The sequence below is a fragment of the Xenorhabdus aichiensis genome (genome assembly GCF_028598775.1).
In the GTDB taxonomy this organism is placed as follows: Bacteria; Pseudomonadota; Gammaproteobacteria; order Enterobacterales; family Enterobacteriaceae; genus Xenorhabdus; species Xenorhabdus bovienii.
On record NZ_JAQRFO010000021.1, the window covers coordinates 1 to 57,319 of the forward strand.

The window sequence follows — 57,319 nt, forward strand, 5'->3', positions numbered from 1 at the left end:
TGTCTCCTCAATCACTCAATAGCTTCCGACGAAATTCGTCGTCAGTCATTAGCTCAGGGCGTTTAGTGTACTGACCTCTTTTTATCCCTGTAGGGATATCAGATAACAGATTGCAGTATATCAACAGCATAAACAAGATTGGTGAAGCTTCTTGGTCTAATGCAGATTGTATATAAATTTGTATATCTTTTAATATGGAATTTATTTATTACTTTATTATCAATGAATTAATCATCATTCATTACACCAAATCCCAGAGCAGTTCAGAGAGTCAATGACCCCTATCCCATTCCGACACACTGCCGTTATTGCGGAAGACATGTCATGATTTCCCACCATCTGAATGTGTTTAAGCGAATACATGATAGCCGCTGGCCTTGGCTATATCACTGCTGGTCATGCGGAGCACGTGTTGGCATTCATCCGGGAACGGATATCCCGATGGGGTCACTGGCAGATAAGCCGACACGGATAGCAAGTCTGTCTGCTCATCAATGTTTCGATGCGGTTAGAGAAAAATGGAATCTGGAGCGCACGGAAGCGTATCAATGGCTAGCCAGCAAATTAGACATCAATTTCAGTGAATGTCACTTCGGCTGGTTTGATACTGATACGTGTAATAAAGCAGCGAATATATGCAGGGAGTTTAAATAACAGTCGAATATGTAGTAGCAATCCATAATCCCATTATAAATTGCTACTTATTGACAATTATCAAGTATGTCCACCCACTTGGCGAACATTAACTATTTCACCCTCTATTGTAAATGAAACTCTTTCCTTCTTATTAAGTTTGATGGTGTATTGTTCTATACCACTTGATGTACCGCTCAACATTTTAAAATCATCGCAACGTGCATCACGCGCAGCATCACGTGGGTGTCTATTACTTCCTGTTATAGTTTCCACCCATTCTTTATATTTACTTTCGGCCGCAGGTGTTATTTGCTTCCATATAGCATCACTGTCGTTAACTGTCCACGCCATATATCACCTCTATTTTCAGATGGTAGTTTATAAATACTAATTCGAATGCGTTTTTTTTAAACTATCAAATTTTGTATGCATACCGTATTAGAGTAATAAACAGGAGAGCCAGAAATGAGCAAAGATGTGATTGAGAAAATAAACACAACATTGGAATCAGCCGAGAAATTCAAATCGGAAGGTGCCAGCACAATAATATTAGATTTAGATGTCTATATTACAATATTAAAACGTCTTGCTAAATATGAAAATATGGAGCCAATTGCCATATATAATTTAGCTGATGGTGAGATTTATAAAAGCATTAATGATATAGGCGATGGTAAAAGCGTATTTGCAGTAGAACTATATCCCCACCCCAACAAACAGTGAGAACCCTCATGGATATTATCGACACAGCTAACGATACCGTTGAGTTGACGGTATCTCATGCGCTCCAGAACCGACCACCAGCATTAACCAGTATCAACGGGATGTGCCGATGGTGTGAGACGGAGCCAGCAACACACGGTGCATTCTGTAGTCGGGAGTGCGGGGAGGATTATGAGCGACATCACCGCCACCATCACCCATGACTAACGAATTCGAGAACGGACGACGACAGGTGGCAAGGGAGTGCCTGAAAGAACTCAAGCACCACAAAAAACGAACAGACCAGCAAACCGCAACAATACTCACTCAGTACCTACCCCGATTTGAAACCGCTATGTCGCCACATCAAAAGAGCAAATTCTTGCCTGTGATGTGGCTGCGATACTGTGTAGATATGATTGATAAGGAGATGAGAGATGGAGACCGTTAGATCTTTAATTGACATGAAGTACATGACAGATGACTCAGGGTTTACAGAGCAGTATTTTTATAAGATGATTAAAGAAAAGAAATTCCCTGCTCCAATTAAATTTGGTAGGGCTTCCAGGTGGAAATTTGACGAGTACATCCAATGGATTGAATCGCGCAAAAATGAATCACGAAAGTTATCATGATTTCATTTGGGGGTAAAAATGGGGGTATTGCAAAAAAACAAACAAAAAATATCCCTTTATTTTCAGTAAATTAATATTCAAATTAAGAGTTGCAGGGGACTCCATATTAAAATATCCTGAAATCCAATCAAGTAAACCATTCCAAATAAATTCATTATAAATCAATTGAATTCCTTATTTTTAGGTCTACTTTAGTCTATTGCAATCAATATGCAGCAAGGAGCATAATCAGGGGCACCTACACTTCGATTATAAATATGCCCCCAAAAATGAAACTAAACGCACGACAAATCGAGACAGCAAAACCCAAAGATAAAACCTATAAACTTGCCGATGGTGGCGGGCTGTATCTGGAAATTACTTCACGCGGTTCTAAATACTGGTGAGTGAAGTATCGCCGTCCAATAGATAATAAGGAAGACCGATTAGCTTTTGGTGTCTATCCGGTATCTCAGCCGAGAGATATTCGGCTTGCCAGAATTATATTCATTTTTTCTTCAGACAAGTTATAAACTCCGGAATCATCGCATTTGGTAAATATCGCCATTGATAAAACTCAATTAACGAATCTATGTTTGGTAAAGAAGTCAGGAAATCAAAAGCAGCTAATGCAATAGTTCGCCCCCAAATTTCCCCTGGGCAGCGATGATGACCATAACCAAAAGGCAAAGTTCCTTCTTTCGTTCTCAAAGGTGCCACTATCAATGTTTCACTTGAACTATCACCTTGTTCTGTTTTAAATCGGCGTGTGTTTTTTATCGGTGGCTCCCTTTTCAGTACTTCATCTAAAATTTTCACTCCGTTATTATATCCCTTCTTATATTCAATTAACATTTGTCCTAATAATCCAGTAGTACTATCTGACACTTGGAAGAAAAATCCAATGGCGTTTGAAATTACAACATGTTTATTAGTGATATTTTGCATCAAGCACTTTTCTTTCAATTTATTTAACAAAACACCTGATGCATATTCTAATTGAACATATAGATATTCTGACGCAATAATTGATTCAGTTATTCTCTGTTTATCACCACTCGGTGAAATACATTGAATAAAATCAATAACCTTGTTAACCAATTCCTTCCATTCTTGGTTCTTAATTCCTAAAAAGTGACCAATAACATAGATAGAAAGAGCATAATTAAATTTTGTCAGAGATTCAGCTGAATTTATTTTTTTATAAAGTATTTTTGCAACAAATAATGTATTTTGGTATATCTCCTGCTCTGTAAAACTTTCTAATGTCTGCGTGACGGCTATTTTCAATTTCTCATGTTCATTATCATCCCTCATCCGAACGAGAGATGAAAAAATCTCTCCTGCACAACTCGCTTCAATTTCCTTTGGAACATTAGCTGATTTTGGACGAACAGTAAATGTTTTATCAGATAAAATCACCTTAACTTCCTGTAATGTTTTAAACTTCATAGGACATTCTTTCATGATTCCTCCAGAAAATAGACTTAATTATTCTGGTGACAATTTCACTACTTTACTTCGCTGTAGAACGAAATATGTCTTCAAATACCGATAATTAATTTCCGATATAAAATTTTTAATACAATAATTTATAGTCGTTAAAATTAAAAATCATATAATTACTAAATCAGTATAATTCAGATACCTCCTTCATAAAAAAAGAAAGAATAAGAATATTTATAATAATAACATTGATAATAAGGACATTTTTACAAGAAAATAATCCTGATAATTAATTACATTCTAGAACTTTAATTTAAAATTGATTTTTTATTGATCCACATATTGACTGTATAAAAAACCAGTGCAATGATAAGCTAGATATTCATCATAAAGTATGAATATCAACATATTAATTACACCGATAGCAATCGAAAAATATTCGACAAAAAATAAATCACCTCGAGAAACCAATATGCAAACAGTAAGCCTAAATGAAAAAATTCAAATTTTTCGTCAACTCCATGAGGAAGGTCGCCTAATATTAGCCAATTCTTGGGACGTCATGAGTAGCCGTTTAGCTGAACAAAGCGGTGCCAAGGCGATAGCCACAACCAGTTCTGGGATATCTTGGAGCTTGGGGTACCCTGATAATCAATTAGCCGATCGGAAACTGGTGATGAAAGCGCTAGGTTTAATTACAGACTGCACCAACCTTCCAGTTTCTGCTGACATTGAAGATGGTCTGCTGGGCATTGATGAAAATATGGATCATCTTGTACAAGACTTATATTCTGTCGAATGTGTCGGTATTAATATCGAAGATGCTCAAAATGGTAAGTCAATGTCTATAGAGGATGGTGCCGAACGCATAGCTGCTGTACGTACTGCCGCGAATAAATTGAATTACAATTTATTTATCAATGCGCGTATTGATTCATGGCTTCGTGGTGAAAATACCGAACCAGCTCACTTGATTTCCCGTGCTAATGCTTACCTTGCCGCTGGCGCAGATTGTATCTTTATCCCCGGTCTAACCGATTTAGCTATATGCCAAACGATCAGTACTCATATTAACGGGCCGTTAAATGTAATGGCACACTCTGGTGCTCCCAGTGCAGAAGAATTTTTTGCGGCTGGAGTGAAAAGGATCTCTGGCGGTTCTTTCTTTGCTGAACAGGCCTATGGCATCACTTTGGCAAGTATGGAGAATTTTGTACGAAATGGTATGCTACAGCCAAATGATAAGGCGAAACTGAACTATATGGCGCTAAATGCTCTATTGGCTCAGAAAGAATAATCAATACGTTGCAGGAAATATGGCGTTCTATCCTGCAACATTAAACAACAATCTAAAACACTTAGAATATAGTTTCTTATATTACAATTTAAATATGAAATTAAAATACCCATTTTACTCTATTAATAACTAACTCAGAAAACAGTACAATATTAAAACAATTTCAATTAGATAAAAACAAAATAAATTCCTCTTGAAAATTCACACAGCTTAGAAACATAATCTGTTTTCAAAGAGGTCATTTTTTCACAAAAGACGGACTTTCGAGGGTCAGGTATTTTATACCTGAGTGTATGTCTTAAACATCAGATAATGGCATCTGGTATGAGTCAAACGTTAACTTCTCAATCTAATTTACAAGATAATCCCTGTATAAGCTGTGGTGCTTGCTGTGCATATTTTCGTGTTTCATTTTACTGGGCAGAAGCCGAAGATGGCGGAGGTACTGTTCCTGTCTCTATGACTGAAAAATTAAACGCTTTCATGAGTTGTATGAAAGGCACAAATGAACCTAATCCCCGCTGTATAAATTTACGTGGTGAAATTGGTCAATCAGTCTCTTGTGTCATTTATGATAAAAGACCTTCTCCTTGTAGGGAATTTACTCAAGCTTGGGAAACTGACGATTACAATGAAGCCTGTGATCGTGCCAGAGCCGCTCATGGCCTTCTGCCACTGCCAAAATCGTAGGCCTAATTCATCTTTTCGTTACCTGCCATAAATTATAATGACAAATAAAATAGATCATTTAACAACTTGAAAAAGTATCGCCATTGCCAGAAATCCTTATTCTAAACTTCTACTGGATATCTAAGGTTTTTTTGATAACGGAAAAGACAACTGATTCATTAATATTGTTATGGATAAATATTACTATGAGAAAAGTTAAGACATTTAGATGAAGTGGTGGGCGATACCAGATTCGAACTGATGACCCCCTCCTTGTAAGGGAGATGCTCTACCAACTGAGCTAATCGCCCACTTCATGGTGGGTCGTGCAGGATTCGAACCTGCGACCAATTGATTAAAAGTCAACTGCTCTACCGACTGAGCTAACGACCCGACTAGGTAATTCTGATTTTATATCTAAATGGTGGGTCGTGCAGGATTCGAACCTGCGACCAATTGATTAAAAGTCAACTGCTCTACCGACTGAGCTAACGACCCAATTAGATAATTTTGATTTGATATTTAAAATGGTGGGTCGTGCAGGATTCGAACCTGCGACCAATTGATTAAAAGTCAACTGCTCTACCGACTGAGCTAACGACCCATTTTAAATATCAATGTGATACTGCGAAACAATCTGATGAAGTGGTGGGCGATACCAGATTCGAACTGATGACCCCCTCCTTGTAAGGGAGATGCTCTACCAACTGAGCTAATCGCCCACTTCAATGACTATAACGACATCAATACCACTGATTTATGATTGGTGGGCGATACCAGATTCGAACTGATGACCCCCTCCTTGTAAGGGAGATGCTCTACCAACTGAGCTAATCGCCCAATCATAAAATCATTTTTTATCACTACATTTATCACTACGAGAGAGATGGTGGGCGATACCAGATTCGAACTGATGACCCCCTCCTTGTAAGGGAGATGCTCTACCAACTGAGCTAATCGCCCGTCGTGATGGAGTCGCATTATAGGGATAGTTCGAGGTGAGTCAACGGTTTTTATTATTAAAATCTTCGTTCGTCGTAAAATTAAACAGAATGAAACAATTATAATCACGTTAGGGTATCATTTAAGCAATAGATATTGGCTTTTCTCAATAACCTACTGTTAACGCCATTGAGGAATTGAAGTGCAGTGATAAAATACCCCCCACTATTGTTACTTTGACCATCCAAAACGTTCTCTAAAAAATGAAACGTAATTAAGGCAATTCCCGATGAGTAAAATGAAAACCCGTTTTGCACCAAGTCCTACTGGCTATCTCCACGTTGGTGGTGCGCGTACTGCTCTTTATTCCTGGTTATACAGTCGCCACAACAAAGGTGAATTTGTACTGCGCATTGAAGACACCGATCTGGAGCGTTCCACTCAAGAAGCCATCAATGCAATTATGGACGGAATGAACTGGTTAAATCTGAATTGGGATGAAGGCCCTTATTATCAAACCAAACGTTTCGACCGTTATAACCACGTTATTGATGAAATGCTGGAGCAAGGTACTGCTTACCGCTGCTACTGTTCCAAAGAGCATTTGGAACAACTGCGCGAAACCCAGATGGCGAATGGCGAAAAGCCACGTTATGATGGCTGCTGCCGTGATAGCGAGTGCCAGCATAGCCATAATGAGCCACACGTTGTGCGTTTCCGTAACCCTCAGGAAGGTTCCGTCATTTTTAATGACAGCATCCGTGGCCCAATTGAGTTCAGCAACCAAGAGCTGGACGATTTGATCATTCGCCGTACCGACGGAGCGCCAACTTATAACTTCTGTGTTGTGATTGATGACTGGGATATGGAAATCACACACGTTGTGCGTGGTGAAGACCACATCAATAACACGCCACGCCAGATTAATATTCTGAAAGCCCTCGGTGCTCCTGTTCCAGAATATGCTCACGTTTCCATGATCCTGGGTGATGATGGTAAAAAACTGTCCAAGCGTCATGGCGCGGTCAGTGTGATGCAATACCGTGATGATGGCTATCTGCCGGAAGCGCTGTTGAACTATCTGGTTCGTCTGGGTTGGTCACATGGCGATCAGGAAATTTTCAGCGTTGAAGAAATGGTCAATCTGTTCAGCCTTGATGCCATCAGCAAATCAGCCAGTGCATTCAATACTGAAAAGCTGCAATGGTTGAACCATCACTACATCAATACCCTGCCAGCTGAACAAGTCGCGGTTCATTTGGCATGGCACATTGAGCAGCAAGGTATCGATACCCGTACTGGCCCAGAACTGGCTGCTCTGATCAAACTACTGGGTGAGCGCTGCAAGACACTGAAAGAAATGGCAGGATCCTGCCGCTACTTCTACGAAGAATTTGCAGAATTTGATGCTGATGCCGCGAAGAAACATCTGCGCCCGGTTGCCCGTCAACCACTGGAAGTTGCTCGTGCGAAACTGGCTGCCATCACTGAATGGACACCAGAGAATATCCATCACGCCATTCAAGCGACGGCTGACGAACTGGAAGTTGGCATGGGTAAAGTCGGTATGCCACTGCGTGTCGCGGTCACCGGTGCCGGCCAATCGCCAAGTGTTGATGTCACTATTCATGCCATCAATCAATCACGTTCATTGTCTCGCATTGATAAAGCATTGGCCTATATTGCCCAGCGTGAAGCGCAATAAAACAGCACCGTAAATCGTCATTTATCTAAATGACAAAAAATAATAAAGGCACTCAATTTATTGCAGTGCCTTTATTTTTTACTATCGCAGACTAATATTGATGACTTTTTCAGCGCTTACGCAGAGAATATTAATGAATTCGTTGACAGAATTCTCTGGGTTTCATATTATGCGCCCCGTTCCACAGGATTTTGATTTGGGGCTATAGCTCAGCTGGGAGAGCGCTTGCATGGCATGCAAGAGGTCAGCGGTTCGATCCCGCTTAGCTCCACCAAATATTTATCCTTTTCGTAATGAAAAACGATAATCAATACTTGGAATTCAAAACCTGAACCACATTTGTGGGGCTATAGCTCAGCTGGGAGAGCGCTTGCATGGCATGCAAGAGGTCAGCGGTTCGATCCCGCTTAGCTCCACCAAAATTCTGAATCCCTGAAGACACAAGTTTTCAGGGATTTTTCTTATGTGCTTATCTCTGGTGTGTTTATCTCTGATTGTTATTGAACTGTATGTTTGAGAAGGGCAAATGCCAGAGATAAAGAATGTTTTAGTCACGATTTTTCAATGGCTTGACCAACGAATCCAACCCTTCAATTTTGATGGCAAGAGTCATCTCCATTAACGTACCAAGTTTGCCTTGTGGAAATTCCCCCTTGCGGGCAAACCAGAGTAAATATTCTTCTGGGAGGTCTATCAGCATCTGCCCCTTATATTTGCCGAACGGCATGGCCGTGTTGGCAATCTCCAGTAAATTTTCTTTATTCATCATGTCAGCCTTTTTATAAAGATAGCTCGATATAGATATAAAAGAAAAAGTGGCATCTGCCAAGACGCCACTTTCTATTATCGCATGTGGATGCGAATCAAACTCAATCTACTGAGTCGATTAAATACTTAACACTAGCCCTGTAATTGCCGCAGACAGGAAACTGACCAGCGTTGAACCGAACAACAATTTCAGGCCAAAACGTGCAACAGTATTCCCTTGTTTCTCATTCAGGCCTTTAATAGCTCCAGCCACAATCCCAATTGAAGAGAAGTTTGCAAAGGAAACCAAGAATACCGACAGAATACCTTTTGAACGTTCGCTCAATTGTGCTGCAATGTCTTGCAGACCCTGCATTGCAACGAATTCATTGGAAACGAGTTTAGTTGCCATAATGCTGCCTACTTTAAAGGCTTCATCGCTAGGAATACCGATGATCCATGCCAATGGATAGAATACATATCCCAGACATTCTTGAAAGGAGATACCAAATATCATGTCAAAAATCGCATTGATAGCCGCAATCAATGCGATAAAACCAATCAGCATGGCCGTTACGATTAAAGCTATCTTGAAACCCGCCAGAATATATTCGCCCAGCATTTCAAAGAAACTTTGCCCTTCGTGCAGGTTGTTCATTTGGATATCCCCTTCACTCTCGACAGAGTAAGGGTTGATCAGTGACAAAACGATAAAGGTACTGAACATGTTAAGTACCAGTGCAGCGACTACGTATTTTGCATCCAGCATCGTCATGTAAGCGCCTACGATAGACATAGAGACCGTAGACATTGCCGTCGCTGCCATCGTGTACATGCGACGCTCAGACATTTTACCCAGCACATCTTTATAAGCGACGAAGTTTTCTGACTGCCCCAGAATCAATGAGCTAACCGCATTGAAAGACTCCAGTTTGCCCATGCCATTCACTTTGGACAACACAGTACCAATCACACGAATGATAATTGGCAGCACTTTAATATGTTGCAGGATACCAATCAGAGCAGAAATGAAAATAATCGGGCAAAGGACATTCAAGAAAAAGAAGGCCAGTTTCGCTTCTATCATACCGCCGAAGATAAAGCGGGTTCCTTCCGCTGCATAAGACAACAAGTGGACAAAAAGGTTATCAAACCCTTTGACAAACCCTAGCCCAACGTCAGAATTCAGGAAAAACCACGCCAGAACGAGTTCAATAACAAGCAACTGAATAATATAGCGAATTCGTATATCTTTTCGGTTATTACTCGCAAAAATCGCCAGACCGCCAATAACAACTAGAGCAAGGATAAAATGAAAAATATGAGACATAAAAAGAACTCCAGACATGACGAAGTACAAATTTATAATTGCATTTTATGTAATGCATAATAGTAAATTGAGATTGTTATCACAATAATTCACTATGTAAGCGGAAACAAATTCCCATTTAGCAAACTCGCTCACACTTTAGTCAGGAACGTGTTGGCTGTGTATGCAAAAAGAAACATCAAATATAGGGTGCTATCAAGATCTATTCTCAGTAGCCCCCCCTTATTTTTAATAAATCATTTTTTATTATCCCCTTCATCTTTCAAGTCACCCGCTTTGTTGGCGGCAATTTGAAATCTATTGGGTATATTTATTCGCCTAACAGACGAAGCATTTCTTCTTCATCAATGACTTCTATTCCCAATTCCGTGGCTTTGACTAATTTAGAACCCGCAGCTTCGCCAGCAATGACTAAATCCGTTTTCTTGGAAACACTGCCTGTCACTTTCGCGCCCAGCGCTGTCAGCTTATCTTTGGCCTCATCCCGGGATAAACGGCTTAGCGAGCCTGTCAAAACCACAATCTTACCAGCAAATGGGTTACCAACTGTGTCTGACTGCGGCGTTTCAACTGATTCCCAGTGAATTCCGATATTGCCAATGAGGTCATCAATCACAGTCTGATTATGCGGTTCGTTAAAGAAATTCACGACGTGGCTGGCAACTACGCCCCCCACATCCTGCACCGCGATTAATGCTTCAGTATCTGCTGCTCGCAGTTTTTCTAATGTGACAAAATGTGAAACCAAATTAGCTGCGGTCGCTTCCCCGACTTCACGAATACCCAGAGAATAGATAAAACGAGCGAATGTGGTTTTCTTGGATTTTTCTAAGGCATCAATCGCATTCTGAGCAGACTTAGGCCCCATTCGCTCAAGACCCGTTAATTTTCCAGCAGTCAGACGGAAAAGATCGGCAGGTGTTTTGACATATTCTTTATCGACAAGCTGCTCAATGATCTTTTCTCCCATACCATCAACATCCATGGCTCGACGGGAAACGAAATGTTTGAGCGCTTCTTTACGCTGCGCACCACAAAACAATCCACCAGTGCAGCGCGCCACGGATTCCCCTTCGACTCGCTCAATATCCGAGCTACAAACTGGGCAGTGTTCAGGGAAAATCACTTCCTGACTCTCGGCTGGCCTTTTATCCTGTACAACACCAACAACTTTCGGGATCACGTCACCCGCACGACGAATAACCACGGTATCCCCAATACGCAGCCCCAAGCGTTCAATTTCATCCGCATTATGCAGTGTGGCATTACTGACTATTACCCCTGCAACTTGCACCGGCTCCAAACGTGCAACGGGTGTGATAGCGCCAGTACGTCCCACTTGAAATTCAACGCCACGCACGATGGTCATCTGTTCCTGAGCAGCAAACTTGAAAGCCGTTGCCCAACGGGGCGCTTTGGCAACAAAACCCAGCGCTTCCTGTAATTCAAGGGAGTCCACTTTGATAACAACGCCATCAATATCAAAACCCAATATCGGGCGCTGCTGCTCAATGTTATGGTAGAAATCGATGACTTGCTGAGTTCCTTGGCCTAATTTTACTTTGTCACTGACTGGCAAACCCCATTGTTTGAACTGCATCAGGCGTTCGTAATGGCTCGCTGGCAATTCTCCGCCTTCCAGAACACCTACGCCATAGCAACAAAAGGTCAATGGCCGCTTGGCCGTAATACGAGGATCAAGTTGGCGCAGTGATCCTGCTGCTGCATTACGTGGATTAGCGAATACTTTGTTGCCCTTACGACGCGCTTCATCATTGAATTTTTCAAACCCGTCCTGCCTCATGAAAACTTCACCACGAATTTCAACGCGAGCCGGAATATTATTTCCCTTTAGGCGCAGAGGAATGGCATGAATAGTACGAACATTAGCGGTGATGTTTTCCCCCGTCGTGCCATCACCACGAGTCGCAGCCTGTACCAATTCACCATCTTCGTACAGTAAGCTAACCGCTACTCCATCGAGTTTCAATTCACAGCAAAACACCAAATCCCGACTATCTTTCAGGCGATCACGAACACGCTTGTCAAATGCCCGATAACTTTCTTCATCAAAAACGTTGTCCAAAGACAGCATCGGGATCTCATGACGAACCTGTTCAAATGCCGTTAATGGTGCTGCACCAACACGCTGGGTTGGAGAGTCCGCCGTAATCAACTCTGGATGCTGCTCTTCCAGTACTTTCAATTCCCGCATTAGGCGATCATATTCTGCATCAGGGATCTCTGGCGCATCCATAACATGATACAAATACTCGTGATGACGCAATGTTGCTCTTAGTTTGTTGATTTTTTCGATAATATTTTCCATAACTTCTCACCAGACATGAAAAACCCCCGGCTAGCGGGGGCTTGGTACTAAAAAGAAGATTTATTCGCAGGCATTGAGCGTATTGCGAATACGCGCCTTATAGTGTTCGATCATTTGTGGCGTGAGCATTTTTCGCTCACCATCCAACACAACGCCACCCACATCAGAAGCAATCCGCTGTGCTGCCTGCAACATCAGTTTAAAGTTCTGATTAGCATCACCATATGATGGCACAAGCATAAACATGGAAATTCCAGGGGTACTGAAATCGTCCATGAGTTCTGGATTGAACGAGCCGGGTTTTACCATATTAGCCAAACTGAACAGCACCGCCCCACTGCCTGCCGGATTCAAATGACGATGAAAGATATTCATATCACCAAACCGGAAGCCAGATTGCAAAATGCTTTGAAGCAGTGCTTCGCCATCAAGCTCCTGACCATGATGGGCAGCGACATGTAATACCAGCACTGTTTCTTTTTTGACTTCTTCGCCCACAGTTTCATTTTCCAATACGTTCAGCTGTTCTTCCACAACTGCCGTATTGACAACCGATTCTGCTGCCTCAGCACTCTGCCCAGTAGACTCAAATAAGCCAAGCTGTGGCTCTTCCTGATATTCCTCAACGGTTTTTACTTTTGCCGCTGGTGCTTCAGGTTGCTGATTTGAAAGCAAAGGATCAAAAGCCTCATCAGGCGCTGCCGCTGATAACTCAGGTGCATGGCGTTTAATAACAGGCTCTTCGCGATGTTCATTACGAGGCTTGACTGACCCTTGAACATGCGATTTTGACGAATTATCAAACAGTTCATCGCCATCATTATCGTCGAGCTCTTCCTGACGCTCCTGCTTATGACGTTTAACTGGGCGATCACGAAAGAGTGACGAACGCTCTTTGCGGCTGGTCCACAACCCATGTAATAGCAAAGCTATTATGGCTATCGCACCAACAACGATTAATATCAGACGCAAATCCTGCATCATTGCTATCTCTGTTGTTTAAATTAATTGCCACCACGGCGGAATATTCTTTAGATAAGAGTATTTGTCAAATAGCACAAGTGCAAGTCTCTACATACTTTTCTTACCATAAAGGAGATATACCCTGTTTTTTCGGATATTTTTTACACACAAAACTACTGGTCAGTAGAAAATCCTGCCTATATCATACCGTCTCAATCATCTAGGAGAGAATAAGAAAATATGACGAATTCGACAAAACTGCCAAAACATTTGAGCGGGTTTCATTATATTGCACAAGGTTGGCATCTGATAACCCGCCCCGGCATCAAGAGATTCGTTTTATTACCCTTACTGGCCAATATCTTATTGCTGGGTGGTTCATTCTGGTGGTTGTACCATAAACTGGATGGCTGGATACTATGGGCGCTCGATAAAATACCAGATTGGATGCAATGGCTGAGTTATTTGCTGTGGCCACTGGCTGTCGTCTCGATTTTGCTGATTTTTACCTATTTTTTCAGCATGCTGGCTAATTTTATTGCTTCACCATTCAATGGATTACTGGCCGAAAAATTGGAAGCGGAATTAACTGGCATTCCAGCGCCGGACACTGGCATGGTCGATTTGATAAAAGATACGCCCCGTATTTTAAAACGCGAGGTAGTAAAGATCCTCTACTATATTCCGCGTGCGCTCGTACTGCTGTTGCTATATTTCATTCCGGGTATTGGTCAAACCGTTGCTCCTGTCCTCTGGTTTATTTTCAGTGCCTGGATGTTGGCTATCCAATACTGTGATTATCCGTTTGATAATCACAAAGTCAGTTTTTCTACTATGCGCAGTACCCTGCGACAAAACAAAATTGACAATCTTCAATTTGGTGCAGCCGTCAGTGTATTGACCATGATCCCGGTAGTAAACCTGTTCATTATGCCCGTTGCAGTCTGTGGAGCTACAGCCATGTGGGTTGACCGCTATCGTGCTCAACACGCTTGACATCATAACGCATCCCATTAAACCACTTTTTCCTTTTTAAATAACACCATGCCCTGATGTATCAAAAATACACCGGGGTTTTGTGTTAGCCATTACCTTTAATTAACTGTAACCATCACGGCGCAGAAATAACTATATAAAATCATAAATGCCGGAATAGTTATTCTTATAATAAACAAAGTAAATAATATAAAAAATCAACGAATATTCTTTTATATAATAAGAATAGACTTAAACTCTATTTCCATAAATAAGATGTTAGCGTATGGTTATCCGATGTTTAAGGGTATTTAAGGGGCAATTGGATAATGAGCAAAATTTATGAAGACAATTCGTTGACTATTGGTCACACTCCACTCGTACGTTTAAAACATTTTGGTAATGGCCGCATCCTGGCAAAGATAGAATCCCGCAATCCAAGTTTCAGCGTGAAATGCCGAATCGGTGCCAACATGATTTGGGACGCTGAAAAACGTGGCATCCTGACTAAAGATAAAGAACTTATTGAACCAACCAGTGGCAACACCGGTATTGCTCTTGCTTACGTTGCGGCTGCCCGTGGCTATAAGCTGACCCTTACTATGCCTGAAACCATGAGTCTTGAGCGCCGCAAACTGCTGAAAGCGCTGGGAGCCAGTCTGGTGCTGACCGAAGGCGCGAAAGGCATGAAAGGTGCCATTGATAAAGCTGACGAAATCCGTGATAGCGATCCAGACCGTTATATTCTCCTGCAACAATTCAGTAATCCGGCGAACCCTGAAATTCATGAAAAAACCACAGGCCCAGAAATCTGGGAAGCTACTGATGGCGATATCGGTGCTTTCGTTGCAGGCGTAGGAACTGGAGGCACAATCACAGGGGTTGCCCGTTACCTGAAAAATACACAAGCCGCACAAGTCACTATCGTTGCTGTAGAGCCAGAAGATTCTCCTGTGATCAGCCAGAAACTTGCTGGTGAAGAACTTAAGCCTGGCCCACACAAGATTCAGGGAATTGGGGCTGGTTTCATCCCTGATAACTTAGATTTAACATTAGTTGACCGTGTGTTTAAAGTCAGTAATGAAGAAGCCATTAAAACAGCGAGAGAAGTCACTGAAAAAGAAGGAATTCTTGCTGGGATTTCCTCAGGAGCCGCTGTCGCTGCCGCCGTCAGGTTATCTCAGGAAGACGAATATAAAGATAAAAATATCGTGGTTATTTTGCCTTCTTCGGCTGAACGTTACCTCAGTACCGCCCTGTTTGCCGACTTAGCCAATGATTAAAAATCACTCTGACTTTTTTCAATTTCATTGACAAAAAAGCACCTTAAGGGTGCTTTTTTGTGCATCAGATCAAAGTTTAAAACTTTCCTAGATGATTTATTCAAGTAGCTTTAGTATTTAACCAGTAATTATTTTGATGCACGAAATTAATCGCTGAGCCAGAATGAAAAGTACCATCCAATTCAGCAAATACTCGGATAGTGTGTATTAACATAAAACCAACAATTGAATGCATCGAGTGTGTTAATTTTTTGATAATGCCTAAATACACCTTATTTCATTATCAATTTAACGGTTGTACAAGCCAAAGCGGGTTCAGCTACACTAGTTTTAGAATTTTCTAGGGCTTATCAACGAATATTTAAGTTATTGAGGAAATACTATGTTCCAGCAAGAAGTCACTATTACTGCACCAAATGGCCTCCATACTCGCCCTGCTGCGCAGTTCGTCAAAGAAGCAAAAGGTTTCTCTTCTGACATCACTCTTACTTCTGGTGGCAAATCTGCCAGTGCGAAAAGCCTGTTTAAGCTGCAAACGCTGGGACTGACTCAAGGTACTGCTGTAACAATTTCTGCTGAAGGCGAAGATGAACAGCATGCTGTTGAACATTTAGTTAAGCTGATGGGTGAATTGGAATAATTGCCCGCTTAATAAAGCCAATTTGTTTCATTTCACCGAGTTCCATCCCCAGATAAATAAAATCTGGGGATATTTAGAGCCTCCCCCCCTGAAGGCTTAATGGAAGGTAATCACCCGTAGTAAGGTCATATAGTATGATTTCAGGCATCTTAGTATCACCAGGCATTGCTTTCGGCAAGGCATTATTGCTGAAAGAAGACCCCATCATTATCAATCAGAAAAAAATTACTACAGAACAAACCGAACAAGAAATTTCCCGTTTTAAACAGGGTCGAGACAAATCTTCCATACAGTTAGAAATAATTAGAAAAACAGCCGAAAAAAATCTGGGTGCAGAAAAGGCTGAGATCTTCGAAGGCCATATCATGTTGCTGGAAGACGAAGAGCTGGAACAGGAAATTGTTACCCTGATTAAGAAAAATCTGGCAACAGCAGATGCCGCAGTTTATTCCGTTATTGAAGATCAGGCCAAGGCACTGGAAGAACTAGACGATGAATATTTGAAAGAACGTGCGGCCGATGTTCGCGATATTGGTAAACGCCTGCTGAAAAATATTCTGGGTATGCCGATTATCGATTTAGGCACTATTGAAGAAGAAGCTATCCTCATTGCCAATGACTTAACTCCATCGGAAACCGCACAACTCAATCTGGACAAAGTGCTGGGTTTCATCACTGACTTGGGTGGCCGAACATCCCATACCTCGATTATGGCTCGCTCTCTGGAATTACCCGCAATCGTCGGTACTACCAACGCAACAACTCAAATCAAAAATGGCAGTTACCTGATTCTGGATGCGGTTAACAACCAGATTTATGTGAATCCGTCTAATGCCGAAATCGATCAACTGAAAAAGGCAAAAAACGAGTATCTGTCAGAAAAAACAGAACTGGCAAAACTGAAAGATTTACCTGCTATTACACTGGATGGCCATCAAGTTGAAGTTTGTGCCAATATCGGTACAGTTCGTGATGTCATGGGTGCAGAGCGCAACGGCGCCGAAGGTGTAGGTCTATACCGCACCGAATTCCTGTTTATGGATCGCGATACACTGCCTACTGAAGACGAGCAGTTTGAGGCATATAAAGCGGTTGCAGAAGCCGTTGGCAATCAAGCCATCATTATCCGTACCATGGATATCGGCGGTGATAAAGATTTGCCTTACATGAATCTGCCAAAAGAAGAAAACCCATTCCTTGGCTGGCGTGCAATTCGGATTTGCCTTGATCGTAAAGAAATCTTACATTCTCAATTGCGTGCTATCCTGCGAGCCTCTGCATTTGGTAAACTCCGCATTATGTTCCCAATGATTATTTCAGTTGAGGAAATTAGGGAGCTGAAAGCAGAACTGGCGTTGCTCAAAAACCAGTTACGTGATGAAAATAAAGCATTTGATGAATCTATTGAAGTCGGCATCATGGTGGAAACACCCGCTGCTGCAACCATTGCTCATCATCTTGCAAAAGAAGTTGACTTTTTTAGTATTGGGACAAACGATCTAACTCAGTATACTCTTGCGGTAGACCGTGGTAATGAGCTGATTTCTCATCTTTATAACCCAATGTCACCCGCGGTGTTGAGCCTCATCAAGCAGGTTATTGATGCCTCACACGCAGAAGGTAAATGGACGGGTATGTGTGGAGAGCTAGCGGGTGATGAACGCGCTACGCTGTTGCTCTTAGGCATGGGATTGGATGAGTTCAGCATGAGTGCGATATCAATTCCACGCATCAAGAAAATTATTCGTAATACCAATTACGATGATGCGAAAGCACTGGCAGAGCAGGCCTTATCTCAGCCAACTGCACGGGAATTGATGGATTTGGTTGACACCTTTACCAGAGAAAAAACACTCTGCTAGCTACGTCAGCCAAAACACGGTCCCATTAAAACAATTAGGAGAAGATTCATGGGTCTGCTTGATAAACTGAAATCTCTGGTTTCAGACGATAAAAAAAACAGCGGCAGTATTGAAATTATCGCCCCATTATCAGGTGAAATAGTCAATATCGAAGATGTTCCAGATGTTGTTTTCGCCGAAAAAATCGTTGGGGATGGTATCGCAATTAAACCTGCCGGCAACAAAATTGTCGCTCCTGTTGATGGCACCATTGGTAAAATCTTCGAAACTAACCATGCTTTTTCTATCGAATCTGATAGCGGGGTTGAACTGTTCGTTCATTTTGGTATTGATACCGTTGAACTGAAAGGTGCAGGCTTTAAACGTATTGCCGAAGAAGGTCAACGAGTACAGAAAGGCGATCTGGTTTTAGAGTTTGATCTGGCATTTCTGGAAGAAAGGGCTAAATCAACATTAACTCCTGTTGTTATTTCTAACATGGACGAAATTAAAGAATTGTCTAAAGTAAGTGGATCTGTAGTTGTAGGTGAATCTGTCATCATGCGTATCAAAAAATAACAGAAAAATCATCGGGAATACGTTTTCCGCTCTTTTCCTGTTTGCAGATCCTTCTTATTTGTGGATGCTTGATGAATCGCCACTGTTTTATCAGGCATTTTACCGATTAAGCCTGATAATACAGAGGCGATTTTTTTGTGGTTTGCTGCTCAGTCAAAAAACGACGTTTAATACCAAATAATATATACCCAAAGAGAGTAAGCGTTTAATTAAATACTCCAGTAGACAAATACCTGTCACCACGATCACAGATAATCGCTACAATAACCGCCCCTGGATTTTTAGCCGCAACGCGCAGTGCCCCTGAAACAGCACCGCCAGAACTGACACCACAAAAAATACCTTCTTTCTGCGCCAATAGCCGCATTGTCGTTTCAGCTTCCACTTGCGTGATATCCAAGAGCTGGTCCACCAACTCTTTTTTATAAATACCGGGCATATAAGCGGGAGACCAACGGCGAATACCGGGGATCTGGCTATTTTCTGCAGGCTGCAATCCCGTAGTGTGCACCTTATCTGATTGAGATTTCAGATAGCGGCTCACTCCTGTAATTGTCCCCGTCGTTCCCATACTGGAAACAAAATGCGTTATGCGCCCCTGCGTTTGCTGCCAGATTTCCGGGCCAGTTGTATTGAAGTGCGCCAGTGCATTATCCATATTATTAAATTGGTCAAGAACCTTCCCTTCTCCATCTTGTTCCATTTTCTGCGCTAAGTCCCGTGCACCTTCCATGCCTGATTCTTTACTGACTAAAATCAATTCTGCACCGTAAGCCCGCATTGATGCCTGCCGTTCAAGACTCATATTTTCAGGCATTAACAATTTCAATTTATAATTTTTAACTGCCGCAATCATAGCCAGTGCAATGCCAGTATTGCCACTCGTTGCTTCTATGAGCACATCACCCGGCGCAATTTCTCCCCGTAATTCAGCCTGCTGGATCATTGAAAATGCAGCTCTGTCTTTCACGGAACCCGCAGGATTGTTACCTTCCAGTTTTACCCAAATTTCCGCATCAATACTTTCAGTAAGTCGTTGTAATTTAACCAGCGGAGTATTGCCTATAAAATCTTCCAAGCTTGCCACAGCATTACCTAATTCATATGAGAGTGGACAACAAAATAATCATATTCAGAAAACTGTAGCAAGATCTTAAACAAAAAATACCCGCTCCCCCAAATAACGAGAGACGGGTTGATGGTAATAAAATATAGCTAAATCAAGCTGATTCGGCGAGTCTGAGCACTTTTAATGGCAAGTCACCGGCATACAATCTAGCTCCAGTACCCCCCATAAAATACTGATTTCCCCTAACTGGAACAGGTGAATCACCCTGCCAGATAACCGATAAGAGGTCTTTTCCCCATCCCACCGGCAAGACAGACAACAGAGAAAAATGGCCGCGTGGACTGATTTCCACAATTTGAACAGGTAAAGGGCAAGATGCAGTTTGTTGGGTACTGAGAGTCATTTCCCACGGGCGGAAAAACACATCAACATTTCCCTGATGTAATGGTGTCACATTCAATGGAAAAATTTTCCCCCCAATCCATAATTGGGAACCTTTAATTTCACCGTGTAATTGATTGACCTCTCCCATGAATTCAAGCACAAAACGGCTTTCTGGCTCTCGCCACACCTGTTGCGGCGTACCAACTTGCTCAATACACCCTTGATTCATCACCACCACTCTATCCGCTACCTCCATCGCTTCTTCCTGATCATGGGTAACGAATACACTGGTAAATTTCAGTTCTTCATGAAGTTGCCGTAACCAGCGGCGCAATTCCATACGTACCTGTGCATCCAAAGCACCAAACGGCTCATCCAGCAATAGGATCTGCGGTTCCACTGCCAATGCCCTTGCCAATGCCACACGCTGTTTCTGCCCACCAGAAAGTTGTGACGCATAACGATCAGCAAGGTGGGATAACTGAACCATATCAAGCAATGCCATCACCTTACTGCGGAGCGCTTCGCCACTGAGACGTTGACGACGCGGAAGCACAGTCAAACCAAAAGCGACGTTATCAAAGACGTTCATATGGCGAAATAGGGCGTAATGCTGGAATACAAAACCAACTCGCCGATCTTTCGCATGCACTCGACTGACATCCTGACCATTAAACTTCAATTGCCCTGCACTTTGCTGCTCAAGCCCTGCAATGATCCTCAGGAGCGTCGTTTTACCAGAACCGGACGGGCCAAGCAGCGCAACCATTTCACCAGATTCAATACCTAATGAAATCTCACTCAGTATCTGAACTCGGCCAAAAGATTTGCTGATTTTACTGATTTCAATACTCATATCTTGCTCCTGATCTCCCGTTACTGGTGGCTTAAGCGCCACTGCACAGCACTTTTGACCATCAGAGTGATAATCGCCATCACTGCCAATAAAGCCGCAGCCGTAAATGCACCCACAGTGTTGTAATCTTGGTACAGCAGCTCAACCTGCAAAGGCAGCGTATAGGTTTCACCCCGGATCGCCCCGGATACCACAGAAACTGCGCCAAATTCCCCAATCGCCCGAGCATTGGTCAAAACGATGCCATATAGCAATGCCCAGCGAATATTCGGTAATGTCACACGCCAGAACATCTTCCAACCAGAAGCGCCCAGCAATATTGCAGCCTCATCTTCCTGACTACCCTGACTTAACATCACCGGCACCAACTCACGGACAACAAATGGGCATGTCACAAATACCGTCACCAGTACCATACCCGGCCATGAAAACATTAATTGGATGTCATAAGAACCCAGCCAGCCCCCCATCCAGCCATTAACACCGTAAAACAGCAGATAAAGCAGCCCTGCCACAACAGGCGAAACAGCAAACGGAATATCAATCAATGTCAGCAATAACTGCCTGCCGGGAAATTGGAATCGAGTGACTAGCCAAGCGGTCATCACACCAAAAATCAGATTGATAGGGACTGTGATAAGCGCAATCATCACGGTCAACCAGATAGCATGCAGCATATCGGGATCAAGAAGATTCTGTTTAACGAGATCGAAACCTTTCGAAAAAGCGGTCAAGAAAATCCACATTATCGGGATTACCAGCAGCAGAGTAGAAACGAGTATGCCCGTACCAATCAGTACCCATTTTCCCCAGTTGATAGGAGAGCGCTGTGCCACTGTGTATTCAGAGAATTCAGTCATCAATGCCCCCCGATCCGTTTACCAAACCGACTCTGCAATATATTGACGCTAAACAGCAGTAACAACGATGCCGCAAGGATCACCGAAGCAATCGCGCTAGCAGCCGGATAATCAAATTCTTGCAGACGGATGAAAATCATCAGGGAGACCACTTCTGTTTGCCATGCAATATTGCCTGCAATAAAAATGACTGCCCCAAACTCCCCTAGGCTGCGAGTGAAAGAGAGTACGGTTCCAGCCATCAATGCAGGTGAAACTTCAGGCAGAATAACTCGCCGGAAAGTCTGCCAGCGGCTCGCACCCAATGTCTGCGCCGCTTCCTCATATTCGGGGCCAAGTTCTTCAAGAACGGGCTGCACTGTGCGGACGACAAACGGCAGGCTTGTGAATGCCATCGCAACCGCAATTCCCAGCCAAGTATTCACTACCTTGATGTCAAAATTGCCCAGCCAATCGCCATACCATCCTGTTGCAGAGAACAGGGTCGCCAGAGTTAAGCCTGCCACGGCAGTCGGCAAAGCAAAAGGCAAGTCCATCAACCCGTCAAGCAAACTGCGACCAGGAAAGTGATAACGCGTCAGTATCCACGCCATCAACATCCCGAAAACCATGTTGAACAAACTGGCGGCCGCAGCAGCCAGCAATGTCACCTGATAAGCGGCAACAACCTGCGGATTTACAATTACCTGCCAATATTGAGCCCATGTCATACTGGAAAGCTGTACGGCCAGAGCGCTTAATGGCAATAACAGGATCAGACAGGTATAAAACAGACTACTGCCCAAACTCAGCCCAAATCCGGGCAGTACGCGTTTACCGGATGCCACTAACATCATTTATGTCCTTCCGCCAATAACTGATCCAACATACCGCCCGTGTTGAAGTGTGTTTTCATCACCTGCGGCCAGCTACCGAATTGTTCTTCCAGACGAAACAGTCTGGTTTCAGGAAAACGAGGTTTCTGTGCTTCCATGACGTTTTTATCATTCACACGATAATTGAAACTCGCAATGATCTGCTGCGCTGCGGGGCTATAAAGGTAATTCAAATAGGCTTTAGCCACCGCTTCAGTTCCATTTCTGCGGACATTTTTATCAATCCAAGTCACAGGGAACTCAGCCAAAATATCTACCGGAGGCACAATGACTTCATAATTACCTGCACCATACTGTTTACGAATATTATTGACTTCAGATTCAAAACTAATCAAAACATCGCCTAGATTCCGTTCAATAAATGAAGTCGTTGCACCCCGTCCCCCAGTATCAAATACCGCTACGTTTTGCAAAAGACGCTGCATCAGTTGGCGAACTTTCACCGGGTCATGCTGATTTTGCTGTTGGAAAGCGCCCCATGCCGCCAGATAGGTATAACGCCCATTACCCGACGTTTTCGGGTTTGGAAAAATCAACTTCACATCATGACGCACCAAATCATCCCAAGTATGGATCTGTTTGGGATTACCTTTGCGAACCAGAAAAGCCATAGTGGAATAGTAAGGTGAACTGTTATTTGGCAGACGTTGCTGCCAGTCGGCAGGAATAAGATTGCCGCGATCATGCAGGATCTGAACATCCGTTACCTGATTGTACGTCACAACATCAGCCCGTAACCCCTGTAGAATACTCAATGCCTGTTTGGATGAACCTGCATGGGATTGCTTAATAATTAATTTATCCTGTGGATGCTGTGCATTCCATTGTTTTTCAAATTGAGGGTTCAAGGTAGAAAATAGCTCTCGCGAAATATCGTAAGAACTATTCAGTAATCCGACAGCATAAGCGTTGGCACTATAGGCGTTGATAAGGCCTAAAAGTGCTACGGCAACCAACCCGCTCAATAATTTATTGTTTATTGCCACTGTTTTCATCCAACACCTTACCCGTCACGCCTATTCAACAACGATTTCTTCATACTGTATCCAGAATATTTATAACAGGGTAGTTTACTACCCCCTGTTTTATATACCGAGTTTTTATGAGAAATGATGAAACGCGATAAGCTATAGGAAATGTAGGGATTATCAATTCAAAAGATAATGTATAAACGGATGAAAAGAGAGCTCTGCTTCAGCACAAACTCTCTTTAAAGCTTTGTCAGGATTGCCAAATAATCCGCGAAATTTTCCAATTTTTCAGGACATCATCAGAAGGCATTAACCCTTCTGGGCCATCCCACGTTCCGGTAAACACGTAGCTGATATGCTGGCTTTGCGGTGCAATACAAATCACAGTTGGCTGCGTCGTGAAATCACTGGAACGATGGCATACACCAAACGCTTTGTCATACAGTTCGGAGAAAGGCGTGCCTATTTTCGTTCCCCACACGGTTTTCACCCCGTCATCCAACACATCAATACGATCAACCTTACCCTTAGCCAAACCAGACAATTCGATTTTTACTTGGTTATCCTCCATTCCCTGAATGATGTTGACGAATTTGCCATTTTGAGTTTCCATCCCACTGCGCAGGCGGTATTTGCCTTTTAAGCCTTGTTCAATCGCAGATTGATCCATATCTGTCTGTTTATTAACTTCCCCAACACCTTGTTCGGAGACACGCAAGGTACTGCCAAACCACTCCAAAGGTGATAACGAAGACCATGAAAATTCTGATATTCCAGCACAGGCACTTAATAACAACGAACCTCCCAACAAACTACTAACGGCTACAACTCTCTGTTTGGACAATAAATTAAATACAAAAAATTTACCCATTATTGTTTTACCTTTATATCTATTGACGGGTTATGCAAACCACACTCTTAAAAAAACATTCATTTATGAATACGAAACATTTCATCAACAAAAATGCCAAAAACATAAGAACGATACAACATTGACAATAGGTTGACACAATGACCGATAACATCACTTTCATCTAAAGAACGATGTTACGGTAGAATATGATGAATGAAAAGGTGATTATTACGGTATTTATTATCTCTTTAAGCGTATCTGTCATGGTGAGAGCCTCAGGTCAAAAATCGGTTTTGCCTTCTAATAATTATGACAAGTTGAGTCACACTACAAATCAGGAAAAAATCACGATATCTCAGGAGAATAAATCTCATATTCAATCTCCTTGTCGCTTTATTATATTAGAAGGGAAACCAGAATCTCCCATCCATGATCATTATCAACTATATCGAGATAACGAAGGAAAAATTCAAGTTAGAATTGTCTCTAGTATCGGAGATAATATCCCCATTGTGTCAAAAAAATTATTTACTTTGCAAAATAAATATCAGAGATGCTTGAGCCATTTTATAATAAAGATAATTAATTTAGTACTGTATAATTCGATAATGGCCGAATAAAATAATACTGTTCAGCCATTTTATATTTAATCAATAATCAAGCGCTTACTAAAAATAGTATTTTCTTGCCCCAAATAATCATATTCCATTTTTTCACACATACAAATCGTTGCATCATTCTCTTCTGAAACCAGAATCAGAATACTCGGACAACCTCTCGCCAATAATTTTTTTTCCAAACGGGATATCAGAGCATTAGCAATTCCCCTGCCCCTGAATTCAGGGTGAACGCTTAGATAATAAGCATGCCCACGATGCCCATCATAGCCGCCCATAACTGTACCAACCACTTCTCCCGCAACTTCAGCAACTAGAAATAAATCAGCATCATGGGTTAACTTACGCTCAATATCTACTTCTGGATCATCACCGGGATTAATCAAATCACAGCGTTCCCAAAGTGTGGTGACGGCCTCAAAATCATCTTGCCGAAATACCCGAATTTCCATAGTTAGTCAGCCTATTTAATAAACGGTTGAATCAACGTTAATTATCACTACTTTTATTTTGGAATCAATATGAAAATGCGTTTACTGAGACTAACAGGTATACTGTCTATCGCCATAAACCAACCCAAATGAAAGCAGAAATGAATATACCCAATATATATTAGTTTCATGTTTCGGTGTTTGTCGATGTTTATTATTTTTATATAAAAATCAAATAATTAATAATCCAATCAACTGTATATTGTTCCAGTGCTTATTGACGTTTTCCTACTATTGCAGCACACTACGTATAAACATTTGTATAAATATATTGGGTGAACATGGCTGCCGAATTCAACAAGCTCAGTGACAAAAAACTTAAAACCCTACACGGAAAGGAAAGGAACAAGATTGAATTTTTTGCCGATGGTGCTGGATTAAGTGCAAAAGCATCTAAAGCTGGTGGTATTAGTTGGATTTTTACCTACCGACTTGATGGTAAAAAGTTAAACCGCCTTACCATTGGGCGCTATCCTGATATGCCTCTCAAACAAGCTCGTGAAACACGGGACAAATGCCGTAACTGGTTGGCCTCTGGTAAAGATCCAAAGCTGCAATTTAATTTAACGATGCAGGAATCATTAAAACCAGTCACTGTAAAAGACGCTATCGAATATTGGATAGAACACTATGGCAGAGAAAACCGAGTAAATATTGATAGCCTCATTCGTCAATTAGGAAAGCATATTTATCCCCACATTGGGGAAATGGCATTATCTGACTGCGAAATAATATATTGGCTGCAATGCTTTGATAAAATGAAAAAAGAAGCTCCGGTGGCTTCTGGTGGCATACTTCAATTGTGCAAGCAAGCCCTGAAATTTTGCCGGGTAAGAAGGTATGCAATTAGCCATGTATTAGATGATTTAACAATTCAGGATATAGGAAAAAAACAGAATAAAGGCCAGCGGTATTTAGAAGATAATGAACTTGGTCAATTATGGAAATCCATCAATGAAGATATTTACCTACCTTATTATAATAATTTATTGAAAATTTTGGTTGTATTTGGTTGTCGAACACGAGAGATCAGGTTATCTAAATGTTCAGAATGGAATTTAGATTCCATGCTGTGGACTGTTCCAAAGGAAAATAGCAAGACAGGTGAAAGAATTATTCGCCCGATACCTGAATGTATGAAACTATTCTTAGAAAATATTATTTATCAAAACCATAAAAATGATTACCTACTAGGTGCATTTAAAAGCACTGAAACAGTATCAGAGTATGGAACAAAGATATGGAAAAAATTAGGTCATGTGGAAAAATGGTCTTTGCATGACTTAAGACGAACTTTTTCCACAAAATTAAATGATATGAAAGTAGCTCCACATATTGTAGATCAGCTTTTAGGCCATATTTTACCGGGCGTCATGGCTATATATAATAAGAGCCAATACCTACCAGAGAAGCTAGACGCCTTAAACATGTGGTGTGAGCGACTGGATGTATTGTCGGGTAATTATGAGAATGTCGTTGTATTAAAAATAGCTCAATAATGGGAATTAATGAGTTTAATGATGAGTGTGATCATTGTAGTATATACGTAACAAATATTGCTTTCTTTTGTAATGATTTATTTTAAGTAAAATACCCTCACAAAAACAATTAAACAGTGAGGGTAACATGACTATTCAATACAGCATTCCTACACCTGAAGAACGCCGCAATATCCTTTCCGAGTATGGCGAACCTTATGATCGCCTTATACGTGAAAAAGAACGCCAGCACATTACCTCTATTTCCAGAACGTCAGCATGGAAACTGGAAAATGAAGGCCGTTTCCCTGCCCGTAAACCATTAGGTCGCAATTCCTGTGCTTGGTTGCTCAGTGATTTGCTGCATTGGGTACGTAATCCGCCAACAGTAGAAAACGTAAATAACCCGTATAGCCGTAAACGTACCAATTAAAGAATAACATCATGGAAAAATTAACAACCTTAATTGGTTGCGATCTAACTCACTCTAAAATCAGCTTAATTTTTGGGAATCAGTGGATTAATGGTAAGTACTAGCTATAGAGGTTCTTTAAGATTAAGCAACCATCAATTTAACAGGCAACCCTCTTTAAGAGGGTTAATTGATTATTCTTACTCAGATGATGCTTTGGATTTGCGCTGGCGGCGTTTAATTTCACCTGTCATAGCCGAAATTATAAATTGTGCGGTACTTTCACCCTCTTCTTTAAGTTTTTCCATTGAGTCAACAAGTTCATGCGGTACACGTGCTTCTAATTTTTTTGACTTTGCATTTATTGCTTTCGTTGCCATATCTGTATCCATTAGTAGTTGGTGGCTGACAGTATACACAAAAAATTTTCATGAAAAAGGATTGACGTGGCTGACACTTAAAAATAACATAGTGGCTGACACCTTGAATCATCCAAGGAACAAAAACAGCGACGCCCCGAAGTGCGGTAACACTATCGAGGCGTCTAACCACAACATTATCGGAGCTAATGCTATGGCTGACATACAGTCTAACCAAACTCGCCTAAAATTTACATTCCTAATTGCATCCGGCACTCAGCGGCTGGCTGGTATGTCCTCACTGATCTTCGTATCACGTCAGGAGACACACCATGAGTAATAAACCTATCTCATTAAAACAGGCGCTATATCGCGCAAGTCTGGGTGTTTCACTCTTCACATTTATTACCAAAAAAGCCAAAGATGAGTGCGAAATCAACTTAAATAATCTGATTGCACTGGCGGGCGATATTCATCAGGAGGTTCACCGAGCTTTGTTGAAACATTCTCCACAGCCTCTTGTGAATAAATTATTAAATTGCGTTGTGTATAGGAAATCCGACCCATTAGATCAGGCCGCGTTTCGGGCGGGTTTATGCATCTCTTTATATGAGATCATTCTTGAACAGTCTAGCCAGCACTGTTCCGAAGAATTACATGATTTGCTTTCACTGGCCTGTGATATCAATCAGGAAGTTTACTATTCGCTTTATGCGGCTGTTAATGGCGAGGACGAGTGATCATGAGTCAGGGAAATAATATTCAAAAAAGCCGTCCGTTAGATGTTATTCGTGCAGTGAAGCAATCCGCCGCCAATCACTGGCAACTTTTGTTGCCCGCCTGTGGTATTGACGTTCCGTTAAAGGGTAAGCATGGTGCTTGTCCGATATGCGGCGGCACTGACCGCTTTCATTTTATAGATGATAACCATAACGGCGACTGGCATTGCCGCCAATGCGATGAGCCGAATCATGGTGACGGGTTGGATTTAGTAGCGAGAAACAAAGGGATTACGGTCTTTGCAGCGGCTAAGCTGGTGGCTGATGTGCTGGCAATGCCTTTGCCCGAACCTAAACACGTCAAAGAACAGCCACGAGCAGCAAAGCCGATTGCTGAACGCATTGCGGCACTGGTTGCCACTACTGTTACAGGTGAATCTCAATATCTGGCGAAAAAGGGGCTGCAATGCCCCAATCAACGGCTATTGAAAGATGGCTCGCTATTGCTGGTGACTCAGACGCTTGACGGCACAATCACGGGCGCTCAGACCATCAAGCCGAACGGGGAAAAGCGCCTTGTTTCCGGTACGCAGAAGAAAGGCAGCTTTATCCCCTTATCCAAAATTACCGGAACGCCGGACACTTTCATCATCACCGAAGGTTACGCCACTGCTTTAACGGTCAGGCAATTACATAAAGGTATCGTGCTAGCGGCGATTGATGAAAGCAATTTATCCATAGTTGCCGAGCTAGTCAGAACTCAGTGGCCAGACGCGAAAATCATTATTGCTGCTGATAATGACTGGCACGAGCCGGACGAACGGGACAAAAACGGCAGGCTGAAAAAGAACGTTGGCAAGATTGCGGCAGAGAAGGCCGCTATAGCGATTAGTGGCTGGGTAACACTACCGTCAACGGCATTGAAAGTCGATTGGGACGATTATCGCCAGCATCACGGCATTGAGGCAGCAAAGCAGGCATTTAATAACGGGTTATATCAGGTTGGGGAGAAAAGGCTAATGGAAGCAGAAGCGGTGATCCACGAATCGAAGCCAAAAAAAGCCAACAACAATCTGGCACAAATGGCAGCCAGTCAGCGCGGGGCGCTGGTGGTAGAACGCTACGGCGAGGTCGCGGTCAATCCTGAAAGTGATATGGTTTACCATTTTAACGGTACGACATGGCAGACCGTGTCGGATAATGAGCTGCGCCGCGCAATGGTGGCAATCTTTGACCAGTACGAAACCCCTTACAGTCCGAATGGGATCAATAACGCTATCTGTGCCATGAAATTACAGGTGCCGATTATCGGCGAACAACGGCAGGATTTAATCGGGTTTCGTAATGGTGTGTATGAATTATCGACACAACAATTTACCCCGCACCAGCCGGAACACTGGCTAATGAACCATAACGGCATCACATTCACCCCGCCTGCTATCGGTGAAAACCTGCCGGATCACGCCCCTGATTTTTACCGCTGGTTATCCCATGCGGCGGGGAGCAATGAAAACAAAATGGCACGAATCAAAGCCGCCCTGTTTATGATCCTGGCAAACCGTTATGACTGGCAGCTATTTATTGAGGTCACAGGCGAAGGTGGCAGCGGTAAAAGTATCTTTACCTATATTGCGACCTTGTTAGCGGGAGAACACAATACCGCCAGTGGCAATATGAGGGCACTGGATGAGGCGAGAGGCCGTTATCAGTTTGTCGGAAAAAGCCTGATTACACTGCCCGATCAGGTTAAATATGTCGGTGAAGGCGCTGGCATTAAGGCGATTACTGGCGGTGATTTAATCGAAGTTGACGGGAAATATGAGAAGCAATTTTCTACGGTAATTAAGGCCGTTGTATTAGCCACCAATAACGAACCGATGAGCTTTACAGAACGTAATGGCGGTATTGCACGGCGGCGGGTGATATTTCCGTTTAATATTCCGGTCAAAGAATCCGAGAAAGACCCACAATTGCCGGAGAAAATCAGCCAGGAACTGCCTGTGATTATCCGGCATTTATTAACGGAGTTTGCCGACCAGAATAAGGCTAAAAAGCTGCTACAGGCGCAACGCGATTCTAACGAAGCGTTAACGGTGAAAAGCAATTCAGATCCGTTGTATCGCTTTTGCGGTTATCTGGTGTCTGTCAATGATGCAACTGGAATGAAGATGGGCAATAAGAACATCAGCCCACGCGCACCGAGATTGTACCTGTATCACGCTTATCTTTCTTTTATGGAAGCACACGGCTTTGAGCGACCGCTCACGCTGACCAAGTTCGGCGAATCACTTCCCAAAATCATGCTGGAGTATCGCAAGGAGTATCGGAAAGTGCGAACCAATAAAGGTTACTCTTATAATGTTGAATTATCGGGAGAAGCCGAAGAGTGGCTGCCGTCCGTGCCTGAGTTACGAAACAGTTAAGCCTGCTGTATAGAACTTTTGGTTTTAGGTCTACATTCCCTGCATCATTTTAAATATCCATCTGTATTTAAAAGAAAATAATAGGTGTATAGTTATTTTTTAGCTATACACTACTATACATTCTCTTCATTCATATAAAAAATGGGTGAACAGGAGATACAGTCAATGAATATCATATTAATTGCGGCAAACCCAGATGTAGCAAGGCGTTCAGTGAATTATGCAGAGGGTGCACAGCGGAGGAGGTGAAAAAGATTTTTAGGGGGGTACCTTTGGTAGGAAAATAAAAATATCTTTATGTTTTGATATATATCAAGACATAATTAAAATTAGCAGATTAAATAGTCGTTTTTAGAGGCTATCTAATGAAATATTTCTTCATATCAGAATTATCAAAATCACTCAATGTAACGTATGTTAATATCATTGAGTGATAATATTTTAGAACCCTATATTATATTTTTTATCGTTGTTATTTTGTTTTATGATAAATTATGAATATGACTATTGACAGGCAGATAAATAGCTATATATTTTATGACTATAAAATAGCAAGCAAAAGGAAAGGAAATGGCTAACATTATTTATATGACCTTAAACGGCAAAAAGCAAGGGCTGATATCAGCAGGTTGTTCAACCTATGATTCAATAGGTAATAAATACCAAGAAGAAAATAAAGATAAAATATTGGTTTATTCTGTGGATCACGATATCAGTAGAGAACAGAATGTAAATCATCAACCTATAATAATAACAAAGCCAATAGATAAATCATCTCCATTATTAGGCGTTGCAATATCAAGCAATGAGCATTTAGATTGCCTGCTTGACATATATAGGAATAGCTCAACAGGAGGGTTAGAAAAGTTTTACTCTATCAAATTAACAAATGCAACTATAAAAAATATCTCAAGCCACTACCCCAACTCACTAAGCCACAATGATATGCAACCATATGAAAGTATAACAATTTCATATGATAGCATAACATGGACACATCACATCGCTGGTACATCAGGCTACAGCATAAGAGAAGATAATGTATTTTAGTTCTTCTCCACTAAAAACAAAATGGTACGCTCAGTATCATTTTGTTTTATACTTATAATGGTATTATCTTTACGCCAGCGTTCATCTTTCCAATACTTATCATAGTATTTTATAAAACCCATGTTTTCAGTGTATTTTATTAATTCTGCCAGACGACTCAATTTTACATTTGAAAATATAATTTCGTTAGTCATGGTATTATTACCATCAGGAGAGTCATAATATATAATATAATCATTTGAAATTAAAGGCACACTCTTAATTTCATCAAAGGTAAATGAGTAATAATAAATAAAATTTCTTTTTGTATATGATAAATTAACATTCGCTAATGATGCAAAAAAAAGAATAACGCCAATAGCTAAAATAAATATAACTATACATATACGTATGAAATTACTCAACCGCAATCCCAGCATATTCTTTACCTATATTAATCCAGCTTGCATCTTCAATAAGCATTACGTCCTGACCAGTTTTTATATCGCTTATAGGCGTTATTGTATTTAAAAAACTAGGCAAGGGAATATTATAAGGAATTGTATTATTTGGATACTTTTCAGGGTCAGGGAATAATAATGGCTTAAAAGATTTATTTTTATATTTTCCTATAGCTCCGTAGTAATCCCATCGTTTATATGCTTTTTCTTTACTTACTACCCCTACTTGAGGTAAATAATTAATACCGTTGATAGCTTGATAAAAACCGAATAAGTTAGAAATCAAATCTTCACCACTATAGCCACTATCTGAAATTAAAGTAAAAGGAAAGGAATCTTGATATGATTCAAATGAATGAGTTGTATACATCATAATAGTAAGAGCAACTCTTTTTTTATCATGTAAAGATAAACCTCTTCTAACTCTCCATCTTGTTTTTATAGATGTTCCCAGACTACGCCCCCTGCCCATATATTGGACATACCTAACAATAAAATGCGATTTATTAGTAGTTTCATCCCCCAAAGCAAGAGAGATCATTAACTTTCTTGCATCATCACCGTTAGCATGCCCTAAATCTAACCACCCTAATTTTTCTGTATAAACCAATCGTCCATCTTCTATATCAGATCTTTTAGTCATGAGAACTCCTGTAATTTAGTTAAGTGTGCCATAAAATCTTAGACGTATGACACTAAACAAAATAATTAGTAGAATATTTTAACAGAAATCAGCTATTCTACCCTCACACTAAACTCCTGTAGAATATGATGATATAATTACTTACTAAATTAGTAAATATCAATATTTTCGTAAAATACAATCATAATCTTAGACTATAAACATGATTAGTTAATGGTATAGAGTATTTTCTTCACAAAAAATTATGCGTTAATTTTTAACATATCAGTAACAAAGTGTTTTCAAATTTATTTTTATAGTAAGTAATATCATCTTAAAACTGTAACCTTTATTTAATTACTTAAAATAAATTTTACTCAGTAATATTACACTTGATTGATTTTTAAGTTAACTACTATGGTTTGGTTTTTAAACCAATGAAATAATATGAAAAAGATACTGATGATTTTTATTTTTTTACTTTATGGTTGTGGGAACCCAACGCCAAAAGTTTTACCAAAATCAGAAGTTCTTCCTGATGCTGTGATAAACGAACCATATCAAGCATCAATTACCATCACAGGAGGCGCATTAAATGAAAAAAGCGTTTGGGTAAAAATTCATCCTATTGGCTCAGGACTAACATGGAATCCAAAAGAAAGTTCTTTCCAATGAGAAGGAAAAGAAGAAGTAAGAAAAGATTATCATCATATAAATATAACAGGCATCCCAAAGAAGACAGAGCTGATAAAAATTGAAGTGGTAGGGTTTACTTTGGGTACAATGTACCCAGGGAAAGATTTCGATAAAACCTATACTATAAAAGTAAAAAACAAATAGCTTTAGTAGAATAGCAATTTAAGTCGCCATTTTTATATTTTTGTATGCTCGCTCAACATAACAAGTATTCTTTCTTATTATTTTTCATGGTGTTAAAAATTATTTTTTGCAAAAATAAATTGACTACAAAGACACCATGAAAAAATTACTCGAATTACGCCAGCAAAAAGCCGATTTAACCAACCAAATGCGTTCCCTACTGACTAAAACCGAAGACGAAAAGCGCTCTTTAACGGTAGATGAAGCCAAACAGTTTGACGAACTACGCAGCCAGTCCGATTCCCTGAATGCGGAAATTGCCCGTTATGAAACCCTTGCCGATGATGAGCGCAGTCAGGCAGGTAAAACCCAACCAGCTAGCAAAAACTTCAGTAATAGTGATGTGGATGTTCTCGGCTGGCTGACCTAAGAGATTGATGACACCTTTGTTGATACCGAAGAAACTTGGCGACTGTGGCAAAAAAGCTTTCTGACTTATCTGAAGCAACGATTTAAGGTGAGTTTTTGAATATCAAGAACGACGGTTGGGATATATATTGACCGCGCACCACTACAGATAAGAATAGGTACTATTATCATGTGTTATAATATTGTTTGTCTTTGTCAAGGGAGAAAAGAATTTTAGGTAGCGATAGATTTATCCACTACCTAATGTAATTGAAATCATTAATCTGAAATTAAAAATGTGGTTTTTATATCCACTGTAATTAATTCAGTATCTTTTTACCAGTTCATTGTCTCTTTCAGGTTTATTCTTTCTTCTTCAACTAAACTAACAAGTTCAAACAAACTATTAGTTAGTTCAGAATGATCTCCTTTTGAAGACTTATAATGAAGAATGGTTAAATTTAATGTATCTTCAATTACTTTAATCATGTCTTTATGAATACTTTTGTCTGAGGATATCATAAAATGTGGTTTTGTTGCGTCATGCTTGAAAAATGAATCTTCAAGTAATAACTTAATATCTGGATCATTTACACCACAGCCTATAAAAAGGAAAGTATGTGTTAAGCTCAAGGCATTTATAAGCTCATAAAAATCTCTATTTTTTGATCTGGCTTTAGCATAATCAGACCTAGAAAATATTAAATTTTTTGTATCGTCTGCTGTACCATGTATTTTTATTATTAACCTACCTATATCTTTAACGAAAGTAACAATATCCAAATCAAAATAATTTTTTATTACTACTGTTCCCTGTGTTTCAGTAGTTACATAAGTATCATATATTTTATCAAAATTAGGGGTTATAACTATCCTACTATCTAATTTAAATAAACATTCATGTATAGGCGCTGGTTTATATTTAGGAGTTAAAAAACATTCTTTTATTAGTGTCTCGAATTCACCCTTGTTCGAGTTTAATTTTATTAGTTCACAAGCAGTCAGATAATCTTCATTACGTATCAATTTTTTTATTTGGTTAGCATTAGGTAAATTACGCATGCTTTTTTCTAAAAAATTTTTCCAGCTTGGAGGTCGAATATTATCTATGCCAACACTGTTCATAGACACACCTGAGCCTAAAAAAAGAATACATTTTCGCCTAGCGAGATCTTGTACTAATGTATTAGTCCATTTTATCATGGTCATCATACCTTAATATTATTTAATAACTTTTTACATATATTACTATATATTTTTTTTGCATCATTTACTTTTGCAAAATGAGCACCTACCACCCCATCTATACCTTTTAATGAAAACACAGGTGTATGAGCAAGTTGAGACATGGGTATCAGGCTATTCATATTCTCTATTTCTCCAAGTTTTGGTACAAGATCTTTACTTATGCTAAACTCATCAGAAATATCTGATTTAATTATTGTGGGGATTTTTCTTGCTATTTTCTCAAAAGATTTAACCTGAACTTTTTTGCCTCTAACAGTTTTGGCCCTATATTGCTGCATTACATATCCAATAAAAAATAGTTTCCACTTCATTCCCTTATCTTTGATATAAAAAGAATCTCCACCCCCCTCATATTTTTTATAGATACGAAGGCCTCCATTTATATTATCTCTCCAATTAATTAATGAGGTCTTTATATTTTTTATAGCCATCAAACTAAATGTGTCAACAGACATAGGAATTGTAAAGTAATCACTTGATATTAAAATAGCTCTATTTAATGCTCCTAAGGATGGTCCAACATCAAAAAATATAAAATCATAGTCATCATATAAATAAGATAAATGTGAAAACACGAATGTTGTTTGCAACCCTCTATATTTCCCAACTATTGCCTCAGACCAATCAGAGGCCAATGAATCTTCGCTTAGAGCTAATAAAGGGTCTCCGGGTATAAGGTCAAAACCAAAATTATCGGTTTTTATAGGGCTTATTCTTTTTTCTAGATAACCAGTACCTCTCCTTACTGGTTTTAGGAAAGACTCTATAGTATCTCTTTTATCAGTTAAATATAATTCATCTAACTTTTCATCACTTAAGCAATAAGATGTTGCATTGCACTGAGGGTCAGCATCAACTACTAATACTTTTTTATCTAATTCCAGAGATAAATATGCTGCCACATTGCATATTAGAGTGGTTTTACCTACCCCACCTTTGTTATTGAAAAAAACTATACTTTTCATGATACGATTCCTTTTTAAACTAATTAAAAAACAATAATATTAGTAATATTCTTGTTCAATAAGTCATAATTTATTATAGGCGATTATAAAAAATAAAATTTAATATCCTTTTCCTAATTTATATCATCAGAAGAAATGTAACTAACATACTGTTTTTTCAGATATTATTTTCACATCAGGACAATCATGATGGAAATTTGCGCTATATCTCCATACATAAGGACAGTGATAGCACAGTACCTCACTAGGGGATTTTTCAATTTCACTGAATCATTCCAGAAACATGCCCCGTAGTGTCTTTGCCACACTAGCCTCCTTAATGCCGGAACAAATTGTCATGATCTATCTACCATTATGTGAGGGGCTATTTGATGCCGTGGCAACCGTTAAAGGTAGCTATCCGGCTTGCCGCGAGCGGGTCAAGTCCGGTCGCTGTACACAGCACCAGCGGGAAGCCAGACGGCAACAGGACAAACAACGGGGAACCCGAACCCAACGAGGCTACAGTAACCGATGGAGACGCTATCGGCTGCAATACCTGAAAGCGAATCCGTTATGTGTCCACTGCCTACAGCAAGATATCTATGCCTCTGCAACGATTGTGGATCACATTATCCCGATACAGGGTGAAGCTGATGTGTTGTTCTGGCCTGAATCCAATCATCAATCGTTATGCCTGCCCTGCCATAACCGCAAGACCGTACAGACAAATCCTATCACCAAAGCGAAGCGTAAACAGGGTATCTATCAGGAACGGGAAACAGAAGCGGCAAAGCGTCTCGGTTGGTGAGTCGCAGAATAATAACAAATGAAATAGTGGGTGAGGGTATCAAAAATGACAAACGCACTTCTCAGCGGAACCGACCCCCTCCTCAAATTTTTACGCACGGCACTTTTTTTGAAAATAAACTCACAAGGAAGACAGAAAATTATGGCAAGGGCACCCAAATCCCCGACGTATCTTAATGACATTGCCGCCAGTCAGTGGAAATCCAAGGCAAAAATCTTAGGCGAACGGGAAGATCTGACCGCCGCCGACTGGAACAACTTAGAACTGTACTGCGTCAACTATGCCATTTACCGGAAAGCGGTGGCAGACCTTGATATTCGGGGCTTTAGCATCGTAAACAATCAGGGCAGTGAAAGCCGTAATCCCTCATTGAGCGCCAAGGCTGATGCCGAAAAAATCATGATAAAAATGTCATCGTTGCTTGGCTTTGATCCGGTTTCACGGCGTAAAAATCCGGTCGAAACCGAGGAAGAAGACGAGTTAGACCGCTTATGAATGCATGGGAGCAATACGCTTTTGATATCCAAAAACGGCACAATTCCGGCCTGTAAGCGCCTGAAACAAGCAGTGAAACGCTATCATAACGACCTGAATAACCCGCTTTATACGTTTGATTCTGAGGTTGTAGCGCGTTTTATTGCCTTCTCTCGTCTCTGTCCGCACGTCAAAGGCCATTTACGCGGTAAGCCGATTGTACTAGAGCCGTGGCAGCAGTTCGCCTTTGCCAATCTGTTCGGCTTCAAGGTAAAAGCCACGGGGCGCAGAAAGTACCGTAGCGCTTATATTCAGGTTCCGCGCAAAAATGCGAAATCCACCGTTGCCGCGATATTGGCTAACTGGTTTTTGGTGATGGAACAGAGACAACAGGATATTTACACCGCCGCCGTGAGTCGTGATCAGGCGCGTATCGTGTTTGATGATGCCCGCCAGATGAGTTTACTTTCCAAGCCGCTCAAAAAGCGGCTATCTATCCAGCAACATAAAGTGACCTACCCGAAAACCAATAGCCTGTTAAAGCCACTGGCAGCCAAAGCTTCCACGATTGAGGGCACAAACCCCAGTCTGGCGATTGTCGATGAGTACCACTTACACCCTGATAACGCGGTGTACTCTGCCCTTGAATTAGGCATGGGCGCACGTCCCGAAGGTGTCCTGTTTGCCATCACCACGGCGGGCAGTAACGTAATATCGGCCTGTAAACAGCATTATGATTATTGTTGCCAGATACTGGACAGGGAAGAACAAAACGAATCGTTGTTTGCCCTGATTTACGAACTGGACGACGAGAACGAGATTGATGATGAAGCGCTTTGGGTTAAGGCAAACCCCAATCTGAATATCTCGGTAGACAGTACCGCTTTGCATGACACAATACAGAAAGCCCGTGGTATTCCCTCGCAATGGACAGAGATGTTAACCAAACGCTTTAATATCTGGTGCCAGGGCGAAACACCGTGGATGGGTGAAGGGGCTTGGAAAGCCTGCCAGATGGATTATGACGAGAACGACCTGAAAGGGCTGGAGTGTTACGCCGGATTGGATTTATCTTCGACAGGAGATATTACCAGCGTATGTTACACCTTTCCCGTAGATAATGAACTATTATTACTGACCCGCCATTACTTACCGGAAGCCCAGTTACAGAATCCCGCCAACAAGAATAGGGCGGTTTATCGCCAGTGGGCTAAATTAGGCTGGATACGCACCACAACGGGCGACTGTATTGATTATGACCGTATCCGTGACGACATTCTTAAAGACAGCCAGCACTTTGATATCAAACTGGTGGGCTTTGACACATGGAACGCTACCCATCTAAGAACCCAGTTACAGGGCGCAGGGATTGAGGTTGAGCCGTTCCCGCAAACCTATATGCGCTTTAGCCCCGTTGCCAAATCTGCCGAAGTCTTCGTTAACCGCAAGGTCATTCGTCACAACGGCGATCCAGTGCTCGTGTGGGCGATGTCCAATGTCGTGATGGAAACTGACGCTAACGCCAATATCAAACCGAATAAGAAGAAATCAGCGAACAAGATCGACCCCGCGATTGCGTTCCTGATCAGTTTTGGCACATGGCAGATTGAGCATGAAGATTTTGCGTTTAGTCTCAGTGATGAGCAGCAGCAGCGATTGGATAACTTTGATGGAATTTAGGTAACTCATTGATTTTATTTGTTATCATAAGAGAAGTAGAGATAATAGAATCAAAGGGTTAGAATGTTAAATTATTATTATGCGTAACGTGTCTAGGGCCGGAACATTTAACATTCTGACCTAGTTTTACTGGTGTACCCCCAGAACATATTGAATACTAAGAGTTTCGTTTAGTGAAAAAAGGACAACAAGCATGTATAGCAGGAACCACGCTGGAGAACATCAAGACTTAATAAGAAAGTTATCTCTTATTGATAATCTTGAAAGTTGGCCTTCTCACATTCTAACCCTAGAGAAAGAAAACAAAAAGTATGTCTACGAGTCTGCGAGACGTTTATGGATAAAACGTAAAATATCTGATGGCAGTTTACTCTTACATCCAGATGTACGAGAGGAATTAATTCAAAGGGAATATAACCCATTATCTATCCATAAAAAAATGATCTGGGCTAGTTTACTGGCTTCTTATGATGGAACTGATAGTAAAGAATATTTCCAAAGAATAAAGGGAAAAATAATTAAGAAGTATGGAAACAAATGGTGGCGTGATGTTTATAACAGAATAAAGCCTACCTACGCAGCCAGACAGCATATATTAAAACACATCGATGGCGCTGGGTCTGCTGTAAAATATGCAGCTTCACAGAGTATGTATCTTGGATATATTTTCACAGAATCACGTAATGACGCTCTACGAATGATTCCTAAGGAATGATCAAAATATTTCCATTTAATTGAGTGAAGTAATGGGAAGCTTTAGCAGTACATTAGTATATTTCATGGAATTTAACACAAAAAGTTAAGCGGTTATACTGATTCGCTTATTGAACCAGATAAACCAATCAGTTAAAGTACCTCCGCCATTGGCAAAATCCAGTGGCCAGGGCTTCGCATCCCTGAGCTAAGAACACTGGTAGGATGTTTCTACCAGTGCCCGTTATCACCCTTTCAATGGTGATTCAGGCAGGGGAGGCTTCGGCCTCACCGGAATCTTAGCCCGGTAATGCGAACCTTGCTTGAATCGCCACCATCAATTTTTTCAATTAATGGAAGGGGTAGCAGGAATGAATAATGTTAGAAATGACTGGCATCAGGCCGATATAATTGCTGCATTACGTAAGCGTGGAACAACCTTAGCCGCCGTCTCCCGTGAAGCGGGTCTCAGTTCATCAACATTAGCAAATACTCTCAGTCGGCCTTGGCCTAAAGGCGAATGGATTATTGCTAACTATCTTGAAATACATCCCTCTGAAATCTGGCCTAGTCGGTATTTTGATATGTACGGTCAGCTTATTGAGCGTAGGGTTCGAGACAAATCATAAAAATAGCAGCCCACCACTTGAAAATCACCGGGAAGATAGCCGTAACGGGGTATCTTCTCACTAGCAGTAACACTCGTCATTGTCACCTCAATAGCTCCCGACGAAGTGCGCTGCAACCTCTCATAAGTTCAGAACGTTTAGCGTACTGACCTCTTTTTATTGAGCACAAATTCACTCTTATTCTTTCTTTTCTTTCACATTGTTCTTATCTTATGTTTTGTTTATAGGTTTGTTCAGCGTTCTATGTATAAACAATTATATAAACAAACAAAAACCACCTCATTTAAAAATGAGGTTTATTTATTTAATATCAATTGGTTATGATTTAATTATGAATACACCTAATATATCCCAAGTTAAGGATTTTTTCCTCTCATTACAGGATGAAATCTGCAAACAACTTGAGCGACTTGATGGTCACTCCAATTTTATGGAAGAGTGCTGGCAGCGGGAAGAAGGCGGTGGTGGTCGCAGTCGCGTATTAAAGGCAGGCAACGTTTTTGAACAGGCTGGCGTGAATTTCTCCCATATCACTGGGGCTTCACTTCCTCCATCAGCAAGCGCCCACCGCCCTGAATTAGCGGGTCGTAGCTATCAAGCAATGGGCATTTCCCTTGTTATCCACCCACTCAATCCCTATATTCCGACTAGTCATGCCAATGTTCGCTTTTTTATTGCGGAAAAAGAAGGAGAAACACCAGTATGGTGGTTTGGCGGTGGTTTTGATCTCACTCCTTATTATGGCTTCAACGAAGATGCCATTCATTGGCATACCGTCGCCAAAACATTATGCCAACCTTTTGGCGACAATGTTTATCCTGAATATAAGAAATGGTGTGATGATTATTTCTTTATAAAACACCGTAATGAACCACGCGGAATTGGTGGATTATTTTATGACGATTTAAATACCCCTGATTTTGAAACTTGCTTTAACTTTACGCAAGCCGTCGGTAATGGTTTTTTGGCCGCGTATTTGCCTATTGTAGAAAGAAGGAAAAATATAAACTGGGGAGAACGTGAAAGAGAATTCCAATTATATCGCCGTGGCCGTTACGTTGAATTTAATTTAGTTTGGGACAGAGGAACATTATTTGGCCTGCAAAGTGGTGGACGCACTGAATCAATATTAATGTCCATGCCGCCATTAGTACGCTGGGAATATAATCATTCTCCTGAGCCAAACTCTCCAGAAGCTGAACTTTATACCTCCTTTCTAATAAAAAAAGATTGGGTATGATAATTAAAAACAGGAATATCGGATAACGCCTGTATTCCTGTTCTATATCAGACACTGATAATTTAATTTATTATTTTTCATTGGCAATACCCTGACATAAAAAATCAATATTTACCCTAGTGACTAACTCAATTATTATAGTTAGTATTCAAACGTGTCCAAAAAACACAAACACAACATCTAATAATAAAGGGGATAATCATGAACAATAATGAAATCAACAGATATAGCTTAATCCCTCCATTTGTTTTAGAACATATCTCTAACGATTGTGATGAGTGCTCTAATCAATATGTATTAAAAACATTAGATCATGTTCATCACTTAATGAATATCTCTATTGGAGAGGATCTCTTACAACAGGAAAATGAAGTAGAATTTGATGATAAATTAAATCGAACTATCTACGATGCAGAACATGAAGAGATATTTCCAGGTGATAAGGTAGCACGACGCGAAGGTATGCCTGAAAGTGAAGATGTTGCTGTCAATGAAGCCTATGAGTATCTCGGTAAGACCTATGAATTCTACAAAAAAGTTTTTGGCCGTAATTCACTCGATAACAAAGGAATCAAGCTAGTCGCAACTGTACATTATGGTCAAAACTACATGAATGCATTTTGGTCTAGAAAACAGATGGTTTTTGGCGATGGCGATAAAGATGGAAAATATTTCAATCGCTTCACCTCTGCTATTGATGTTATAGCACATGAATTAACGCATGGCGTGATTGAGAGTGAAGCAAGACTTTTTTATGCTTATCAATCGGGCGCGTTAAATGAATCCATCTCAGATGTGTTTGGCATTATGGTAAAACAGTATTTCGATAAACAAAAAGCCAGCGAATCCGATTGGCTTATTGGAAAAGGGCTACTTGGAACTAAGTTTAATCCAGACAATAAACCTGATGTTGCCTTACGTACATTTGTAAATCCGGGAACAGCTTTTTCCGGGGACAAGCAAGTTGGTCATATGGATCAATATAAAGAGCTACCGTTCACAAAGGACAATGGCGGGGTTCATATATATTCTGGTATTCCTAACAGAGCCTTTTATCTACTGGCAGTAGAACTAGGTGGTTATTCATGGGAACGTGCGGGTAAAATCTGGTATGAAACTTTACTCGATGAACGTTTATCTTCAGATGCCAATTTTGATGATTTTGCAGAATTAACCATTAAAAACGCTGAAAAATTGTTTGATAAAGAAGTTTCAGATATCGTGAATAATTGCTGGAGCAAAGTTGGGGTTATCATTCCAAAAAAATAATTAACACCAACATCAATATAATCGTTAATAAAATATCAATTATTCTTAAACAGAGTAAGCTTAAGATAATCCTATAATAAACAAGAAAGGGCTAAGGATAGCCCTTTCTTATTATTTATAGCTCAATACATTTTATATTTAGGCCGTATTTACATTAAAATATTGATTTTAATCAAAAATATAACAATATAATAAATTTACATTTCTACCAGTGACTAACACGATTATTTTAGCTAATATCTAAGTACCCTAAAGCAGACACACATAACAACACACAAACTGGCTAATATTATGCGTAATAGTAAAATAGACAAGTACAATATCATTCCTCCTTATCTACTGGAATATATTGCCAATAATTGTGATGAAAATGACAAGGAATGTGCGCTAAGGACGTTAGAACATGTTAATAGTTTAATGAAAGATTCAGCTAAAGAAGAAAAGGCTTCACAGCCGGAAGATAATTTATCAATTGATAAAAAAAAATAACTAAACTTGACAATTTACAATAATAAAAATCATCACATGTTAATAAATTGAATTAGTTTTGGCTGAAAAATGATAATAAAGTTTCATTTAGACAGTAATAATGAAATTATTTTATTACCTTATAAAGAACCAAAAAATCAATTCATAAGATAGTTAGATAAATTAACTAAACCAGTAATAATAAAGGGCTAAAAATAGCCCTTTATTTTATACATATTTATTTTAATATTTAGCGCTTTTTCAAATGCGCCATTAAACGTTTACGCTTACGAAGCTGTGTAGCCGTCAAGGTATTTTTCTTATCTGCATAAGGGTTAGCCCCTTCTTTAAACTGAATGCGAATAGGTGTTCCCATGACTTTTAAAGAGCGACGGAAGTAGTTCATCAAGTAACGTTTATAAGAATCAGGCAAATTTGTCACCTGATTGCCGTGGATCACCACGATAGGTGGGTTATATCCCCCTGCGTGGGCATATTTCATTTTGACCCTGCGTCCACGTATCATCGGCGGCTGATGATCTTCTTCTGCCATATGCATGATACGAGTCAGCATGGAAGTACTAACGCGATGGGTAGCACTTTCGTAAGCTTCCAGAATCGAGTCAAATAAGTTGCCAACCCCACTGCCATGCAGCGCAGAAATAAAGTGAACACGGGCAAAATCGACAAAGCCGAGACGCAAATCCAGCATATCCTTAACGTGATCTCTGTCTTCCTGGCTCATGCCGTCCCACTTGTTGACCGCAATAACCAGAGAGCGCCCACTATTGAGAATAAAACCGAGCAGAGAGAGATCCTGATCAGAAATCCCTTCACGGGCATCAACTATCAGCAAAACAACATTAGCATCTTCAATGGCCTGAAGTGTTTTGATAACAGAGAATTTCTCAACCGTTTCGGTTACTTTGCCACGTTTACGAACCCCTGCTGTATCAATCAGGATATATTCGCGGCCATCACGCTCCATTGGAATATAAATACTGTCTCGGGTGGTTCCCGGCATGTCATAAACAACGACTCGCTCTTCGCCCAGAATACGGTTGGTTAATGTGGATTTACCCACGTTTGGACGACCAACAATCGCCAATTTCAGCGGCAAAGTGGTAGGATCAAAAGCTGCCTCCTTCTCTTCCTCTTCAGCAGCTTCCAATTCAACCTGCTCTATCTCAGCCCAATAAGCTGCATTGGCTTCTTCTTCCGTTAATTCAACTTCTTCCGTTTTCTCTTTTTCAGAGAATGGCAACAACACATGCTCGATCAGTTGTGTCACACCACGGCCGTGGGAAGCGGCGATGGAATATATATCCCCCAACCCCAGTGAGTAGAATTCAGGGATAGCAGTATCAGTATCAATACCATCGGTTTTATTCGCTACCAAAAAGGTGGCTTTTTCACGGCTACGCAGATGTTTTGCAATCCCGTGATCGGCTGGCATCATTCCTGATCTGGCATCGACCATAAACAGGACGATATCCGCTTCTTCAATTGCCATCAGAGATTGCGCAGCCATATGCGTTTCTACGCCATCTTCCGTACCATCGATACCACCGGTATCAATGATGATGAATTCCTGCCCTTCAACCTCTGCCCGTCCATATTTACGATCACGGGTCAAACCAGGGAAATCCGCTACCAGCGCATCTCGAGTTCGGGTTAAACGGTTAAATAAGGTGGATTTTCCGACATTCGGGCGCCCAACCAGCGCAACAACAGGTATCATTTTTTTGATGCCTCATAACTAGATGTAAATCGATATCCTGCTGAAAGTGATCCACTCGAAGCTCCACTACAACAGATACTAAAAAGACGAAACGGCTCCTGTTACTGTCAGCACAGGAGCCGTGTTATTCCGTGTTGCGTTAAAACACGTGATGAAATTAGCGGGTATACAGGTAAACCTTACCATCCTTCGCCTGTACCATCAGCTTATCTCCGGCAACAACCGGGCGACTCAACAAGCCAGAACCATCAACTTTATGCTGAGCCACAAATTTACCATCAGCCATATTCAACCAATGCAGATAACCTTCAGCATCACCAACAACCAGATAGCCATTGTACATTTCCGGTGCTGTCAGGTTACGGTGCAATAAATCGCTTTGCGTCCACAGTGTTACCCCGTCACTTTTACGCAGGGACAGAATACGGTCGTTTTGGTCAACAATGAAAATATGGTCATCCGTCACAACCATCTCATTCACAGAACCGATATCACGTTTCCAGATAAGCTGGCCGGAACGCATATCCATTGCCACCAAATTGCCATTATAAGCAATAGCATAAATAATATTATTAGAAATGACCGGAGTCATATCAACATCATTCAGGCGGCCGATTTCAGTTGAACCTGTCATCTGAGCAATACGCTGCTGCCAAATCAATTGCCCTTGTGACATCAGAACCGCACTAATACGGCCATTATCACCACCGACAATCGCAGCGCCATAGGCTACGGCTGGAGCAGATTCACCACGGACTGACAATGAAGGTGTATCCATATTGACTGACCAGACTGCGGAACCATTGGTTTCATTCAATGCCTGCAACAGACCGTTACCCGTGTGGATTAACACAAGGCCATCACTCACCACGGGACGTGATAACGCTTCACCCGCAACACTTGATTCCCACTCAACTTTACCGTTAGTGGTATCCAGTGCGATGACTTTTGCCTGTTCTGTACCGACATACAGGCGCTCACCTGATACGGTCAAACCACCAGAAAGCAATGCAGGCAAGCGGGATGACAGAAAGCCTGCTTTTTCCGACAGGTCTGTGGCCCACAGCTCTTTACCCGTATCTACCTCAAATGCTTTAACGACACCGGTGCGATCAGCAACATAAACCGTTGAACCCTGCCAAACAGGTGACAAGTGAGAATAATATTGCCCAACACCGCTTCCGACTGATTTATCCCAAATTACACGGGGATTGAATTGATTTTCAACCTTCGGTAGCGGTGACATTGCTAGCGTATCCTGTTCGCTTGAACAACCAGCCAACAGAACAGAAGCAACCAGCCCAACCAAGAGTGTTTTTCGCAGTTGCATTAAAGTTAGCTCCCTTAGCTGGATAGATTATTAAGTTTAATTTGAATACTACTTTTCAAAGGCTGTGGGCCATCGGCTTCCAGCCCCCTGGAATAAGCTGCACGCGCACCCGCAATATCCCTTTTTTTCGTCAGAATATCACCACGAATGTTCTCAACGGCTACCAGCCAACCTTTCCCCTTGACCTGTTCCAGCGTTTTCAGTGCAGCATCCGTTTTATCTTCTGCGAATTGAACTCGAGCCAGACGAATATTGGATAAAGCCTGCATATCCTCGTCCTTAGCTTTGCCAGCGGCGGCCAGCAAGCGCTTTTCTGCCTGAGCCAAATCATTCTGTTCAACAGCACGCTTTGCCAAATCCACATCGGCCATGACACCATAGATATTATTCGTTTCATTAGCGAATTTTTCTGTGGCAACAATGCTTTCTTTCGAGCCCGATTCCAGCAATTTATTCAATTTCTCAAACGTCGCCGCAGTATCCTGCAACTGGTTTGTCTGATGAGACTGCCAGTAATGCCAGCCAGCCAGCGCCCCAATGCCCAGCACCAAGCCAACAGCAAGATATTTACCGTTGTTGGCAAAAAAACGCTTTATCACATCAATTTGTTCAGTTTCAGTGGTATAGACTTCCACAGAGTCTCTCCTTAGCCTAACAGTTCGCTCAAACGTGCTGCAATCGCTTGTTGTGACAACGTTTCTTGTTCACCATTACGTAAATCTTTCACAGTGATATTACCTGCACGAATTTCATCTTCTCCGAGGATCAGGGCAACTTTGGCACCATGCTTATCTGCACGCCCCAACTGTTTCTTGAAGTTGCCGCCACCATGATTGGTCATCAAGCGTAATTCAGGCAATTCATCACGGATCTGCTCCGCCAGAATCAATGCCGCCTGCTGGCTACCTTCACCAAAGGAAGAGAGATAAACATCCGCAACAGCCAGATCTGCAACGAACTCAGGATTGACTTCCTGAACTAACAGAACCATACGTTCCATTCCCATTGCAAAACCTACTGCTGGTGTAGATTTCCCACCCAATTGCTCAACCAGGCCATCGTAACGACCGCCCGCACAAACTGTTCCCTGTGCACCCAATGCAGAAGTTACCCATTCAAAGACAGTACGATTGTAATAATCAAGGCCACGAACCAAACGCTGGTTGAGGTGATACTTGATACCTGCACTATCTAGAATCCGGCACAACCCATCAAAATGTTCTTTTGATTCGGTATCAAGATAGTCAAACAGTGCCGGCGCATCGTTAAGAAGCGCCTGAATTTCAGGATTTTTGGAATCCAGTACACGCAGCGGGTTAGTATACATACGGCGCTGACAGTCTTCGTCCAGCTTCTCTTTATGCTGTTCAAGGAACGCCACCAAAGCTTCACGGTAATTCGCACGGGCGTCCAGTGAACCAATGGAGTTTAATTCAAGTGTAACGTGTTCAGCGATGCCCAGTTCACGCCACCAGCGAGCAGTCATTAAAATCATTTCAGCGTCAATATCCGGCCCTTGCAGGCCAAAAACTTCAGCACCCAACTGATGGAATTGACGGTAGCGGCCTTTTTGTGGGCGTTCATAGCGGAACATTGGCCCAATGTACCACAAGCGCTGTTCCTGATTGTACAGCAGACCATGCTGAATACCAGCGCGGACACAACCTGCGGTATTCTCTGGGCGCAGGGTCAGGCTTTCCCCATTGCGGTCGTCAAATGTGTACATTTCTTTTTCGACCACATCGGTGACTTCGCCAATTGCGCGTTTAAATAACGGGGTCTGCTCTACAATCGGTGTCCTGATTTCATTGAAACCGTAACCTGCCAGCACACGCTTAATCGTAGATTCAACACGTTGCCAGATGGCGGTTTCAGCAGGAAGGCAATCGTTCATGCCACGAATAGCTGGGATATTTTTTGCCACGTTTTATCTCTTATTAATATTTCTACAATAGCGTCGATTATAAAAGCGAAAGCTCGCGAGGTTCAATCAGCAATCAGAAACAATACTGGCTCATGATAGCATGAGCCAGTATCAGGTATATTATTCATCAAGCTGATTGATGTTAATCCGATTACTGGCATCAAGGATCGTGGCCTTGGCACGGATCTTCGCTTCAAGTTGATCAATCAAATTATTGTTGTCAAAACGCTCTTTCTGACGGATGCCATCTTCATAAAAACCGCTTTTATTTTTCGCACCAGTCACGCCGATTGTTGAAACTTCAGCTTCCCCGGGACCATTCACGACACAGCCAATAATGGAGACATCCATCGGTGTAATCAAGTCCTCAAGGCGCTGTTCAAGCGCATTCACGGTGCCGATAACGTCAAATTCCTGACGGGAGCAAGTCGGACAGGCAATAAAATTGATCCCCCTCGAGCGGATGCGTAATGACTTAAGGATATCAAAACCGACTTTAACTTCTTCCACCGGATCAGCCGCCAGCGAAATACGTAATGTATCACCAATCCCTTCAGACAACAGAAGACCCAAACCAATTGAGGATTTCACCGCACCTGCGCGAGCGCCCCCCGCTTCGGTAATACCCAAATGCAATGGTTGATCGATTTTCTGTGCCAGCAAACGGTAAGCGCCGACAGCCAGAAAGACATCTGACGCCTTAACGCTCACCTTGAATTGATGAAAATTCAAGCTATCAAGTATATCAACATGCCGCATCGCCGACTCAACCAAGGCTTCTGGTGTTGGTTCTCCGTACTTTTCCTGTATATCCTTTTCCAACGATCCACCATTGACCCCAATACGAATGGGAATATTGTAGTGACGAGCGCAATCCACAACCTGACGGATGCGTTCTTCATTGCCAATATTGCCGGGGTTAATACGCAGGCAGTCAACGCCATATTCTGCGACTTTCAATGCGATACGGTAATCGAAATGAATATCAGCAACGAGAGGAATATTGACCTGCTGTTTGATGGATTTGAACGCTTCCGCAGCGTCCATGGTTGGAACAGAAACACGGACGATATCAACACCTACACGCCCCAGCGATTTAATCTGCCTGACTGTCGCTTCTACGTCATTTGTCCGTGTGTTCGTCATTGATTGCACCGCAATAGGTGCGCCATCGCCAATGGGCACATTACCGACATAAATACGTGTGGATTTACGTCTTTTTATCGGTGATTCATTATGCATTTTTACATTACTCCCCTACATCCCTGTATTTTGTTTATAAAAATTACAACTATGCTGTGGTGAATAATACACACAGGCGAACTTGAATTTCTATTCAATATTCGCCTATAAATGTTCGCCAATTTGCCAAAATAGTTAATTATTTTCTGGCAGTTTCAGTTGGGCAATACGGTTCACCTTGACAAAACGAGTCATGTCCACGGTTTTTCCCTGAAACTGGATATCAACCGCCGCAGGTGCGCCAATTTTCAGCTTATAAGGCAAGGCACCTGAAAGTTTCAGACTGCTGCCTTTATCTTTTGTGCCCATGAACAAAGTCTTACCATTGGCATCCGTGATCTGTAACCAGCATCTTGCCTTAAAATTCATCACCAGTTCATCACTGTTAACCGCACTGATATTATTCACATCAGCCGATGACGTATTCACAGCAGAATTTGGTGCTGTATTAGCTGTCGCTGGTACTGAATTTACAACCGATTGATTGTCCGGCGATGAAGCATTGCTGTTTGCTGCCGGATTTGCTAACGCTGAAGAGGTTTCTTCCTGAGCGGCAGCGACTGAGTTATCATCTTTAGCATGGTCAGATAGTTGACCTAGATCTGTTGTTGGAGTGCCCAAGTCACTTTCATCTCCTTGCGCCTGAGCGTTATAAGCATCAGATTGTGTTGTCATTGAAGCTAAGTCTTTTTGCTGCGCGGTGTAATTCTGCCACCACCACCACCCAGTCATCCCCAGCAGCACAATGAGCACGCCCCACGTTATTTTCATCAACCAACCATCACGTTTTTTCCGCTTTTTTCCTGACGAAAAGCTTTGCATCGGGGAAACTTTGCCAGCCTTAGCGGGCATTTGTTTATTTAATGTGCTTAAAATATCGGATTCAGGGACTTGGACAAGTTTCGCATAAGCCCGAATATATCCACGTAAGAATGTCAGGGCGATATTTGACTGCGTATTATCTTCTTCAATATCACGAACAGTGGACAGTTTGAGACACAAACGATCTGCCACAGTTTGCTGAGAAAGCTCAAGTTTTTCACGAGCCTGGCGCAGAATCTGACCCGTTGTCAGATTGGCTTCTTCTGGGTAAGTTTCAGTCTTCATTAGCTAAGGGCACTGGTACTGTTCAGGTTAAAGTATTTACGCAAATTAATTTGATAGAACATCCAACTTAATTTGTGCAGCGAAATCATTTCATACTGCGTCGAACGCAGAAAATCATTTATCACAAGTGTAGTGGCTTGTGTTGTTTCCCGTGACCAATTTTTTAGCCTCTTCATCCCGCTTTTGTTCACAGAGAAAAGCAGCATAATGACGTATTACAGTATCATTTCCTGCCGCATACTGCATGGCCATTCTATAATGCTGATCGGCAGCTTTGGGTTGACCTGAATAATATTCATACAGTGCCATACCCAAATGCGCTTCTGGATGGCGAGGTTTCGCCAGCAAAACCTTTTGAAAATGATATTTGGCAGCCGATAAATTTCGCTCCGCTAAATAGGCTTTCCCTAGCTGTAATCGAGTATCTATTGCAACGACCTGATAACCGTGACGCGGGGAACGTTCCGCACAACCCGTGATCAGGCCAAAACAAACTATAGACCAAATTATTGATTTCCGTATCATATCATTTTCATTTATAAGGTTATGTTAAACTTCGCCAGATTTTTAACCATTAATCGCGATTAAACAAACAAATTAGACTGTTTTTACCTGAATTGGTTCACCTGCCAGACGTTTTTTCAATGTCCGTTTTGTTCTATCAATGACATCACCAGCAAGCTGCCCACATGCGGCATCAATATCATCCCCTCGCGTTTTACGCACAATAGTCGTAAAACCGTGTCCCATCAGGACTTTCGAAAAACGGTCAATCCGGCTGTTGGAGCTACGCCCATAAGGTGCTCCGGGGAACGGGTTCCATGGGATCAAGTTGATTTTGCTTGGTGTATCTTTCAGGCATTCCGCCAATTGATGTGCCTGTTCCACGCTGTCATTGACGTGATCAAGCATCACATATTCCACCGTAACCCGCCCTTGATTGGCATTGGATTTTGCCAAATAGCGACGCACTCCCGCCAAAAATTCTTCAATATTGTACTTGCGGTTAATCGGCACGATTTCGTCACGAACGTCGTCGGTAGGTGCATGCAGGGAAATTGCCAATGCAACATCAATCATATCGCCCAATTTGTCCAATGCAGGCACTACGCCAGATGTTGACAACGTCACGCGGCGTTTTGACAACCCAAAGCCGAAATCATCCATCATGATTTCCATGGCCGGCACGACATTGTTTAAGTTAAGCAATGGCTCTCCCATCCCCATCATGACGACATTGGTGATTGGGCGGCGACCACTGGATTTCAGCGAGCCAATGATTTTAGCAGCACGCCAGACTTGACCAATAATTTCAGAAACCCGCAGGTTACGGTTAAATCCCTGCTGGGCAGTGGAACAGAATTTACACTCTAAAGCACATCCGACCTGAGATGAAACACACAATGTCGCGCGCTCATCCTCTGGGATATAAACCGTTTCAACCTGTTGATCACCAACAGTAATTGCCCATTTAATGGTGCCATCCGCAGAACGCTGTTCTTCTGCCACTTCAGGTGCCTTGATTTCTGCCACCTGCTGCAATTTCGTCCTGAGCACTTTATTGATATCGGTCATCTGCTCAAAGTCGTCATAGCAATAGTGGTACATCCATTTCATAACCTGATCGGCACGAAACGGTTTTTCTCCCATATCGATAAAAAATTGACGCATTTGTTTACGATTAAGATCAAGCAGATTGATTTTGCCGTTTTTCTTTTCAGGAGTGACAGATACAGCGGCGGTTGAAGGTTGTACGGTTTCGTTAAGTTGGGACATTTTTACATCGCCTCGTTGTTACACTTTCGGCTCTGTGCTGATTTAATTTCAGCACTAAGTTTTGATTCGGTGACGACCAATTCAATAACCACTATATGCAGTGATAATTGAGTATTGAGATAAAATAATAAACGCCCCACTAAGTCAAATCAGTGAGGCGCGACATTGTACAAACTTTACTGTTCAGATGCTACGAGTAACTGAATATCAGTGGCGGGGGAAGATTTCATCATCACTGAAAAAATAAGCAATCTCACGGTTTGCAGATTCAATGGAGTCTGAACCGTGAACCGCATTTTCAGTAAAGCTATCTGCATAATCCGCACGCAGAGTACCTGCCAGTGCATTGTCCGGGTTGGTAGCGCCCATCAGGTCACGATGGCGCTGAACCGCATTTTCACCTTCCAGAACCTGTACCACGATTGGGCCAGAAGTCATAAATTCTACCAGACCATCAAAGAAAGGACGGCCTTTGTGCTCAGCGTAAAAACCTTCCGCCTGCTCACGTGTTAAATGCAGCATTTTGGCTGCGATGATTTTAAACCCTGCGCTTTCAAAACGGGCATAGATGGAACCGATAGCATCTTTCTTCACAGCATTAGGCTTAATAATAGAAAAAGTACGTTCAATCGTCATTAGATAACCTCTTTGGCACTTTCAGCGATGATTCATTTTAATTTTTTATTCTCCCTTGACTAAAACAGGGAGACGAAATTTATCCTGTACCTGACAGGAATAAAAATAGGCGTTGATTATAGGAGGAGACTTTCTGCTTGCCTACAAAAAACATAACATTTTGTTAAAACTTTCTTAGCGAAAATTATCATTTTTTAGCATAAATCACATTTTTACTATGCAGACACTTTAAGACAAAGCGAGTTAAGCTGTTTTTGACACCAATCCAGAACATTGGATATCACTTATCTCTCTGTCAATTCGCGCCATCCTGCCCGATTAATTCTATAAAATAATGCCTATTCAGGCGATGAAATCCCAAATAGGCATTCTGATCAAGATCATTGATTCGGCGTTTTAATGCAGTTCCAATTACAGAACAGTCTCTGTTACGCATTGAATAAAAGGTTTAATCTCTTCATTTCTTTTCTTATCCAATGGCTTTTTACTTCCACTAGAGAGTTTAAATTCTCCTTTGAACTGCTTATTGACCTCTTTTGTTGTCTTATCGGATGTGCCAATAATGCTAATGGTATATTTATGTCCTTCAGGCAATAGGTGTGTACATTTTCTCAACGCCCCTTGATTACCTGATTGTTTATTCTCCATTTTATTATCACCACCTTTGGCTGATGTATCTGCAAAAGAAACAGGAATATAAAATAGCCCCAGCAATAAAACATATGAAAAAATTTTCATCTTTTTTCCTCACGATTTAAATTAATAGAACCACCGACATGATTTACTGATTAATCATCTTTGGATTCCAATATATCCCCAGGCTGACAATCTAAATATTGGCAGATGGCATCAAGAGTAGAAAATCGAATCCCTTTAATTTTTCCCGTTTTCAGCAAAGAAAGGTTTTGTTCAGTAATACCAATGGCCTGTGCTAATTCTTTAGATTTAACCTTTCGTTTTGCCATGAGCACATCTAGAGTAATATAAATTGCCACAATATCTCCTATATAATGCTCTTATTTTCGTCATATATATCACATGCTTGATAAAGAATACGCGAAATGACAGCCAGGCAAACCGAAATAAAAATAGCAACAAGATGGCTAGGGCTTAGACTGAATGAGAAAAAGTGCTGACCCGCTGGCGCTCCCATAGTGAACCAAACAGTTAATAAAGGTTCAAAAAGAATATCTAACATAGCCCAGATGATGACCCCCCAACCTGCATATTCCAAATATTTCACCGTATTCTTGGAAAAATAATCACCCTTCCGATAATTGCCGAATAACTGATGAAAAGCCCAGAGGCTCCCCCCCAAAAACAATAATGGGATTGTCGATATAAATATTCCACTGGTCAGTTTCCACGGGCTAAGAGTATTCTCACTAAAATGCAATAATATTCTATTTGTCAACGAAAATCCTAACCCATATTTCTCTAATATTAACTTTGGCTCCAGCCAGCTATAAATATTAATTATTATCAATATGATGATAATCAATAATGATAATTTAGATATCATCAGACTGAGAGCCGTCATTCTTGTAAGTTTTGAAGAGTGCATCATGTTTATGATCCATTATTAAGCGTGATCAAATTATAGCTTTAAATTATCGTAAAACAATAATTTTTTATTGTTTTACGATAAAAATAAAATATTGAGATGTAAAGGATATGTTTAACACCTTGTTTTAAAAACAAAATATGCCTTTAATCAAGGTCACAAACACACCATCAATCACTTAAAAACAAAATTGATTGCGCTGATCTGCCCACTCAAATCTAAAACACTAAGCTGGTATTTCCCTGGTTGTGATAAGGTTTTTACCCACGACTGGTTATTTTTTGTCACAGAAACTTGTTCACCATTCAAAAACCACCACTGCTGACCGCTACCCCCCTGCGTTGTTATCCGTAAATCCAGCGTATTTTTGCCCGGAATGCGTTTCAGAATATCCCCTTCGCGAATTCCCACAATGAGTAAAGGAGCCTCATCCGTTTTCAAAGGAGGGCATTGGGGATTAATCGGTGGCAACCGATTCGACCGACGTTCTTTTGCCGGTAGCCATGCTTCCAGAGTAATCGGCCACAAAGCTATGGTTTCAGGCCGGGCATCAGGACAATCAGAAGCAACACGTAGACCATTTTTATCTATCCATATCCGTTCGTTAATACCCGAAGTCCCTTCCTGCCCAATGGCAGACAGCGTTGGCGGGATTGTATTATCCAAAATCCAGCTTAAGCGACGCTGACGGCAATTGCCGACGTCTTTAGCTATTATTTCTTTGGTCAGCATTGTTCCGCTCGGCCAGCAAATGGTCGCCTGACTGACACTTATCGGCCGCGGATCAACAGGAATACGCTGTGAGCTATAACGTAAATTTTCCATTAACAGCCCGTTGATCTGGTTCATAATGGGGATCGCCGTAGCATAACCAAATTGCCCTACCACGGGTGTGCCATCTGGCCTGCCGACCCACACGCCTATGGTGTAACGGGCATTCAGGCCAATCGCCCATGCATCGCGATAACCGTAACTCGTACCTGTTTTCCACGCCAAAGGGACTTCGGCAGACAGGCTATCATCAGGTTTTGGACGTCCTTCACCTGCCATGATCCTCCTGACAATCCAAGCTGCCCCTGCGGAGAATAATTGTCTGTCACGAATTTTCTGCTGTGGTGTAAAGCGCAACGGCGAAACTTTCCCCTGACGGGCGAAAGCGCTGTATACAGATACCAGTTCATCCATCCGAGCCGCGGTTCCTCCCAAAATAAGCGATAAGTTCGGCTCACTACCAAGCGGGAAACGCAGTACCATTCCCACATTACGCAAATTAGCGGTGAACCGTTTAGCACCATAAGATTCGAGAAGTTGTACCGCTGGCAAATTCAGCGACCGCGTCAGCGCTTCACTGGCACTGACAGGCCCATTAAAACCACTGTCAAAATTTCCCGGACGGTAATCATTAAAACGGCGGGGAACATCCTGCAATAAGGATTCCCCGTGAATCAATCCATCATCCAGCGCCATGGCATATAAAAAAGGTTTGAGCGTGGAGCCCGGTGAACGCCATGCGCTTATCATATCCACATGCCCAAAACGACTGTCATCCTGAAGATCTACCGAACCAATATAGGCCTTGACGGCCATATCCGTATGATCAACAACCAACACCCCAATCGATGTTTTGTCCGCCAGTTGGTATTTCCAATTGAGAACCATATCCTCCAGTTGGCGCTGTAAGCCTGTATCAATGGTTGTCTGGATCACTTCCTGCGGGTTTCCGTTTGCCACTCGCCTTGCCAGTAAAGGCGCAAGGTGAGGAACCTGACGAGGAGCCAGCCATACATTTTCTTCTTTGATATCAGCGACGTTTTCCGCTGACCAGACATTGTATTGCTTCAGTCGCTGTAATACTTTGTCTCGAGCGGCCTGCGCACGTTCTGGGTAGCGATCTGGCCTTAAGCGACTGGGAGCTTGTGGTAATACCGCCAATAATGCCGATTCACCCGGCGAAAGTTCTGACGGCGGCTTGCCCAAATACGCCCAGCTTGCTGCTCCAACACCCTGCAACGTACCACCGAATGGCGCACGGTTCAGGTACATCTCCAAAATTTGATCTTTTGAGTAATGCCATTCAAGTTGCAACGTGCGCCAAATCTGCCTGAATTTTCCTGTAAAGTTGCGCGGATGTGGATCAAT

The 57,319-nt window shown here is 41.6% G+C and carries 57 protein-coding genes, 9 tRNA genes and 4 pseudogenes (1 of these 70 cut by a window edge); 32 read left to right on the forward strand and 38 right to left on the reverse strand.

From position 1 onward, the window contains the following. The first annotated feature begins 288 nt into the window (after positions 1-288). Positions 289-654 (forward strand): zinc-finger-containing protein, encoded by a 366-nt coding sequence (locus PSI22_RS10825; RefSeq protein ID WP_273579816.1) that lies wholly within the window; start codon positions 289-291, stop codon positions 652-654. A gap of 60 nt (positions 655-714) precedes the next feature. Here PSI22_RS10825 and PSI22_RS10830 read toward each other — a convergent pair whose 3' ends face one another. Then, entirely contained in the window at positions 715-987 is a 273-nt protein-coding gene (locus PSI22_RS10830; RefSeq protein ID WP_273579759.1) for a hypothetical protein, read from the reverse strand. Between the two features lie 114 nt (positions 988-1,101). On the opposite strand from PSI22_RS10830, the gene PSI22_RS10835 reads away from it, so the two are divergent. The 4 genes and pseudogenes from PSI22_RS10835 to PSI22_RS10845 form a co-directional block, all read left to right on the forward strand. Then, complete coding sequence (locus PSI22_RS10835) at positions 1,102-1,359, forward strand: hypothetical protein (RefSeq protein WP_273579760.1); 258 nt, start codon at positions 1,102-1,104, stop codon at positions 1,357-1,359. Between the two features lie 8 nt (positions 1,360-1,367). Further along, a complete protein-coding gene (locus PSI22_RS10840; protein ID WP_273579761.1) occupies positions 1,368-1,562 on the forward strand; it encodes a hypothetical protein in 195 nt (64 codons plus the stop codon). Between the two features lie 249 nt (positions 1,563-1,811). Continuing rightward, the gene (locus PSI22_RS21685; protein WP_503016472.1) at positions 1,812-1,973 is read left to right on the forward strand and encodes a helix-turn-helix transcriptional regulator; all 162 of its coding nucleotides are present in this window, start codon (positions 1,812-1,814) and stop codon (positions 1,971-1,973) included. Between the two features lie 269 nt (positions 1,974-2,242). Further along, positions 2,243-2,452: pseudogene (locus PSI22_RS10845) on the forward strand (Arm DNA-binding domain-containing protein); the annotation flags it as partial. A gap of 7 nt (positions 2,453-2,459) precedes the next feature. Here PSI22_RS10845 and PSI22_RS10850 read toward each other — a convergent pair. Next, positions 2,460-3,419 carry a cytochrome P450 family protein gene (locus tag PSI22_RS10850; RefSeq protein ID WP_273579762.1) on the reverse strand — a complete coding sequence of 320 codons (960 nt, stop codon included), beginning with the start codon at positions 3,417-3,419 and terminating at the stop codon, positions 2,460-2,462. A gap of 451 nt (positions 3,420-3,870) precedes the next feature. Here PSI22_RS10850 and PSI22_RS10855 point away from each other — a divergent pair, with 451 nt between their 5' ends. Continuing rightward, positions 3,871-4,695, forward strand: coding sequence for an isocitrate lyase/PEP mutase family protein (locus tag PSI22_RS10855; RefSeq protein WP_273579817.1), 825 nt, complete (start codon positions 3,871-3,873; stop codon positions 4,693-4,695). Between the two features lie 324 nt (positions 4,696-5,019). Then, the gene (locus PSI22_RS10860; RefSeq protein ID WP_273579763.1) at positions 5,020-5,385 is read left to right on the forward strand and encodes a YkgJ family cysteine cluster protein; all 366 of its coding nucleotides are present in this window, start codon (positions 5,020-5,022) and stop codon (positions 5,383-5,385) included. A gap of 214 nt (positions 5,386-5,599) precedes the next feature. Here PSI22_RS10860 and PSI22_RS10865 read toward each other — a convergent pair. The 7 genes from PSI22_RS10865 to PSI22_RS10895 form a co-directional block, all read right to left on the reverse strand. Continuing rightward, positions 5,600-5,675, reverse strand: a tRNA-Val gene (locus PSI22_RS10865). Positions 5,676-5,681: 6 nt separating this feature from the next. Then, positions 5,682-5,757: transfer RNA gene (locus tag PSI22_RS10870), tRNA-Lys, on the reverse strand. Positions 5,758-5,786: 29 nt separating this feature from the next. After that, positions 5,787-5,862: transfer RNA gene (locus PSI22_RS10875), tRNA-Lys, on the reverse strand. A 30-nt stretch (positions 5,863-5,892) separates the two neighbouring features. After that, positions 5,893-5,968: transfer RNA gene (locus PSI22_RS10880), tRNA-Lys, on the reverse strand. Positions 5,969-6,010: 42 nt separating this feature from the next. Then, positions 6,011-6,086: transfer RNA gene (locus tag PSI22_RS10885), tRNA-Val, on the reverse strand. A gap of 42 nt (positions 6,087-6,128) precedes the next feature. Further along, positions 6,129-6,204, reverse strand: a tRNA-Val gene (locus PSI22_RS10890). A gap of 47 nt (positions 6,205-6,251) precedes the next feature. Next, positions 6,252-6,327: transfer RNA gene (locus tag PSI22_RS10895), tRNA-Val, on the reverse strand. A 268-nt stretch (positions 6,328-6,595) separates the two neighbouring features. On the opposite strand from PSI22_RS10895, the gene gltX reads away from it, so the two are divergent. From gltX to PSI22_RS10910, 3 genes are all read left to right on the forward strand, one after another. Next, entirely contained in the window at positions 6,596-8,011 is a 1,416-nt protein-coding gene (gene gltX, locus PSI22_RS10900; protein ID WP_273579764.1) for a glutamate--tRNA ligase, read from the forward strand. 198 nt (positions 8,012-8,209) lie between these two features. Continuing rightward, positions 8,210-8,285 (forward strand) — tRNA-Ala (locus PSI22_RS10905). Between the two features lie 69 nt (positions 8,286-8,354). Next, positions 8,355-8,430 (forward strand) — tRNA-Ala (locus PSI22_RS10910). 128 nt (positions 8,431-8,558) lie between these two features. On the opposite strand, the gene PSI22_RS10915 is transcribed toward PSI22_RS10910, so the two are convergent. The 4 genes from PSI22_RS10915 to zipA all read right to left on the reverse strand — a co-directional run bounded on the left by PSI22_RS10915 (position 8,559) and on the right by zipA (position 13,401). Continuing rightward, a complete protein-coding gene (locus PSI22_RS10915) occupies positions 8,559-8,777 on the reverse strand; it encodes a DUF3820 family protein (protein WP_273579818.1) in 219 nt (72 codons plus the stop codon). Between the two features lie 120 nt (positions 8,778-8,897). Further along, on the reverse strand, positions 8,898-10,088 hold the full coding sequence (locus PSI22_RS10920) for a NupC/NupG family nucleoside CNT transporter (protein ID WP_273579765.1): 1,191 nt from the start codon (positions 10,086-10,088) through the stop codon (positions 8,898-8,900). Positions 10,089-10,398: 310 nt separating this feature from the next. Then, the gene (gene ligA / locus PSI22_RS10925) at positions 10,399-12,417 is read right to left on the reverse strand and encodes an NAD-dependent DNA ligase LigA (protein ID WP_273579766.1); all 2,019 of its coding nucleotides are present in this window, start codon (positions 12,415-12,417) and stop codon (positions 10,399-10,401) included. Between the two features lie 60 nt (positions 12,418-12,477). Beyond that, the gene (zipA, locus tag PSI22_RS10930; RefSeq protein ID WP_273579767.1) at positions 12,478-13,401 is read right to left on the reverse strand and encodes a cell division protein ZipA; all 924 of its coding nucleotides are present in this window, start codon (positions 13,399-13,401) and stop codon (positions 12,478-12,480) included. Positions 13,402-13,620: 219 nt separating this feature from the next. On the opposite strand from zipA, the gene cysZ reads away from it, so the two are divergent. From cysZ to crr, 5 genes are all read left to right on the forward strand, one after another. Beyond that, entirely contained in the window at positions 13,621-14,376 is a 756-nt protein-coding gene (cysZ, locus tag PSI22_RS10935) for a sulfate transporter CysZ (RefSeq protein ID WP_273579768.1), read from the forward strand. Positions 14,377-14,684: 308 nt separating this feature from the next. Further along, complete coding sequence (gene cysK / locus PSI22_RS10940) at positions 14,685-15,638, forward strand: cysteine synthase A (RefSeq protein WP_273579769.1); 954 nt, start codon at positions 14,685-14,687, stop codon at positions 15,636-15,638. Positions 15,639-16,020: 382 nt separating this feature from the next. Next, complete coding sequence (gene ptsH / locus PSI22_RS10945; protein WP_012989507.1) at positions 16,021-16,278, forward strand: phosphocarrier protein Hpr; 258 nt, start codon at positions 16,021-16,023, stop codon at positions 16,276-16,278. 134 nt (positions 16,279-16,412) lie between these two features. After that, positions 16,413-18,140: a phosphoenolpyruvate-protein phosphotransferase PtsI gene (gene ptsI, locus PSI22_RS10950; protein ID WP_273579770.1), complete on the forward strand. Its 1,728-nt coding sequence runs from the start codon at positions 16,413-16,415 to the stop codon at positions 18,138-18,140. 48 nt (positions 18,141-18,188) lie between these two features. Continuing rightward, positions 18,189-18,698 (forward strand): PTS glucose transporter subunit IIA, encoded by a 510-nt coding sequence (crr, locus tag PSI22_RS10955; protein WP_038186854.1) that lies wholly within the window; start codon positions 18,189-18,191, stop codon positions 18,696-18,698. Between the two features lie 205 nt (positions 18,699-18,903). Here the strand turns inward: crr and cysM are convergent, their stop codons facing one another. The 6 genes from cysM to PSI22_RS10985 form a co-directional block, all read right to left on the reverse strand. Then, the gene (gene cysM, locus PSI22_RS10960) at positions 18,904-19,785 is read right to left on the reverse strand and encodes a cysteine synthase CysM (protein WP_273579771.1); all 882 of its coding nucleotides are present in this window, start codon (positions 19,783-19,785) and stop codon (positions 18,904-18,906) included. A 133-nt stretch (positions 19,786-19,918) separates the two neighbouring features. Continuing rightward, entirely contained in the window at positions 19,919-21,007 is a 1,089-nt protein-coding gene (cysA, locus tag PSI22_RS10965; RefSeq protein WP_273579772.1) for a sulfate/thiosulfate ABC transporter ATP-binding protein CysA, read from the reverse strand. 20 nt (positions 21,008-21,027) lie between these two features. Further along, on the reverse strand, positions 21,028-21,867 hold the full coding sequence (gene cysW, locus PSI22_RS10970; RefSeq protein WP_273579773.1) for a sulfate/thiosulfate ABC transporter permease CysW: 840 nt from the start codon (positions 21,865-21,867) through the stop codon (positions 21,028-21,030). Then, a complete protein-coding gene (gene cysT / locus PSI22_RS10975; RefSeq protein WP_273579819.1) occupies positions 21,867-22,700 on the reverse strand; it encodes a sulfate/thiosulfate ABC transporter permease CysT in 834 nt (277 codons plus the stop codon). Before cysT ends, cysW begins: the two co-directional genes overlap by 1 nt. Next, positions 22,700-23,737, reverse strand: a complete 1,038-nt coding sequence (locus tag PSI22_RS10980; RefSeq protein WP_273579775.1) for a sulfate ABC transporter substrate-binding protein — start codon at positions 23,735-23,737, stop codon at positions 22,700-22,702. Before PSI22_RS10980 ends, cysT begins: the two co-directional genes overlap by 1 nt. 226 nt (positions 23,738-23,963) lie before the next feature. Next, a complete protein-coding gene (locus PSI22_RS10985; RefSeq protein WP_273579776.1) occupies positions 23,964-24,584 on the reverse strand; it encodes an RpoE-regulated lipoprotein in 621 nt (206 codons plus the stop codon). 188 nt (positions 24,585-24,772) lie between these two features. Between PSI22_RS10985 and PSI22_RS10990 the strand changes: the two genes are divergently transcribed. Continuing rightward, positions 24,773-25,186, forward strand: coding sequence for a hypothetical protein (locus tag PSI22_RS10990; RefSeq protein WP_273579777.1), 414 nt, complete (start codon positions 24,773-24,775; stop codon positions 25,184-25,186). Positions 25,187-25,212: 26 nt separating this feature from the next. On the opposite strand, the gene PSI22_RS10995 is transcribed toward PSI22_RS10990, so the two are convergent. Next, positions 25,213-25,635, reverse strand: coding sequence for a GNAT family acetyltransferase (locus tag PSI22_RS10995; protein ID WP_273579779.1), 423 nt, complete (start codon positions 25,633-25,635; stop codon positions 25,213-25,215). 320 nt (positions 25,636-25,955) lie between these two features. On the opposite strand from PSI22_RS10995, the gene PSI22_RS11000 reads away from it, so the two are divergent. After that, positions 25,956-27,173 (forward strand): tyrosine-type recombinase/integrase, encoded by a 1,218-nt coding sequence (locus PSI22_RS11000; RefSeq protein ID WP_273579780.1) that lies wholly within the window; start codon positions 25,956-25,958, stop codon positions 27,171-27,173. 127 nt (positions 27,174-27,300) lie between these two features. Next, positions 27,301-27,585, forward strand: a complete 285-nt coding sequence (locus tag PSI22_RS11005) for a helix-turn-helix transcriptional regulator (protein WP_038205526.1) — start codon at positions 27,301-27,303, stop codon at positions 27,583-27,585. 179 nt (positions 27,586-27,764) lie between these two features. Here PSI22_RS11005 and PSI22_RS11010 read toward each other — a convergent pair whose 3' ends face one another. Further along, positions 27,765-27,944, reverse strand: a complete 180-nt coding sequence (locus tag PSI22_RS11010) for a YlcI/YnfO family protein (protein WP_273579781.1) — start codon at positions 27,942-27,944, stop codon at positions 27,765-27,767. 193 nt (positions 27,945-28,137) lie between these two features. Here PSI22_RS11010 and PSI22_RS11015 point away from each other — a divergent pair, with 193 nt between their 5' ends. From PSI22_RS11015 to PSI22_RS11030, 4 genes are all read left to right on the forward strand, one after another. Next, a complete protein-coding gene (locus PSI22_RS11015) occupies positions 28,138-28,263 on the forward strand; it encodes a hypothetical protein (protein WP_262070620.1) in 126 nt (41 codons plus the stop codon). After that, a complete protein-coding gene (locus PSI22_RS11020; RefSeq protein WP_080718356.1) occupies positions 28,256-28,663 on the forward strand; it encodes a hypothetical protein in 408 nt (135 codons plus the stop codon). Before PSI22_RS11015 ends, PSI22_RS11020 begins: the two co-directional genes overlap by 8 nt. Positions 28,664-28,665: 2 nt before the next feature. Continuing rightward, entirely contained in the window at positions 28,666-31,065 is a 2,400-nt protein-coding gene (locus tag PSI22_RS11025; RefSeq protein WP_273579783.1) for a primase-like DNA-binding domain-containing protein, read from the forward strand. Between the two features lie 570 nt (positions 31,066-31,635). Further along, positions 31,636-32,115: an Hcp family type VI secretion system effector gene (locus tag PSI22_RS11030; protein ID WP_273579784.1), complete on the forward strand. Its 480-nt coding sequence runs from the start codon at positions 31,636-31,638 to the stop codon at positions 32,113-32,115. Here the strand turns inward: PSI22_RS11030 and PSI22_RS11035 are convergent. Beyond that, positions 32,112-32,534 carry a hypothetical protein gene (locus PSI22_RS11035; RefSeq protein ID WP_038214237.1) on the reverse strand — a complete coding sequence of 141 codons (423 nt, stop codon included), beginning with the start codon at positions 32,532-32,534 and terminating at the stop codon, positions 32,112-32,114. The two genes, PSI22_RS11030 and PSI22_RS11035, sit on opposite strands and share 4 nt — an antisense overlap. Further along, positions 32,512-33,198, reverse strand: a complete 687-nt coding sequence (locus PSI22_RS11040; protein WP_273579785.1) for a hypothetical protein — start codon at positions 33,196-33,198, stop codon at positions 32,512-32,514. Before PSI22_RS11040 ends, PSI22_RS11035 begins: the two co-directional genes overlap by 23 nt. 426 nt (positions 33,199-33,624) lie before the next feature. On the opposite strand from PSI22_RS11040, the gene PSI22_RS11045 reads away from it, so the two are divergent. Together PSI22_RS11045 and PSI22_RS11050 are read left to right on the forward strand one after the other, a co-directional pair. Then, positions 33,625-33,852: a hypothetical protein gene (locus PSI22_RS11045; protein ID WP_273579786.1), complete on the forward strand. Its 228-nt coding sequence runs from the start codon at positions 33,625-33,627 to the stop codon at positions 33,850-33,852. Between the two features lie 301 nt (positions 33,853-34,153). Beyond that, positions 34,154-34,402, forward strand: a pseudogene (locus tag PSI22_RS11050) (phage major capsid protein); the annotation flags it as partial. A gap of 338 nt (positions 34,403-34,740) precedes the next feature. Here the strand turns inward: PSI22_RS11050 and PSI22_RS11055 are convergent. Then, positions 34,741-35,529 carry an SIR2 family protein gene (locus PSI22_RS11055; RefSeq protein ID WP_273579787.1) on the reverse strand — a complete coding sequence of 263 codons (789 nt, stop codon included), beginning with the start codon at positions 35,527-35,529 and terminating at the stop codon, positions 34,741-34,743. Positions 35,530-35,612: 83 nt separating this feature from the next. Continuing rightward, on the reverse strand, positions 35,613-36,617 hold the full coding sequence (locus PSI22_RS11060) for a ParA family protein (protein WP_273579788.1): 1,005 nt from the start codon (positions 36,615-36,617) through the stop codon (positions 35,613-35,615). Between the two features lie 371 nt (positions 36,618-36,988). Here PSI22_RS11060 and PSI22_RS11065 point away from each other — a divergent pair. The 8 genes and pseudogenes from PSI22_RS11065 (at position 36,989) to PSI22_RS11100 (ending at position 43,881) form a co-directional block, all read left to right on the forward strand. Next, positions 36,989-37,407, forward strand: a pseudogene (locus tag PSI22_RS11065) (HNH endonuclease). Positions 37,408-37,548: 141 nt separating this feature from the next. After that, complete coding sequence (locus PSI22_RS11070; protein WP_273579789.1) at positions 37,549-37,902, forward strand: phage terminase small subunit P27 family; 354 nt, start codon at positions 37,549-37,551, stop codon at positions 37,900-37,902. Next, positions 37,899-39,561, forward strand: a pseudogene (locus PSI22_RS11075) (terminase large subunit). The gene PSI22_RS11070 and the pseudogene PSI22_RS11075 overlap by 4 nt, the downstream one beginning before the upstream one ends. 193 nt (positions 39,562-39,754) lie before the next feature. Beyond that, entirely contained in the window at positions 39,755-40,276 is a 522-nt protein-coding gene (locus tag PSI22_RS11080; protein ID WP_273579790.1) for a hypothetical protein, read from the forward strand. 349 nt (positions 40,277-40,625) lie between these two features. Beyond that, complete coding sequence (locus PSI22_RS11085) at positions 40,626-40,883, forward strand: helix-turn-helix domain-containing protein (protein ID WP_273579791.1); 258 nt, start codon at positions 40,626-40,628, stop codon at positions 40,881-40,883. 331 nt (positions 40,884-41,214) lie between these two features. After that, complete coding sequence (gene hemF, locus PSI22_RS11090) at positions 41,215-42,123, forward strand: oxygen-dependent coproporphyrinogen oxidase (RefSeq protein WP_273579792.1); 909 nt, start codon at positions 41,215-41,217, stop codon at positions 42,121-42,123. Positions 42,124-42,324: 201 nt separating this feature from the next. Further along, entirely contained in the window at positions 42,325-43,392 is a 1,068-nt protein-coding gene (locus PSI22_RS11095; protein WP_273579793.1) for a M4 family metallopeptidase, read from the forward strand. A 291-nt stretch (positions 43,393-43,683) separates the two neighbouring features. Further along, complete coding sequence (locus tag PSI22_RS11100) at positions 43,684-43,881, forward strand: protealysin propeptide domain-containing protein (RefSeq protein WP_273579794.1); 198 nt, start codon at positions 43,684-43,686, stop codon at positions 43,879-43,881. 229 nt (positions 43,882-44,110) lie between these two features. On the opposite strand, the gene der is transcribed toward PSI22_RS11100, so the two are convergent. The 13 genes from der to pbpC all read right to left on the reverse strand — a co-directional run. After that, positions 44,111-45,601 (reverse strand): ribosome biogenesis GTPase Der, encoded by a 1,491-nt coding sequence (gene der, locus PSI22_RS11105; RefSeq protein ID WP_273579795.1) that lies wholly within the window; start codon positions 45,599-45,601, stop codon positions 44,111-44,113. A gap of 157 nt (positions 45,602-45,758) precedes the next feature. Beyond that, positions 45,759-46,931 carry an outer membrane protein assembly factor BamB gene (bamB, locus tag PSI22_RS11110; protein ID WP_038208412.1) on the reverse strand — a complete coding sequence of 391 codons (1,173 nt, stop codon included), beginning with the start codon at positions 46,929-46,931 and terminating at the stop codon, positions 45,759-45,761. Between the two features lie 14 nt (positions 46,932-46,945). Further along, positions 46,946-47,566 carry a YfgM family protein gene (locus tag PSI22_RS11115; RefSeq protein ID WP_273579796.1) on the reverse strand — a complete coding sequence of 207 codons (621 nt, stop codon included), beginning with the start codon at positions 47,564-47,566 and terminating at the stop codon, positions 46,946-46,948. A gap of 11 nt (positions 47,567-47,577) precedes the next feature. Next, positions 47,578-48,855: a histidine--tRNA ligase gene (gene hisS / locus PSI22_RS11120; RefSeq protein WP_273579797.1), complete on the reverse strand. Its 1,278-nt coding sequence runs from the start codon at positions 48,853-48,855 to the stop codon at positions 47,578-47,580. 120 nt (positions 48,856-48,975) lie between these two features. Next, positions 48,976-50,097 (reverse strand): flavodoxin-dependent (E)-4-hydroxy-3-methylbut-2-enyl-diphosphate synthase, encoded by a 1,122-nt coding sequence (gene ispG, locus PSI22_RS11125; RefSeq protein WP_273579798.1) that lies wholly within the window; start codon positions 50,095-50,097, stop codon positions 48,976-48,978. 135 nt (positions 50,098-50,232) lie between these two features. Further along, positions 50,233-51,204: a cytoskeleton protein RodZ gene (gene rodZ / locus PSI22_RS11130; protein WP_273579799.1), complete on the reverse strand. Its 972-nt coding sequence runs from the start codon at positions 51,202-51,204 to the stop codon at positions 50,233-50,235. A gap of 114 nt (positions 51,205-51,318) precedes the next feature. Then, positions 51,319-51,729, reverse strand: a complete 411-nt coding sequence (locus PSI22_RS11135; protein ID WP_273579800.1) for a tetratricopeptide repeat protein — start codon at positions 51,727-51,729, stop codon at positions 51,319-51,321. Between the two features lie 72 nt (positions 51,730-51,801). Continuing rightward, positions 51,802-52,980 carry a dual-specificity RNA methyltransferase RlmN gene (rlmN, locus tag PSI22_RS11140; RefSeq protein WP_273579801.1) on the reverse strand — a complete coding sequence of 393 codons (1,179 nt, stop codon included), beginning with the start codon at positions 52,978-52,980 and terminating at the stop codon, positions 51,802-51,804. A 207-nt stretch (positions 52,981-53,187) separates the two neighbouring features. After that, positions 53,188-53,616, reverse strand: coding sequence for a nucleoside-diphosphate kinase (gene ndk, locus PSI22_RS11145; protein WP_273579802.1), 429 nt, complete (start codon positions 53,614-53,616; stop codon positions 53,188-53,190). Between the two features lie 411 nt (positions 53,617-54,027). After that, positions 54,028-54,354, reverse strand: coding sequence for a hypothetical protein (locus PSI22_RS11150; RefSeq protein WP_273579803.1), 327 nt, complete (start codon positions 54,352-54,354; stop codon positions 54,028-54,030). A 50-nt stretch (positions 54,355-54,404) separates the two neighbouring features. Beyond that, complete coding sequence (locus PSI22_RS11155; RefSeq protein ID WP_012989405.1) at positions 54,405-54,611, reverse strand: helix-turn-helix domain-containing protein; 207 nt, start codon at positions 54,609-54,611, stop codon at positions 54,405-54,407. A gap of 8 nt (positions 54,612-54,619) precedes the next feature. Beyond that, the gene (locus tag PSI22_RS11160) at positions 54,620-55,183 is read right to left on the reverse strand and encodes a DUF2975 domain-containing protein (RefSeq protein ID WP_273579804.1); all 564 of its coding nucleotides are present in this window, start codon (positions 55,181-55,183) and stop codon (positions 54,620-54,622) included. A gap of 171 nt (positions 55,184-55,354) precedes the next feature. Beyond that, positions 55,355-57,319: the 3' portion of a peptidoglycan glycosyltransferase PbpC gene (gene pbpC, locus PSI22_RS11165; RefSeq protein ID WP_273579805.1), read on the reverse strand. The gene runs 372 nt beyond the window's last position; the window shows 1,965 of its 2,337 coding nt (coding positions 373-2,337); its start codon lies beyond the right edge, outside the window; it ends in the stop codon at positions 55,355-55,357.

Excerpts from the sequence above, each read along its gene's own strand:
- PSI22_RS10830 (WP_273579759.1), bottom strand. The coding sequence starts at position 987 with ATGGCGTGGACAGTTAACGACAGTGATGCTATATGGAAGCAAATAACA.
- PSI22_RS10835 (WP_273579760.1), top strand. The coding sequence starts at position 1,102 with ATGAGCAAAGATGTGATTGAGAAAATAAACACAACATTGGAATCAGCC.
- PSI22_RS10840 (WP_273579761.1), top strand. The coding sequence starts at position 1,368 with ATGGATATTATCGACACAGCTAACGATACCGTTGAGTTGACGGTATCT.
- PSI22_RS21685 (WP_503016472.1), top strand. The coding sequence starts at position 1,812 with ATGACAGATGACTCAGGGTTTACAGAGCAGTATTTTTATAAGATGATT.
- PSI22_RS10850 (WP_273579762.1), bottom strand. The coding sequence starts at position 3,419 with ATGAAAGAATGTCCTATGAAGTTTAAAACATTACAGGAAGTTAAGGTG.
- PSI22_RS10855 (WP_273579817.1), top strand. The coding sequence starts at position 3,871 with ATGCAAACAGTAAGCCTAAATGAAAAAATTCAAATTTTTCGTCAACTC.
- PSI22_RS10860 (WP_273579763.1), top strand. The coding sequence starts at position 5,020 with ATGAGTCAAACGTTAACTTCTCAATCTAATTTACAAGATAATCCCTGT.
- gltX (WP_273579764.1), top strand. The coding sequence starts at position 6,596 with ATGAGTAAAATGAAAACCCGTTTTGCACCAAGTCCTACTGGCTATCTC.
- PSI22_RS10915 (WP_273579818.1), bottom strand. The coding sequence starts at position 8,777 with ATGAATAAAGAAAATTTACTGGAGATTGCCAACACGGCCATGCCGTTC.
- PSI22_RS10920 (WP_273579765.1), bottom strand. The coding sequence starts at position 10,088 with ATGTCTCATATTTTTCATTTTATCCTTGCTCTAGTTGTTATTGGCGGT.
- ligA (WP_273579766.1), bottom strand. The coding sequence starts at position 12,417 with ATGGAAAATATTATCGAAAAAATCAACAAACTAAGAGCAACATTGCGT.
- zipA (WP_273579767.1), bottom strand. The coding sequence starts at position 13,401 with ATGATGCAGGATTTGCGTCTGATATTAATCGTTGTTGGTGCGATAGCC.
- cysZ (WP_273579768.1), top strand. The coding sequence starts at position 13,621 with ATGACGAATTCGACAAAACTGCCAAAACATTTGAGCGGGTTTCATTAT.
- cysK (WP_273579769.1), top strand. The coding sequence starts at position 14,685 with ATGAGCAAAATTTATGAAGACAATTCGTTGACTATTGGTCACACTCCA.
- ptsH (WP_012989507.1), top strand. The coding sequence starts at position 16,021 with ATGTTCCAGCAAGAAGTCACTATTACTGCACCAAATGGCCTCCATACT.
- ptsI (WP_273579770.1), top strand. The coding sequence starts at position 16,413 with ATGATTTCAGGCATCTTAGTATCACCAGGCATTGCTTTCGGCAAGGCA.
- crr (WP_038186854.1), top strand. The coding sequence starts at position 18,189 with ATGGGTCTGCTTGATAAACTGAAATCTCTGGTTTCAGACGATAAAAAA.
- cysA (WP_273579772.1), bottom strand. The coding sequence starts at position 21,007 with ATGAGTATTGAAATCAGTAAAATCAGCAAATCTTTTGGCCGAGTTCAG.
- cysW (WP_273579773.1), bottom strand. The coding sequence starts at position 21,867 with ATGACTGAATTCTCTGAATACACAGTGGCACAGCGCTCTCCTATCAAC.
- cysT (WP_273579819.1), bottom strand. The coding sequence starts at position 22,700 with ATGTTAGTGGCATCCGGTAAACGCGTACTGCCCGGATTTGGGCTGAGT.
- PSI22_RS10980 (WP_273579775.1), bottom strand. The coding sequence starts at position 23,737 with ATGAAAACAGTGGCAATAAACAATAAATTATTGAGCGGGTTGGTTGCC.
- PSI22_RS10985 (WP_273579776.1), bottom strand. The coding sequence starts at position 24,584 with ATGGGTAAATTTTTTGTATTTAATTTATTGTCCAAACAGAGAGTTGTA.
- PSI22_RS10990 (WP_273579777.1), top strand. The coding sequence starts at position 24,773 with ATGATGAATGAAAAGGTGATTATTACGGTATTTATTATCTCTTTAAGC.
- PSI22_RS10995 (WP_273579779.1), bottom strand. The coding sequence starts at position 25,635 with ATGGAAATTCGGGTATTTCGGCAAGATGATTTTGAGGCCGTCACCACA.
- PSI22_RS11000 (WP_273579780.1), top strand. The coding sequence starts at position 25,956 with ATGGCTGCCGAATTCAACAAGCTCAGTGACAAAAAACTTAAAACCCTA.
- PSI22_RS11005 (WP_038205526.1), top strand. The coding sequence starts at position 27,301 with ATGACTATTCAATACAGCATTCCTACACCTGAAGAACGCCGCAATATC.
- PSI22_RS11010 (WP_273579781.1), bottom strand. The coding sequence starts at position 27,944 with ATGGCAACGAAAGCAATAAATGCAAAGTCAAAAAAATTAGAAGCACGT.
- PSI22_RS11015 (WP_262070620.1), top strand. The coding sequence starts at position 28,138 with ATGGCTGACATACAGTCTAACCAAACTCGCCTAAAATTTACATTCCTA.
- PSI22_RS11020 (WP_080718356.1), top strand. The coding sequence starts at position 28,256 with ATGAGTAATAAACCTATCTCATTAAAACAGGCGCTATATCGCGCAAGT.
- PSI22_RS11025 (WP_273579783.1), top strand. The coding sequence starts at position 28,666 with ATGAGTCAGGGAAATAATATTCAAAAAAGCCGTCCGTTAGATGTTATT.
- PSI22_RS11030 (WP_273579784.1), top strand. The coding sequence starts at position 31,636 with ATGGCTAACATTATTTATATGACCTTAAACGGCAAAAAGCAAGGGCTG.
- PSI22_RS11035 (WP_038214237.1), bottom strand. The coding sequence starts at position 32,534 with ATGCTGGGATTGCGGTTGAGTAATTTCATACGTATATGTATAGTTATA.
- PSI22_RS11040 (WP_273579785.1), bottom strand. The coding sequence starts at position 33,198 with ATGACTAAAAGATCTGATATAGAAGATGGACGATTGGTTTATACAGAA.
- PSI22_RS11045 (WP_273579786.1), top strand. The coding sequence starts at position 33,625 with ATGAAAAAGATACTGATGATTTTTATTTTTTTACTTTATGGTTGTGGG.
- PSI22_RS11055 (WP_273579787.1), bottom strand. The coding sequence starts at position 35,529 with ATGAACAGTGTTGGCATAGATAATATTCGACCTCCAAGCTGGAAAAAT.
- PSI22_RS11060 (WP_273579788.1), bottom strand. The coding sequence starts at position 36,617 with ATGAAAAGTATAGTTTTTTTCAATAACAAAGGTGGGGTAGGTAAAACC.
- PSI22_RS11070 (WP_273579789.1), top strand. The coding sequence starts at position 37,549 with ATGGCAAGGGCACCCAAATCCCCGACGTATCTTAATGACATTGCCGCC.
- PSI22_RS11080 (WP_273579790.1), top strand. The coding sequence starts at position 39,755 with ATGTATAGCAGGAACCACGCTGGAGAACATCAAGACTTAATAAGAAAG.
- PSI22_RS11085 (WP_273579791.1), top strand. The coding sequence starts at position 40,626 with ATGAATAATGTTAGAAATGACTGGCATCAGGCCGATATAATTGCTGCA.
- hemF (WP_273579792.1), top strand. The coding sequence starts at position 41,215 with ATGAATACACCTAATATATCCCAAGTTAAGGATTTTTTCCTCTCATTA.
- PSI22_RS11095 (WP_273579793.1), top strand. The coding sequence starts at position 42,325 with ATGAACAATAATGAAATCAACAGATATAGCTTAATCCCTCCATTTGTT.
- PSI22_RS11100 (WP_273579794.1), top strand. The coding sequence starts at position 43,684 with ATGCGTAATAGTAAAATAGACAAGTACAATATCATTCCTCCTTATCTA.
- der (WP_273579795.1), bottom strand. The coding sequence starts at position 45,601 with ATGATACCTGTTGTTGCGCTGGTTGGGCGCCCGAATGTCGGAAAATCC.
- bamB (WP_038208412.1), bottom strand. The coding sequence starts at position 46,931 with ATGCAACTGCGAAAAACACTCTTGGTTGGGCTGGTTGCTTCTGTTCTG.
- ispG (WP_273579798.1), bottom strand. The coding sequence starts at position 50,097 with ATGCATAATGAATCACCGATAAAAAGACGTAAATCCACACGTATTTAT.
- rodZ (WP_273579799.1), bottom strand. The coding sequence starts at position 51,204 with ATGAAGACTGAAACTTACCCAGAAGAAGCCAATCTGACAACGGGTCAG.
- PSI22_RS11135 (WP_273579800.1), bottom strand. The coding sequence starts at position 51,729 with ATGATACGGAAATCAATAATTTGGTCTATAGTTTGTTTTGGCCTGATC.
- rlmN (WP_273579801.1), bottom strand. The coding sequence starts at position 52,980 with ATGTCCCAACTTAACGAAACCGTACAACCTTCAACCGCCGCTGTATCT.
- ndk (WP_273579802.1), bottom strand. The coding sequence starts at position 53,616 with ATGACGATTGAACGTACTTTTTCTATTATTAAGCCTAATGCTGTGAAG.
- PSI22_RS11150 (WP_273579803.1), bottom strand. The coding sequence starts at position 54,354 with ATGAAAATTTTTTCATATGTTTTATTGCTGGGGCTATTTTATATTCCT.
- PSI22_RS11160 (WP_273579804.1), bottom strand. The coding sequence starts at position 55,183 with ATGATGCACTCTTCAAAACTTACAAGAATGACGGCTCTCAGTCTGATG.